The sequence below is a fragment of the Pseudomonas azerbaijanoccidentalis genome, from assembly GCF_019145495.1.
Classification (GTDB): domain Bacteria; phylum Pseudomonadota; class Gammaproteobacteria; order Pseudomonadales; family Pseudomonadaceae; genus Aquipseudomonas; species Aquipseudomonas azerbaijanoccidentalis.
On sequence record NZ_JAHSTU010000006.1, the window covers coordinates 1 to 56,008 of the forward strand.

A 56,008-nucleotide genomic window follows, 5' to 3' on the forward strand; every position below is an offset into this window, starting at 1 on the left:
GCATTCTACAGCAGCCTCATTTGCTGTCAAGCGGTTATTTTCAGAAGCTTTCAAAGTTTCCCTTGTAACTTCAACCACTTGCGCTTTCGATCTCTCGTCAGCGGGAGGCGAATTCTACAGCGTTACACGCTGCTGTCAACACCTCTTTTTCAACTTCCTTTTGGCTTCGATGACCTGAAGCAACCTGCCGTCGAAAACCGCGTAACTCATTGTTTACCAAGGAGTTTTCCGTTTCGACTGCGCCGGAAGTGGGGCGAATTATAGACACCTCAGATCTGCCGTCAACACCTATTTTCATAAAACTGTCATATAGGTCAAAAAAGCCTCAGAAACGCGAAGGCCGGCCCAAATGGGCCGGCCTTCTTCCCTTCTACTTACAAGCTAGGGAACGCGAATTGCGAAGCCTCATGGCTCGCACGCTGTGGCCAGCGCTGTGTAATAGCCTTGCGACGCGTGTAGAAACGCACACCGTCCGGGCCATAGGCGTGCAGATCGCCAAACAGCGAACGCTTCCAGCCGCCGAAGCTGTGGTAAGCCACCGGTACCGGCAGCGGCACGTTGACACCGACCATGCCCACTTCGATCTCGTCACAGAACAACCGCGCCGCTTCGCCGTCACGGGTAAAGATGCAAGTACCGTTGCCGTATTCGTGATCGTTGATCAGCTGCATGGCTTCTTCCAGGCTGTTGACCCGAACAACGCACAGCACTGGCCCGAAGATTTCTTCTTTATAGATACGCATCTCTGGGGTGACGTTGTCGAACAGGCAGCCACCCAGGAAGAACCCTTCCTCGTGACCGGCCACGCTCAGACCACGGCCGTCCACGACCAGCGTCGCGCCGGCAGCAACGCCGTCTTCTACATAACCGCTGACTTTGTCGCGAGCCTGGCCAGTTACCAACGGGCCCATGTCCAATCCGCAAGAAGTGCCAGCACCGATTTTCAGCGCCTTGATCTGTGGAACCAGTTTTGCCACCAGCGCATCTGCAACCTGGTCACCAACACACACGGCCACCGAGATCGCCATGCACCGCTCGCCGCAAGAACCGTAAGCCGCGCCCATCAGTGCGCTGACAGCGTTGTCCAGATCCGCATCCGGCATCAGCACCGCGTGGTTCTTTGCACCGCCCAGGGCCTGAACGCGTTTGCCGCGCTTGGTGCCTTCGGAATAGATGTATTCGGCAATCGGCGTCGAACCGACGAAGCTCAGCGCTTTGACTTCCGGCGCTTCGATCAATGCGTCCACCGCCGTCTTGTCACCGTGGACCACGCTCAGCACACCTTTCGGCAGGCCAGCTTCCAGCAGCAACTGGGCGATCAGCAGCGTCGAGCTCGGGTCACGCTCGGACGGTTTGAGGATGAAGCAGTTACCGCAGACGATTGCCAGCGGATACATCCACAGCGGCACCATGGCCGGGAAGTTGAACGGGGTGATACCGGCCACGACGCCCAGTGGCTGGAAGTCCGACCAAGCGTCGATGTTCGGACCGACGTTACGGCTGTACTCGCCCTTGAGGATTTCCGGCGCCGCACAAGCGAACTCGACGTTCTCGATGCCGCGCTTCAATTCGCCGGCAGCATCTTCCAGCGTCTTGCCGTGCTCTTCGCTGATCAATTGCGAAATGCGAGCTTCGTTCTGTTCCAGCAGTTGCTTGAAGCGGAACATCACTTGGGCACGCTTGGCCGGTGGCGTGTTGCGCCAGGCCGGGAATGCAGCCTTGGCCGCATCGATGGCGCTCTGGATGGTTTCGCGGGTCGCCAGTGGCAACTTGTGAATAGCCTGACCGGTGGACGGGTTGAACACATCGACTGCACGACCGTTCTCGGTCACCAGTTCGCCGTTGATCAAATGCGGAATAACGCTCATGGAAGCTCCTGAAAAGTTGTCCACAGGCGCGCGTTTCCGAGCGCCCGTTGTTTATAGGTATATAGAAGGAGAAATCAGTCGATCTTGCTCAGCACTTCGCCGACCGCGTCGAACAGACGATCCAGGTCCTGCGGCTTGCTGTTGAAGGTTGGGCCGAACTGCAGGGTGTCGCCGCCGAAGCGCACGTAGAACCCGGCTTTCCACAGCGCCATGCCCGCTTCGAACGGACGCACGATCGCGTCGCCGTCCCGTGGTGCGATCTGGATCGCGCCGGCCAGGCCGAAGTTGCGGATGTCGATGATGTTCTTGGTGCCTTTGAGGCCGTGCAGCGCATTTTCGAAATGCGGCGCGACCTCGGCCACGCTCTGCACCAGGTTCTCTTTTTGCAGCAGGTCGAGTGCTGCCAGGCCCGCGGCGCAAGCCACCGGGTGAGCGGAATAGGTGTAGCCGTGTGGGAATTCGACCGCGTACTCAGGCGTCGCCTGGTTCATGAAGGTCTGGTAGATCTCGGAGCTGGCAATCACCGCGCCCATCGGGATCGCACCGTTGGTGACTTGCTTGGCGATGCACATCAGGTCCGGTGTCACGCCGAAGGTGGTGGCGCCGAACATGGTGCCGGTACGGCCGAAACCGGTGATCACTTCGTCGAACACCAGCAGGATGTTGTGCTGGTCGCAGATTTCGCGCAGACGCTTGAGATAACCCTGAGGCGGAACCAGCACGCCAGCGGAACCGGCCAGAGGCTCGACGAACACGGCGGCGATGTTCGAAGCATCGTGCAACTCGATCAGCTTCAGCAGCTCGTCAGCCAGGGCGATACCGCCCTGCTCCGGCATGCCACGGGAGTAAGCGTTGCTGGCCAGCAGGGTATGCGGCAGGTGGTCAACATCCATCATCGACTGACCGAACAGTTTGCGGTTGCCGTTCACGCCACCGAGGCTGGTGCCGGCGATGTTCACACCGTGATAGCCACGGGCACGGCCGATCATTTTGGTCTTGGTCGACTGGCCTTTCAGGCGCCAGTAAGCGCGGACCATCTTCACCGCGGTGTCAGCACACTCTGAACCCGAGTCGGTAAAGAACACGTGGTTGAGGTTGCCCGGGGTCAGGTCGGTGATTTTTTCAGCCAGCTGGAAGGACAGCGGATGGCCATACTGGAAGCCCGGCGAGTAATCGAGGGTGCCCAGTTGCTTGGCGACCGCTTCCTGGATTTCCTTGCGAGTGTGCCCGGCGCCGCAGGTCCACAGACCGGACAGCGAGTCATACACCTTGCGGCCCTTGTCATCGATCAGCCAGCTGCCTTCAGCCCCGACAATCAGGCGCGGGTCGCGCTGGAAGTTACGGTTGGCGGTGTACGGCATCCAGTGGGCATCGAGCTTGAGCTGGCTGGCCAGAGATGTCGGAGCGTTTTCGGGCAAGTTCATGAGCGAAACCTCGCAAGGCTATTAGCAGGCATAGGGATTAAAAAGCGTTCTTGCAGCTAAATTGCCACGGGGATAAAGTCGGTGAAATCCAACTTTTCTAATGTTCAGTCAGGCCCACACTAAACTATGTCCAGCCGCCGTCCCGATCCTCTGGCGCAAGTCAGCGACTTTGATATTCGCTTGTTGCGCATCTTTCGCAGCGTAGTGGAATGCGGCGGCTTCTCCGCGGCGGAAACCGTGCTGGGCATCGGTCGCTCGGCGATCAGCCAGCAGATGAGCGATCTGGAACAGCGCCTCGGCTTGCGGCTGTGCCAGCGCGGGCGCGCCGGGTTTTCCCTGACGGAAGAAGGCCGGGAGGTCTATCAATCCGCGCTACAACTATTGAGCGCACTGGAAAGCTTCCGCACCGAGGTCAACGGCCTGCACCAGCATTTGCGCGGCGAGTTGACCATTGGCCTGACCGATAACCTCGTCACCCTGCCCCACATGCGCATTACCCATGCCTTGGCACAATTGAAGGAACGCGGCCCGGATGTGCAGATCCAGATCCGCATGATTGCGCCGAATGAAGTTGAGCAAGGCGTGCTCGATGGGCGTCTGCATGTTGGCGTGGTGCCGCAGGCCAGCGCGCTGTCGGGACTGGAATATCAGCCGCTGTACAGCGAGCGTTCGCTGCTTTATTGCGCAGTGGGTCATCCGTTGTTTTATGTCGATGACAAACAGCTCGATGACGAACGCTTAAATAGTCAGGACGCCATTGCGCCGACTTTCCGCTTGCCCGCGGAAATCCAGGCGCATTACCAGGCACTCAATTGCACCGCCAGTGCGTCGGACCGCGAGGGCATGGCGTTCCTGATTTTGACCGGGCGCTACATTGGTTACCTGCCGGACCACTACGCCAGCCTTTGGGTGCAACAGGGTCGATTGCGAGCCTTGAAATCAAAAACGCGTTTCTATGACCTGAGCCTCGCATCGGTCACACGCAAGGGCCGTCGCCCTCATTTGGTGCTGGAAAGCTTCCTGGAAAGTCTTGCCGCAACACGTTAAAAAAACCTGAAAACCCCGGTTTCAAAGGCCTACGGATCAACCAATCTAAAATAACCTGAGCAGTTGGACAGCTTTTTGCAAAGCAGGATGACCTTGAACCGTCAGCCCTGCCTTGACCCAAAAGAAGACCCGCGCCCATGCAGCCAGAATCCCCGACACCCAGTGACCTGATCTACGGCCTCAACGATCGGCCGAAACCGCTCGCCGCTCTCCTCGCCGCCCTGCAGCACGTGCTCGCCAGTTTCGTCGGCATCATCACGCCGCCACTGGTGATCGGCTCGGTCCTCGGCTTGACCGCGCATTTGCCGTACTTGATCAGCATGGCGTTGATGGTGTCCGGGGTCGGTACGTTCATTCAGGCGCGCAGGCCGTTTGGCATCGGCGCCGGGATGATCTGCCTGCAAGGCACCAGTTTCGCGTTTTTGGGTGCCGTGCTGTCCGCCGGGTTTCTGGTCAAGCAACGCGGCGGCAGCCCGGAGGACATTCTGGCGATGATTTTTGGCGTGTGTTTTTTCGGCGCGCTGGTGCAGATCGTCCTCAGCCGTTTCATCGGTCAACTGCGTCGGGTCATCACACCTTTGGTGACCGGGATTGTCATTACCCTGATCGGTATCAGCCTGATCAAAGTCGGCATCACCGATCTGGGTGGCGGCTTCAATGCCCCGGATTTCGGTGCGCCGGGCAATCTCGCACTCGGCGTCTTCGTGTTGCTGACGATCATCCTGCTCAATCGGTCAACCACGCCTTGGGTTCGCCTCTCGGCCATCATCATTGGCCTGGCGCTGGGCAGCGTTGCGGCATGGTTCAGTGGAAAACTGCTGCCACAACCCTTGCCTGACGTGCCCCTGATCAGCCTTCCGATACCGTTCAAGTTCGGCTTCAATTTTGACTGGAGCGCGTTCCTGCCCGTCGCGCTGATTTACCTGATCAGCACCATCGAAACCGTGGGCGACCTTACCGCCAACTGCATGCTCGCCCGCCAGCCGATCAGTGGCCCGTCCTACATTCAACGGCTCAAGGGCGGCGTTCTGGGCGATGGCGTCAGTTGTCTGATCGCGGCCACGTTCAGCGCCTTCCCCAACACCACGTTCGCGCAAAACAACGGCGTGATCCAACTGACCGGGGTGGCCAGCCGTTACGTTGGTTTGTACATCGGCGTGCTGCTGTTTTGTCTCGGGCTGTTTCCGCTGATCGGCGCGGTGCTGCAGCAAATCCCCAAACCGGTACTCGGTGGCGCCACGCTGGTGATGTTCGGCAGTGTCGCCGCCGCAGGCGTGCGCATCCTTGCGCAGGCACCGCTGGATCGGCGCAGCATGCTGATCATCGCCACGTCGTTCGGCGTCGGATTGGGCATCGCTGCGCAGCCGAATTTATTGCACCTGTTGCCCAAGCTCGTTCAGAACCTGTTTGATTCGGCAATCACCAGCGGCGGCCTGACCGCCATCCTGATGTGCCTGTTGTTGCCCGAATCGAAAACCGCCGCAATCGCGGTCAATCCCGAGCCGATCGAACAGGTGTAAGGGTTTGTCGTATCGGGACTTGTCTGGAACCTGTGGGTGCGCTATCAACGCAGTGGCTGCACCCACCCACCTGTCCGGAAGTGCCTATGACCTTTGAAGTCCCAGCTCACGGCGGAAAACCCGCCAGCCGCATTCGTCAGAAGAACGAAGAGACCATCATCAAAGCCGCCGAAGACGAGTTCGCCCGTCACGGGTTCAAAGGCACCAGCATGAACACCATCGCCTTGAATGCGGGCTTGCCCAAAGCCAACCTGCATTACTACTTCACCAACAAACTCGGTTTGTACGTGGCGGTGCTGAGCAACATCATCGAGTTGTGGGACAGCACCTTCAATACCTTGACCGCCGAAGATGATCCGGCCGAAGCGCTGACCCGATACATCCGTGCCAAAATGGAGTTTTCCCGCCGCCAACCGCAAGCGTCGCGGATTTTCGCCATGGAAGTGATCAGCGGTGGCGAATGCCTGACCGAGTATTTCAACCAGGACTATCGCACCTGGTTCCAGGGTCGTGCCGCGGTGTTTCAAGCGTGGATCGACGCAGGCAAAATGGACCCGGTCGACCCGGTGCACCTGATCTTCCTGTTGTGGGGCAGCACTCAGCATTACGCCGACTTTGCCACACAAATCTGCCGGGTCAGCGGGCGCACCAAGTTGACCAAGCAGGACATGGAAGACGCCGGCAACAACCTGATCCGCATCATCCTCAAAGGCTGCGGCCTGACGCCAACCCTATAAGACGACTATGCCTTTTACCCTCAGCGACTTTTGCGAATACCGCGAAGAGATTCGCAAAAGCCGCTTCATCACCTTCGCCGCGCCGATCAGCAGCCCCGCCGACGCCCAGGCGTTCATCGAACAGCACAGCGACCTGAATGCCACGCACAATTGCTGGGCCTGGAAGCTCGGCGATCAATACCGCAGCACCGACGATGGCGAACCCGGCGGCACTGCTGGCCGGCCGATCCTGGCAGCGATCGAGGCCCAGGATTGCGATCAGGTCGTGGTGTTGGTGATTCGCTGGTATGGCGGCATTCAATTAGGCACCGGCGGGCTGGCCCGGGCGTACGGCGGTGGCGCCAATAAATGCCTGCAAGCGGCGCCTAAGGATGAACTGATCAGTCGCGTGCCACTGCGGTGCGCCTGCGCGTTCGGCGAATTGGCACTGGTGAAACTGCGCGTCGCGGAAAATGCCGGGCTGGTTGTGCAGGAAGATTTCACGGCCAATGGCGTTGAACTGCAATTGGCTGTGGGTGAAGGGCAGATTGAAACGCTGCAAATACAACTCGCCGACCTGAGTCGCGGGCGTATTTTGTTGCAGCGCTGAACGATTAAAAGATCGCAGCCTTCGGCAGCTCCTACGCAGGACAGCGCTCTTCTGTAGGAGCTGCGATCTTTTGGGGCACTGGTTTTTTTCCCATATTTCACATTTGCCCACATCTACTGTGCACCCGGCTGTGGATAACCTGAGCACATACCGCTGTAACCCTTCTGTCATGCGGCTTTGCGGGCTTTGCTCATTTTTCGTTCAATTCGCCATAAAATTTATAAAATCAAAGCAAAAACAATCAGTTAGAGCGGTTTATCACCTTTAGAAGAAAGCCGCACAGTGCTTATGCCCGACCTTTGAGCTTGCGCACAAATACTGTGGAGCAATCTGTGGATAACCCGTTCATGGCTGACGCCGCCCCATATCCGGCATGGCTTGCAGCTCACTGCTCATTTTTTGATCAAAAACCCACGCGCAAAACCGGAGCCAGATCAACGGCTTTGCCCCCAAGTGGTGCCGAGTAGCGGGGCGAATGGGGCGAAGCACCGGACTCAACGCTCCGGTTCGTGGGGGCCGAAAGATTTCCTGACCTACTGGCCAGAAAATTGCTTTATCCACAGGCATAACTCCAATCGGACCGAGCCTGTCATGACCCACTCCGCGCCCCACGCCGATCCAATACCCCGCCTGCAATTGCGCAGAATCAGCAAGCGCTACCCCGGCTGCCTGGCCAACGACGCCATCGACTTGAGCATTGCCCCCGGGGAAATCCACGCCCTGCTGGGTGAAAACGGCGCGGGCAAAAGCACGCTGATGAAGATTATCTACGGCGTTACTCACGCCGATTCGGGGGAGATGATCTGGCAAGGACAGCGGGTGAGCATGCGCAACCCGGCCCAGGCGCGCGGTCTGGGCATCGGCATGGTGTTCCAGCATTTCTCGCTGTTCGAAACGCTGAGCGTGGCGCAGAACATTGCCCTGGCCATGGGCGCGGCGGCGGGCACGCCAAAACAGCTGGAGCCGAAAATTCGTGAAGTGTCGCAGCGCTATGGCATGGCGCTGGAACCCGAGCGACTTGTCCACAGCCTGTCGATTGGCGAACGGCAGCGGGTTGAGATCATTCGCTGCCTTATGCAGGACATCCGCCTGCTGATTCTCGACGAACCGACGTCGGTGCTGACCCCGCAAGAGGCCGATGAACTGTTCGTCACTTTGCGCCGGCTCGCCGCCGAGGGCTGCAGCATTTTGTTCATCAGCCACAAGCTCGGTGAAGTCCGTGCGTTATGCCATAGCGCGACCGTACTGCGCGCCGGTCGAGTGGCCGGGCATTGCGTGCCGGCCGAGTGTTCGGATCAGCAACTGGCGCAGTTGATGGTCGGTGAAGCGGCGGCTTTGATCACTGATTATCCAAAGGTGACCGGCACCGATGTCTGGCTGAATGTGCAGGGTTTGTCGTGGCACAACCCTGATCCGTTCGGCTGTTCGCTCAAGGCCATCGACCTTGAAGTGCGCCGCGGTGAAATCGTCGGCATCGCCGGGGTCGCCGGCAATGGTCAGGACGAGTTGCTGGCCTTGCTCAGTGGTGAAGAGCGATTGTCCCGCGACGACAGCGCCACGATCAGTTTCGGCCTGGAACCGGTCGCGCACTTGCGCCCCGACGCACGACGCCAACGCGGACTGGCATTCGTCCCCGCCGAACGGCTGGGCCATGGCGCCGTGCCGGAATTGAGCCTGGCGGACAACGCGCTGCTCACCGCTTTCCAGCAAGGCCTGGTGAGCAACGGACTGGTCCAGCGCGGCAAAGTCGAAGCGCTGGCCAACAGCATCATTCAGCGTTTCGGGGTCAAGACACCGGACGCGCAAACGCCCGCCCGCAGCTTGTCCGGCGGCAACTTGCAAAAATTCATCCTCGGCCGGGAAATCCTCCAGCAACCCAAACTATTGGTGGCCGCGCACCCGACCTGGGGCGTGGACGTTGGAGCGGCCGCGACCATCCACCGTGCGCTGATTGCCTTGCGCGATGCGGGCGCGGCGATCCTGGTGATTTCCGAAGACCTCGACGAACTGTTCCAGATCAGCGACCGACTCGGTGCTTTGTGCAGCGGACGCCTGTCGCCTCTGCAAGCCACCGTCGATACGCGCCTGAGCGATGTCGGCGGCTGGATGGCCGGCCAGTTCGACGCCCCTCAATCCTCTGTACCCGCCACGCATTAACGGAGTGTCACATGCTGCTTTCTCTTGAACCCCGTGGCCAGCAATCGCGCGTGATGTTGTGGTGCTCGCCCTTGCTGGCGGCGGCCCTGACACTGGGTTGTGGCTCGTTGCTGTTTCTGGCGTTGGGACATGATCCGTTGCTGACCTTGCATACCCTGCTGATCGCGCCGGTCAGCGACGTGTATGGCGTCTGCGAATTGCTGGTCAAAGCACTGCCGATCCTGCTTTGCGCGCTGGGTCTGGCGGTCGCTTATCGGGCGCGAATCTGGAACATCGGTGCCGAAGGTCAACTGCTACTCGGCGCCTTGGCCGGCAGTGCGCTGGCGGTGAACATCATCGACATGCAAAGCCGTTGGGCGCTGGTGCTGATTATGCTCGCCGGCATTCTCGCCGGTGCTGCCTGGGCCGGGCTCACCGCCTGGTTGCGAACGCACTTCAACGCCAATGAAATCCTGACCAGCATCATGCTCAATTACATCGCCCTGAATCTGCTGTTGTATTGCGTGCACGGTCCGCTGAAAGACCCCGAAGGCTTCAACTTTCCACAATCGGCGATGTTCGGTGACGCCAGCCGGTTGCCGCTGTTGACGGAAGATGGCCGGTTGCACGCCGGGGTGTATTTCGCCCTGCTCGCGTTGGTGGCGGTGTGGGTGCTGTTGCAGAAAAGTTTTGTCGGCTTCCAGATCAAAGTGCTCGGGCTGGACAAGCGCGCGGCCGGATTCGTGGGGTTTCGTGAGAAACGCCTGATCTGGCTGGCGTTGTTGATCAGCGGCGGCCTGGCAGGCCTTGCGGGTGTTTGCGAAGTCACCGGCCCCATCGGGCAATTGGTGCCGCAGGTTTCTCCGGGCTACGGCTATGCGGCGATCACCGTGGCGTTTCTTGGCCGGCTCAACCCTATCGGCATCCTGCTTTCCAGCCTGTTGATGGCGCTGCTGTACATCGGTGGCGAGAGCGCACAAATGAGCCTGAACCTGCCGCAGGCCATCACCCAGTTGTTCCAGGGAATGATGCTGTTTTTCCTGCTCGCCAGTGATGTGCTGATTCTCTATCGACCGCGTTTGAACCTGCGCTGGGCACGCCGCGCACCCGCCACCGCCGTACACGCAGGAGCGCTGTGATGGATATCGATCTGCTGAGCAATATTTTCTACGCCATGGTGCGCTGCGGCACGCCGTTGTTACTGGTGGCATTGGGCGAACTGGTTTGCGAAAAAAGCGGCGTACTGAATCTGGGCCAGGAAGGCATGATGCTGTTTGGTGCGGTGATCGGTTTTATCGTCGCTTTCAACAGCGGCAACCTGTGGCTGGGTGTGTTGCTGGCGATGCTGGCCGGGATGTTGTTGTCATCCCTGTTCGCGCTGGTGGCGTTGGTGTTCAACGCCAATCAAGTGGCCACCGGATTGGCCCTGACGATTTTCGGCGTGGGGCTTTCAACCTTTGTCGGTGCGGCCTGGGTGGGCAAACCGTTGACCGGATTCGAGCCGCTGGCGATTCCATACCTCAGTGATATTCCGTTGATCGGGCGGATGCTGTTTGCTCAGGATTTGTTGGTGTACCTGTCATTCGTGCTGTTTGCGCTGGTGGCCTGGGTGATTCTGAAAAGCCGCATCGGCCTGATCATTCAAGCCGTCGGGGAAAACCCGGATGCGGCGAGTGCCATGGGCCTGCCGGTGTTGTCCGTGCGTACGTTGGCGGTGTTGTTTGGCGGGGCCATGGCCGGGTTGGCCGGGGCTTACTTGTCCCTCGCCTACACGCCCATGTGGGCGGAAAACATGAGCGCCGGGCGCGGCTGGATTGCGCTGGCGCTGGTGGTGTTCGCCAGTTGGCGGGTGTGGCGCCTGCTGCTCGGCGCGTACCTGTTCGGCCTCGCCAGCATCCTGCACCTGGTGGCGCAGGGATTGGCGCTGGCGATTCCGTCGAGCCTGCTGGCGATGCTGCCGTATGTGGCAACGATTGTGGTGCTGGTGTTGCTGTCCCGGGATGCGGTGCGCACACGGTTGTATGCGCCGGTGTCGTTGGGGCAGCCGTGGCAGGCCGGGCATTAGGCGGTGACTGGGCGAGCCTCTTCGCGGGCAAGCCCCCTCCCACAGGGATCGCAGGCGTGGCAACAATCCAGATCACACCGCAGAACCTTGTGGGAGCGGGCTTGCCCGCGAAAGCGTCCTGACAGGCAACACCTGGGCAATGCCCCACGCCAATTCGAACACCAGAAAAATCACCAGTAGCGAACTCGCACCCTGGGCCAGGGCATACGCCTGCCAAGTCGCAAACAGAAACCTCGCGACCGCGTCATAGCGTCCATAGACCGGCTGCGGATCGCGAATCCGCAACACCGCCCACACGCAAACAACCGAGCCCAATAAATTCGCCATCAACAGGTGTGCCGGCTCGAAGGGTGGCAACTCGCCGGGCAAACTCAGGGCCTGACTCACCCCAGTCAAAAGCCCATGCAACGCGGCGAAACTCCACGGTGTGACAAACGCCGCCGTAACGATCAGGTCATACCAGGCACTGCTTTGCACCAGCCGGCGATATTGCGTTGAAGTCCACATCGACATTGCTCCATCAATTCAGGGAGCAACAAGGCTAAAGCCTGGAGTATGCTCCAGGGTCAAGCCCTCCATGAGTTGTGAAGATGCGCATCGGTGAATTAGCCCAGGCCAGCGCCGTCAGCCGAGACACGTTGCGCTTCTATGAGCAACGCGGGTTGATCGCGGCGCAACGCAGCGCCAATGGCTATCGCGACTATCCGCCCGACATGGTGCAACTGGTGCAGTACATCAAGACCGCTCAACGGCTGGGTTTCACCCTCGGCGAGATCGGCGACAGCGTCGCGGCCATCTGGCAGTCGCCCGATCCGGACAGCGCCGTCACGCAATTGCTGCAAGACAAACTCAAACTGATCGAAACCCGCATGGCCGAACTCGGCGCCTTGCGCGAAGAGTTGCAACAACGGCTCGGGCAACAGTGTCCATTGAATCCACGACTCTGAATTTTCAAGGAAGCCACTCATGTCTACGGCAAAAACCGCCCTCATCATCGGTGCATCCCGCGGCTTGGGCCTCGGTCTGGTGAAAACCCTGCTGGCCGATGGCTGGCAAGTCACCGCCACCGTGCGTAACCCGCAGAACGCCGAGGCGCTGAAGGCACTGGGCAAGGTGCGGGTCGAGAAACTCGACATGGACGATCAGCAAGCGGTCATCGCCTTGAACCAGCAACTCAAGGGCGAAGTGTTCGACTTGCTGTTCGTCAACGCCGGCGTCAAAGGCCCTGAAGTGCAGACGCCTAACGGTGGCGCGACCCTGGCCGAAGTCGGCCAACTGTTCTTCACCAACGCCGTGGCCCCCATCAATCTGGCTCAGCGTTTTGTCGGGCAGATCCGCCCGGACACCGGCGTGCTGGCATTCATGAGTTCGGTGCTGGGCAGCGTGACCATGCCGGACGCGCCGGAACTGGCGCTGTACAAGGCCAGCAAGGCTGCGTTGAACTCCATGACCAACAGTTTCGTCACCCAATTGGGCGAGCAGACCTTGACCGTGTTGTCGCTGCACCCGGGCTGGGTGAAAACCGACATGGGCGGCGAAGGTGCGGACATCGATGTGGAAACCAGCACGCGGGGCTTGGTGGATCAGGTGAATGCGTACGTCGGCAAGGGCGGGCATCACTTCATCAATTATCGCGGTGAAACCATTCCCTGGTAACACCACCGCCCACCTGTAGGAGCTGCCGAAGGCTGCGATCTTTTGATTGTTGAAGGCAGGGTCAAAGATCGCTGTCTTCGGCAGCTCCTACGAGGTTACTTGTTGTCTTGTCGGGACGGGCTTGCCCGCACGGGCGTTTTGTTCGACACTTCGCACCTCGCCTCCCCGGCGAACCTGGATCAGCAGACAGGGCAACACTGAGCTGGCAACCCTGAACCCAACTTTCAGAGGAGCCGGCCAACATGCCTGCGACCCGTACCTGGTTAAAAAATCCCCTCGCCATTTTTACTTCCAACGACCTCGATGCCCGTGGCGGTCTTGTGCTGCAAGACGGCGTGATCGTTGAAGTACTCGGCGTCGGTCAACAACCGTCCACGCCATGCAATGAAGTGTTCGATGCCCGTGAGCATGTCATCCTGCCCGGCCTGATCAACACCCATCACCACTTCTATCAAACCCTGACTCGCGCCTGGGCACCGGTGGTCAACCAGCCGTTGTTCCCGTGGCTGAAAACCCTGTACCCGGTGTGGGCGCGCCTGACCCCGGAAAAACTCGCCCTCGCCACCAAGGTCGCGCTCGCCGAATTGCTGTTGTCCGGCTGCACCACCGCGGCTGATCACCATTACCTGTTTCCCGAAGGCCTGGAAAACGCGATTGACGTGCAAGTTGAAAGCGTTCGCGAACTGGGCATGCGCGCCATGCTGACGCGCGGCTCCATGAGCCTCGGTGAAAAGGACGGAGGCCTGCCACCACAGCAGACCGTGCAGGAAGGTCAGGTAATTCTCGACGACAGCCAGCGCCTGATCGCCGAGTACCACGAACGCGGTGACGGCGCGCAAATCCAGATCGCCCTGGCGCCCTGCTCGCCGTTCTCGGTGACCCCGGAAATCATGTCCGCCAGCGCCGAACTGGCGAACAAACTCGACGTGCGCCTGCACACCCACCTGGCCGAGACCCTCGACGAAGAAGACTTCTGCCTGCAACGCTTCGGCCTGCGCACCGTGGATTATCTGGACAGCGTCGGCTGGCTCGGCCCGCGTACCTGGCTGGCCCACGGCATCCATTTCAACCCGGACGAAATCGCCCGCCTCGGCGCAGCCAAAACCGGTATCTGCCATTGCCCGAGCTCGAACATGCGCCTGGCTTCCGGTATTTGCCCAAGCATCGAGCTGACCGACGCAGGCGCCCTGCTCGGTTTGGGCGTGGACGGTTCAGCGTCCAACGATGCCTCGAACATGATGCTCGAAGCGCGTCAGGCGCTGTACATCCAGCGCCTGCGTTACGGTGCCGAAAAGATCACACCGGAGCGTGTCCTGGGCTGGGCAACCAAAGGTTCGGCCAGCCTGCTGGGCCGCACCGATATCGGTGAACTGGCGGTGGGCAAGCAGGCTGACCTGGCGCTGTTCAAGCTCGACGAGCTGCGCTTCTCCGGCAGCCATGACCCGGTGTCGGCCCTGCTGTTGTGCGGCGCTGACCGTGCGGACCGGGTGATGGTCGGCGGCAATTGGCGCGTGATTGACGGACAGGTCGAAGGACTGGATCTGAAAGGCCTGATTGCCGATCACAGCCAGGCGGCTCGGCAGTTGATTGCCGGGACCTGATACAACACGGATTAACCTGTAGGAGCGAGCCTGCTCGCGATAGCGGTGTGTCAGACACTGATGATGTCGACTGACACACCGTCATCGCGAGCAGGCTCACTCCCACAGGGGTCTTGTGGTGGGCTCAGAGTCCGAGCAATGACAACATGATGAATGTCGCAAACAGCACAAAATGGGTCATGCCTTCGATGGCATTGGTTTCGCCGTCGTTGAGATTGATCGCGCTGACGATCAGCGTGAGGAAGATCATCACGGTTTGCACCGGAGTCATGGCCATCTGAAACGGCTGGCCGGTGTAGAGCGCCATGGCTTCCATCACCGGCACCGTCAGGATCACTGTCGACAGCGACGCGCCCATGGCGATGTTGACCACCGACTGCATACGGTTGGCCAGTGCCGCACGCAATGCGGTGAGAATTTCCGGCGCGGCCGAGATCGCCGCCACCAGAATGGCCGTGATCACCGGCGGCGCTCCGGTGCCTTCCAGGCCCAGATCCAGGGTCTTGGACATCACCTCGGCCAACGCGCCAATCACAACCACACCAAACACCAGCAGACCAATGGACAGCGTCAGGTTGACCGGCGTCGGCTCCTCGTCCAGAGGGGTTTTCTTGCGGCGCTTGTCCGGGTAGCTGTAGCTGAAAAAATAGCTGTGCGGCCCGACCTGCATGCGCAGGAACAACGCGTAAAGCACCACCATCGCGCCAATGGTGAACGCCGAATACAGTTTCCAGTTGGCCTCGGGAATGAACTCCGGCACTACCATGGAAACACCCATCGCGGTAAGGATCATCACGCTGTAGCTGCGCGCCGAGTCATCGTTGTACGACTGTTCGCCATGCTTGAGCCCGCCCATCAACGCGGCCAGACCGAGGATGCCGTTGATGTCGAGCATCACGGCTGAGTAAATCGTGTCGCGCACCAATGTTGCCGAGGCTTCATTGCTCATCATGATGGCCAGGATCACCACTTCCACCAGCACGGCGGCCAGGGTCAGGATCATGGTGCCGTAGGGATCGCCGACTTTTTCCGCGAGCAATTCAGCCTGATGAGCGACACGCATGGACGCGGCGACGATGAAGCCAATCAATACCAACCCGCCGATCAGCGCGACGGTCTGGCCGCTGTGCAGCAGCCAGTGTTCCAGCGGATATGCCACGCACGCGGCGATCAACGCCAATAGCAGGAAGCTTTCTTGTTTGAGGACGGTGAGCATGTCGGGCCTTCTGCCGTGGGAGAGCGGATAAGCGACTGACTGCGGGGCGGCGCTAACGTTTCGTTAAACCTTAGCGCACCAGAGGATGGCAGCTTTGTCAGAGCATGCACTTTTATCGGCCTCAAGGGCCCTATCGCGAGCAGGCTCGCTCCTACAGGCGAACGCGGTCAAATGTGGGAGCGAGCCTGCTCGCGATGGCCGTTACGCGAACTCAGGCCGTTTGTTGTCTTGTTGGTCAGCAATTTGCATTGGCCCTCTGCACACACAACAAAATGGAGTTCCAATTCATGCACAAACGTCCGTTGAAGAAGCTGCTTTGCGCCGTTGTCGCGGCTATCGGTCTGAGCGCCAGCCTGACCGCCAGCGCCGCCGACCCGCTGAAAGTCGGCTTCGTCTATATCGGCCCGATCGGGGACCACGGCTGGACGTATCAGCATGAACAGGGACGCAAGGCACTGGCGCAAAAGTTCGGTGATCAGATCACCACCAACTACGTGGAAAACGTTGCCGAAGGCGCCGACGCCGAGCGGGTGATCCGCAACATGGCCAAGGACAAGTACGACCTGATTTTCACCACGTCCTTTGGCTACATGAACCCGACGCTGAAAGTCGCCAAGCAGTTTCCCAACGTGATCTTCGAACACGCCACCGGCTACAAGCAGGACAAGAATCTGGGCACCTACCTGGCGCGCACGTATGAAGGGCGCTACGTCGGCGGTTTCCTCGCGGCGAAGATGACCAAGACCAAGAAGATCGGCTACGTCGCATCGTTCCCGATCCCGGAAGTGATCCGCGACATCAACGCCATTCAACTGGCCCTGAACAAGTACAACCCAGGCACTGAAATCAAAGTGGTGTGGGTCAACTCCTGGTTCGACCCAGGCAAGGAAGCCGATGCCGCCAACGCGCTGATCGACCAGGGCGTGGACGTGGTGTTCCAGCACACCGACAGCCCGGCACCGATCCAGGCGGCCGAACGTCGCGGCGTGTATGCCGTGGGCTACGCTTCGGACATGGCGCACTTCGGCCCCAAAGCGGTGCTGACTTCCATCGTCAACGACTGGGCACCGCACTACATTCAGGCGACCCAAAGCGTGATCGACCACGCCTGGAAATCCCAGGATTATTGGGGCGGTTTGAAGGAAGGGACAGTTGAACTGCCGATCAGTGACCTGGTACCGCCCGCCGTGAAATCCGAAGCCGAGCAGATCATTGCCGACATCAAGAGCGGTGCGTTGCATCCGTTCACCGGGCCGATCAAGGATCAGGCCGGGACCGTGAAAATCCCTGCCGGCGTGAGCGCAACCAATGCGGAACTGGCCTCGATGAACTATTACGTGGAAGGCATGAAGGCTGAGATTCCGAAGTAAAACACCGCCCACTGTAGGAGCTGCCGCAGGCTGCGATCTTTTGATCTAGTTTTTTAGAAGATCAAGATCAAAAGATCGCAGCCTGCGGCAGCTCCTACATTGGATCTTCAGCGTTTTTAAGGATTGTGTATGAACAGCCTTCCCATCATCGACATCAGCCCGCTCTACAGCGATGACCAAAACGCCTGGCAAGCCGTCGCCGCATACATCGACCGCGCCTGCCGCGAATGGGGCTTCTTCTATATCAAGGGCCACCCGATTTCCGCCGAACGCATCGACGCGCTGCTCGACAGTGCCAAGCGTTTCTTCGCCCAACCCACCGCCGAAAAGCTCACCATCGACATCACCCAGACCCGCCACCATCGCGGTTATGGCGCCATCGCCACCGAGCAACTCGACCCGAGCAAACCCAGCGACCTGAAAGAAACTTTCGACATGGGTCTGCACCTGCCCGCCGACCATCCCGACGTGCTGGCGGAAAAACCCTTGCGCGGCCCCAACCGGCATCCGTCACTGCCGGGTTGGGAAACGCTGATGGAGCAGCACTACCTCGACATGCAAGCGCTGGCGCAAACCCTGTTGCGGGCAATGACCCTGGCGCTGGGCATCGAACGGGATTTTTTCGATTCGCGCTTCAGTGAGCCGGTCAGCGTGTTGCGCATGATCCACTACCCGCCGCGCCACACCGCCAGCTCTGAAGAACAACAAGGTGCCGGGGCCCATACCGATTACGGCTGCATCACGCTGCTCTACCAGGATGCGGCCGGCGGCCTGCAAGTGCGCAACGTGAAAGGTGAGTGGATCGATGCGCCGCCAATCGATGGCACGTTCGTGGTCAACCTCGGCGACATGATGGCGCGCTGGAGCAACGACCGTTACCTGTCGACGCCACACCGGGTGATCAGCCCCCTCGGCGTGGATCGCTACTCGATGCCGTTCTTTGCCGAACCGCACCTGGACACCCGTATCGAATGCCTGCCGGGGTGCCAGGACGAATTGCATCCGGCGAAGTATCCGAGCACCACTTGCGCCCAGTTTTTGCTCTCGCGGTTTGCCGACACCTACGCTTATCGACGGGAACAGGAAGCGGTCTAATGAACCTGCTGGTCAGGTTTTAGCAATTGTTGCTGCAAGCATCTGTAGAATGCCCGCCATCTGCACCTGATGAGAAAAGAATTATGTACGACTGGCTGAACGCCCTGCCCAAGGCAGAACTGCATTTGCACCTGGAGGGTTCCCTTGAGCCCGAGTTGCTGTTCGCCCTGGCTGAACGCAACAAGATCGCCCTGCCGTGGAGCGATGTCGACGCCTTGCGCAAGGCCTACGCCTTTAACAACCTGCAAGAATTCCTCGACCTGTATTACCAGGGCGCCGATGTATTGCGCACGTCCCAGGACTTCTACGACCTGACCTGGGCCTACTTGCTGCGCTGCAAGGCACAGAACGTGATTCACACCGAACCGTTCTTCGACCCGCAGACCCACACCGATCGGGGCATCCCGTTCGAAGTGGTGCTCAACGGCATCGCCGCCGCACTCAAGGATGGCGAGCAGCAACTGGGCATCACCAGTGGTTTGATCCTGAGCTTCCTGCGTCACCTGAGCGAAGAACAGGCGCAGAAAACCCTCGACCAAGCGCTGCCGTTCCGCGATGCGTTCGTTGCCGTGGGCCTGGACAGTTCCGAGATGGGCCACCCGCCGAGCAAGTTCCAGCGCGTGTTCGACCGTGCCCGTCATGAAGGTTTCCTGACCGTCGCCCACGCCGGTGAAGAAGGCCCGCCCGAGTACATCTGGGAAGCCCTCGACTTGCTGAAAATCCAGCGCATCGACCATGGCGTGCGCGCCATAGAAGACGAGCGCCTGATGCAGCGGATCATCGACGAGCAGATCCCGCTGACCGTGTGCCCGTTGTCGAACACCAAGCTCTGCGTGTTCGATCACATGTCGCAGCACAACATTCTCGACATGCTCGAACGTGGCGTGAAAGTCACCGTGAACTCCGATGACCCGGCGTACTTCGGCGGTTATGTCACCGAGAACTTCCATGCGCTGTACACCGACCTGGGCATGACTCAGGACCAGGCCAAACGCCTGGCGCAAAACAGCCTGGATGCGCGGCTGGTAAAACCGTAAGCATCACGCCCCCTTGTAGGAGCTGGCTTGCCAGCTCCTACAGGTTTTGTGTCACGTAAGCTCTACAGTGCCATTTCCAGTTCGGTTTGCTTGGCAAAACGGTGGATTTCACGTTGCCCGGTGGCCGTGACCTGCAAGGCACGCGAATCGTTGGGCAGATTCAACCAGCCCGACTGCATGAACAACTGCAACAACGCAGCCCCCAATGATCCGCCCATGTGCGGACGTCTTTCGCTCCAGTCCGGGCAAGCACAGGCCGCCCTGCCGTTGCGATGCGCGAGTGCCTGAATGTATACGCCGCGGGCCGCCAGTTCGGTGGAGCCCTTTAACGTGATCGTCACGCGCTGATCAAACTGCTCGATCCACCCCGCATCCAGTAACCGCTGATAAAGATCCGCCGCCAGGGTTCCACCCAAATGGTCGTCGCACAGGCGTGCGCGCAACACCGACGAACGCAGTGCCTGGGGCTTGGCCAGGGGTATGGGGCGCTTGAAGACCGGCGGGATTTGCTGCGGCGTGCTGGCCAGCGTTGCGCTGGCCAATGCCTCGATCGCGGCGCCGATTTCAGGGGCTGCCAGGCGGAAAAACCGCTTGCGCCCGCGAGACTCGACTTTCAACAGACCTCCGGCGGACAAGCGCCCCAAGTGTGCACTGGCCGAAGACGGTGAAAGGCCGGCCAACAAGGCCAGCTCTTCGGTTTGGCGCGCCGAGCCGTCCATCAAGGCCCACATCATTGCGCTGCGCTTTGGGTCAGCCAGCAACGTGGCTATCTGGCTGATGCAAGGTGCATGTTCCATGTATTCACTCCCTGTTGAATCGTTTCGTCTACTGCTCGGAGACATCTTGACCAGTAATGTGTCGTCGGCCAAGACGCAGAAACCGCCATAAACCGGGCAAAGTCTTTGCTTACCCACCCCATCGCCGGGCAACTGTTGCAGAGGGCGGGCATGGGGACACGGGACCAGACCGACGCCAGCGAGGCCCCACCATTGCGGGCGACGGGGCGTGCATCGGGCGAGCGCTAGTATAGGCGGGTTAACCGCCGGTTCCTGCCCTTGGCAAACCGTTGGTGCTGATAGTTCCTGAGGGAAATTTCGCTTTTTACCTGCGACTAATCATCGATACCCGCCAACCCCGGAAAATGACTGCTCAAACGGGCGCATCGACTGGCAAGCATTTCCCGCAACAGGTTCACAGGCTTACTCAATTGTGCGCGATGGGCGCACAACAGATTCAGCGGTGCGCGCTCACACAGCAGCTCAGGCATCAGTACTTTCAAACGACCGGCGAGCACATCCCCGGCCACATCCAGCCACGATTTGTAAGCGATGCCCGCCCCGGCCAGTGCCCACAGCCGCACGACATCGGCGTCGTCGCTGAAACGGTCGCCACTGACGGTCAAACTGACCTCACGCTTGCCATCGTGAAAACTCCAATGGTCATGAACGCGGCTACCGAGCATGAACAGCAGGCAATTGTGCTGCGCCAATTGCTCCAGCTGCCGCGGTTCGCCATGCCGGGCGAGGTAACCCGGCGCGGCACACAGTACGCGGCGGTTTTGCGCGGCGATGGGCAGCGCCACCAGGCTGGAATCCTCCGGCTCGCCGTAACGCAGGGCAATGTCCACTGGCTGGCGAAACAAGTCGGCAATGCGGTCGCCCAACAGCAAGCGCACGGTGAGTTTCGGGTGCTCGCGCTGAAATTCGTCCAGCCACGGCAGCAGCAGGTTACGGCCGAAGTCCGACGGTGCCGACAACTGCAACACGCCGCTGACCTGATCCTGACCACTGGCCAACAAGCGCCGGCCCTCATCGAGGTTGCTCAGGGCCGCACGGGCGTACTCCAGAAAACCTTCACCCTCGGCGGTCAGGCGCAGGCTGCGTGTCGAGCGGGCGAGCAAGCGGGCACCGAGTTGCTGCTCGATGCGTTTCAGCGCCGCGCTGGCCACCGCCGCCGACATGTCCATGCCCCGCGCGGCTGCCGACAAACTGCCCAGGTCCGCCGCCCGAACGAACAACTGCAAGTCATCGAAACGCAGCATCCAAAAACCCTATTATCAAAAAAATATTGAAAGAGACTGCTCTTTTAGCGGGTTTTATCTTCAGGAGAAATAGCCAATCATCTGTCCATCGAAATCACTTCTGCGGAGTTCCCGATGTCCCAGCCGTTTACCGCCATCGCCACCCTCATCGCCAAACCCGGAAAACAGGATGCCCTTGAGCAGCACCTGCGAGCGCTGGTGGAGCCGACCAGAGCCGAAGCCGGTTGCGGCCAATATGACTTGCACCAGGACCTGGCCAACCCGCTGGCCTTCTACATGATCGAACACTGGAGCAGCGACGAAGCCCTGCAAGCCCACGACAACAGCGCGCATATCCAGAACTTCCGCGCCAAGGCCGGTGATTTCCTCGAACACTTCGAACTCAAGCGCCTGCGTTCCATCGCCTGAAGCCTTCTTCTATTACTGTTGCGGAGCCCTGCATGAAAGCCATTGCCTATTACGCGTCCCTGCCGATCAGCGACGAAAAATCCCTGCAAGACATCGAACTGCCGGAGCCGGTCGCCGGGCCGCGCGATCTGTTGGTCGAAGTCAAAGCCATTTCGGTGAACCCGGTGGACACCAAGGTCCGTCAGAACGTCCAGCCTGAAGCTGGCGCAGCCAAAGTGCTGGGCTGGGACGTGGCCGGTGTGGTCAAGGCGGTCGGTAGCGACGTGACCCTGTTCAAGGCCGGTGACAAGGTGTTCTACGCCGGCTCCATCGCCCGGGCCGGCGGCAACAGCGAACTGCACGTTGTCGATGAGCGGATCGTCGGCCACATGCCCAAGAGCCTTGGTTTCGCAGAAGCCGCCGCCCTGCCCTTGACCGCCATCACCGCTTGGGAATTGCTCTTCGAGCGCCTGCAAGTGCGTAAGGGCAAAACCGATGAAGGCCAGAGCCTGCTGATCGTCGGTGCGGCTGGCGGGGTGGGTTCGATCCTTACGCAACTGGCCCGGCAGCTCACCGCGCTTAAGGTGATCGGCACGGCATCACGCCCACAAACCCAGAGCTGGGTCAAAGAGCTGGGCGCCAATCATGTGATCGACCACAGCCAGCCGCTGAGCGAAGCGCTCAAACAAGCAGGTCTTGATCAGGTGACTCACGTTGCCAGCCTGACCCAGACCGACCATCACCTCGATCAGCTGGTCGAGGCGTTGGCACCGCAGGGCAAACTGGCGCTGATCGACGATCCGAAAAGCCTCGACGTGACCAAGCTCAAGCGCAAGAGCCTGTCGCTGCACTGGGAGTTCATGTACACCCGCTCCTTGTTCGAAACCGCGGACATGATTGAACAGCACCACTTGCTCAACCGCGTGGCGCAGTTGATTGATGCCGGGACGCTGAAAACCACGGTTGGCGAGCATTTCGGCACCATCAACGCGGCGAATCTGCGCCGGGCTCATGCGCTGCTGGAAAGCGGAAAATCCAAGGGCAAGATCGTGCTGGAAGGGTTCTGAAAACCTGAAAAAAACATCGCCGGCTGATCCGGAGCCGGCGATGTTTTTTGTTACAAACCGTCAGTCCGACAATTGACCCCTGTCACAATAGCGGTCGTATTCGGGGCTACAATCGAAGCTCCTGCGAGGCAACCCTTTGCGTGTCGTCTTTTACGAGAGGAGATCGAATATGAAGATCCTGATAAAAGAAATGGCAAAATCCCAGTGGCAAGTTCGCCTGGACCAGCATGCCGTGACGTTCCGTAGCGAAGCTGAAGCCCTGGCGTTCACACGCCTCCTTGAAGCGCGCATACACGCCCCTCACCAGATCCCCGTCCTTCACCCGCAGCGCGCTGCCGGCTGACCCGCCGTCAGACCTGGGCCTTCACCAGTGCCCGGGCATTTTGCAAACGCCGGGTGAGCATCGCCACGCCCACCACCAGAATCGCACACAGGCTGATGACCATGGCCATCGGCATGGCGCTGCCGTCGTGCAAAATCCCCACCAGCGCGGCGGCACCAGCGGCCACGCTGAACTGGATGCAACCGAGCATCGCTGAGGCGCTACCGGCCCGGGCCCCTTGGCCATTCATCGCGCACGCCGATGCGTTGGGAAGGATGCAACCGAGACTGGCGATACAGACGAACAGCGGAATCAGCAAAGGCCAGAGTTGCGCGGTGTGCATTGCACTGACGGCGAGCAACGCCAGACCGGCGCCGAGATACACCCACACCGCCCGCGACAGCAGGAATGCCGGCCCGCGCTTGGCCAGCAAACGTGCGTTGACCTGCGCCACCAGAATGAACCCGGCCGCGTTAGCCCCGAAGAACCAGCCAAAGTGCTCGGCCGGGACGCCATAGAGCTTGATGAGGACGAACGGTGAACCGGCGATGTAGGAAAACATCCCGGCGATGGCGATACCGCCGGTCAGCGCGTGGCCGAGGTACACCGAATCTTTCAACAGACGTCCGTACTGACGCAGCGCCCCTGACATCGGCTGGCGTGGCAGATGGGCCGGCATGCTTTCCGGCAACCCGAACGCCACGGCCAATCCTGCCAGTGCGCTGAAACCGGTCAGGGCCAGGAAGATCGACTGCCAACCCGTGGTGTTAACCAGCACGCCGCCCAGCATTGGCGCCAGAATGGGTGCCAGGCCCATCACCAGCATCAATTGCGAAAAGACCTTGGCCGATCCCACCGCATCACATTTATCGCTGACCACCGCCCGCGAAATCACCATCCCTGCGCAGCCGCCCAAGGCCTGGACAAAGCGTGCAGCGATCAGCCATTGAAGATTCGGCGCGTAGGCACAAGCCAATGAGGCAGCGGTAAACAACCCGACTCCGATCAACAAAGGCAGGCGTCGCCCGAAACGGTCAGCCACCGGGCCATAGGCCAACTGACCGATGGACAGGCCGAGGAAGTACGCCGCCAATGTCTGTTGAACGTGTTGCTCGTCCGTACCGAATGCCAGCGCCATGGCCGGGAAGGCTGGCAGGTAGAAGTCGATCGCCAGCGGACCGAAAGCGCTCAACGCGCCAAGAATCAGAATGGTACGGAAGTTCATCAGGCATCCAGGCATTAGTCGGCAGCCCGACAGTCTAGCCCCGCATGGACGCCTTGAACATTACGATAGCTCGCTAACTATTAAAAAGATCAGGCCAGTTTGACGCCGTAGCCCTCTTCACTGATCGCCTCGATCACCTGTTGCGCTGACAGTGCGCTCTCGACGCCGACTTCCTTGGCCGCGAGATCGACGCGCACGCTGGCGGCCGGGTCTTTGGCCTGAACAGCCTGAGTGATGGCCCGGACGCAATGACCGCAGGACATACCTTCAACATTGAACACTTGCATGGAAAGACTCCTTTGATGAGGCTCTTGAATGAGGTTGAGTACAGTCTTGAGCTTGCCACCATGGCAAGGTCAAGTTCTGAAGTGATCTGCCGGGCTGGCAATCGGCGTCGCGCTCGGCCAAGCTGCGTTCATCAATGACTCGATCTCAGGAGATTCAGCCATGCGCTGGTCAGCTTTCAGCCTGTTTGGCTTCCTCAGCCTTTTCGCCGCCGTGCCGTCGGCCAGTGCCGCCGGGGAGGACTATGGCGTGCTGATCATTTCCCGCGAGCGCCTGGAAGTCGCGACCAGTTGCGAAATCGGTGTGTACATCCAGGACCAATTGGCGGCGCGGCTGTTCCAGGAGCAAAGCACGTCATTCAACCTGCCAGCGGGCAATGTGTCGTTGCGCCTCAAACTGCTGCCGGGCCAGGCACCGGGTTGCAATCCGGGGATGCTGGCGCCGGGCTCGCAGGACATCCAACTCAGGGCCGGCGATGTGCTCAAGTACCGGATCGCGATGACGCAGGAAGGGATGTATCTCAAACGTGCAGGCTTGGGGTACTGAGTCGCCTGTCAAAACATCGCAGCCTTCGGCAGCGCCTACAGACGTACACATAATTGTGTAGGAGCTGCCGAAGGCTGCGATCTTTTGCTTTGAAAAATGGCGCTTGACCTTGCCAACATGGCAAGGTTGATCCTGTAGGCATCTACTACAGGGAGTGCGACCGATGTCCGATTCCACCACATTCGATCTGCCGATTGCCGGCATGACTTGCGCCAGCTGCGCCGGGCGTGTCGAGCGGGCCTTGAGCAAAGTCATCGGTGCCAGTGCTGTCAGCGTCAATCTCGCCACAGAGCAGGCCCGGGTCCAGGCACCCGCCGACAGCCTGCCCGCCTTAATGGATGCTGTGGCCAAGGCCGGTTACAGCGTGCCGCAGCAATCCCTCGAATTGTGCATCGACGGCATGACCTGCGCGTCGTGCGTCGGCCGCGTCGAACGTGCGCTGAACAAGGTGCCGGGGGTGAAGAGCGTCAGCGTCAACCTGGCGAACGAACGCGCGCACCTGGAACTGCTCGGCCAAATCGATCCGCAAACCTTGATCGCCGCCGTGACCAAAGCAGGTTACGCCGCCAGCGTCTGGGAAGCCGAACACCCACAAACCGACACTCAACAAACCCGCCTGCACCGCGAACGCTGGGCGTTGATCGCCGCCATCGCCCTCGCCTTGCCGCTGGTGTTGCCGATGCTGCTGCAACCGTTCGGCGTGCACTGGATGCTCCCGGCGTGGGCGCAATTTGCCTTGGCCACTCCGGTGCAATTCATCTTCGGCGCGCGGTTTTATGTGGCCGCGTGGAAAGCTGTGCGCGCTGGTGCCGGCAACATGGATCTGCTGGTCGCCCTGGGCACCAGCGCCGGTTATGGCTTGAGTGTCTACGAGTGGGCCACCGCTGCCGGGCGTATGCCGCATCTGTATTTCGAAGCCTCGGCAGTGGTAATCGCTCTAGTGTTGCTGGGTAAATACCTGGAGAGCCGCGCCAAACGCCAGACCGCCAGCGCCATCCGCGCACTGGAGGCGTTGCGGCCGGAGCGGGCCATTCAGGTCATCGACGGTCGCGAACAGGATGTGGCTATCAGCGCCCTGCGCCTCGATGATCTGGTAATGGTCAAACCCGGCGAACGTTTTCCGGTGGACGGTGAAGTGGTCGAAGGCCAGAGCCATGCCGATGAAGCGTTGATCAGCGGTGAAAGCCTGCCGGTGCCGAAACAACCCGGTGACAAGGTGACGGGCGGCGCGATCAACGGTGAAGGTCGATTGCTGGTCCGCACACAGGCGCTCGGCGCGGAAACCGTGCTGGCGCGCATCATTCGGCTGGTGGAAGACGCTCAGGCCGCGAAGGCACCTATCCAGAAACTGGTGGATAAAATCAGCCAGGTTTTCGTCCCGGTGGTGCTGTTACTGGCCCTGGCGACGCTGATCGGTTGGTGGCTGTATGGCGCACCGCTGGAAACCGCGTTGATCAATGCCGTTGCGGTGTTGGTGATCGCCTGCCCTTGTGCGCTGGGCCTGGCCACGCCGACGGCGATCATGGCCGGCACCGGTGTGGCCGCGCGTTACGGCATTCTGATCAAGGACGCCGAAGCGCTGGAACGTGCCCATGAAGTCAGTGCGGTGGTGTTCGACAAGACCGGTACCCTGACCTCGGGCGCTCCGCGCATCGCACACTTGAGTGCCGTCGACGGTGACGAAGCCACGCTGCTGCAACGGGCCGGCGCCCTGCAACGCGGCAGTGAGCATCCATTGGCCAAAGCGGTGCTGGATGCCTGCGCTGAACGCTCGTTGCCGGTGGACGCCGTCACTGACAGCCAGTCCCTGACCGGTCGCGGCATTGCCGGCACTCTCGAAGGACGGCGACTGGCGCTGGGCAACCGGCGCCTGCTTGAAGAAAGCGGCCTGAGCGCTGGTGCGTTGGCGGATTCCGCTGCCGCGTGGGAGACCGAAGGCCGGACGCTGTCCTGGCTGATCGAGCAAAGTCCCGCGCCGAAGGTGTTGGGCCTGTTTGCCTTCGGTGACACCCTCAAACCCGGCGCACTGCATGCGGTGCAGCAATTGAGCGCACGGCACATCAGCAGCCATTTGCTGACCGGTGACAACCGCGGCAGTGCCAAAGTGGTTGCCGAGGCGCTGGGCATTACCGACGTGCACGCCGAAGTGCTGCCGGCGGACAAAGCCGCGACCGTCGCGGCGCTGAAAAAAACCGGCGTGGTGGCGATGGTCGGTGATGGCATCAACGACGCCCCGGCACTGGCCGCCGCCGACATCGGCATCGCCATGGGCGGCGGCACCGATGTGGCCATGCACGCAGCCGGCATCACTCTGATGCGCGGCGATCCGCGCCTGGTGCCTGCGGCGCTGGAAATCAGCCGCAAGACCTACGCAAAAATCCGCCAGAACCTGTTTTGGGCCTTCGTCTATAACCTGGTCGGTATTCCACTGGCAGCCTTCGGTTTCCTCAATCCGGTGCTGGCCGGTGCGGCGATGGCGTTGTCCAGCGTCAGCGTGGTGAGCAATGCGTTACTGTTGAAAACCTGGAAACCCGAGGATCTGGAGGACAACCGATGAACATCGGCCAAGCGGCCCGTCACAGCGGCCTGAGCGCAAAGATGATCCGTTATTACGAGTCCATCGGTTTGCTCAAGGCGGCGCACCGCACCGACAGTGGTTACCGGATGTACGGCGATGCCGACCTGCACACCTTGGCCTTCATCAAACGCTCGCGGGATCTGGGATTTTCGCTGGAGGAAGTCGGCAAACTGCTGACCCTGTGGCAGGACCGTCAACGTGCCAGCGCCGATGTGAAGGCCCTGGCCCGGCAGCATATCGATGAGCTGAACCAGAAGATCCTTGAGCTGGGCCAGTTGCGCGATACGCTGCAAGACTTGGTTGAGCATTGTCAGGGGGATCACCGGCCGGACTGCCCGATTTTGAAGAACCTGGAATCGGGGTGTTGTGTCAAACCGGTTCGCGCCTGAAAGCCGATTCTTGTGTAGGAGCTGCCGAAGGCTGCGATCTTTTGATTTCAGAAGCAAAGATCAAAAGATCGCAGCCTTCGGCAGCTCCTACAGGGGATGACAAAAAACCCGGCCGAAGCCGGGTTTTTCTTTAGCCGATCACTGCATCCAGGGCGGAGGCGGTTCTTCGGTTTTGCCGGGTGGCGCATCGTCGGCCGTACGGGCCGCTTGCTTGCGCTCTTCATCCAGGCGCGCGGCCTCGATCTCACGCATGATGCCGCCCACGTCCGCCAGTTCTTCCGGCTCGTCGAACTCGCCGGTCAGGACACTGGCCGGGTGCAAGGTACCGGCCTCGTACAAGGCCCACATTTCCTTGGCGTACCGAGTCTTTTTCAGCTCCGGCGCAAACCGGCCGAAATAGGACGCCATGTTTCCCACATCCCGCTCCAGCATGCTGAAGGCGTGGTTGTTGCCCGCGGCATCCACCGCTTGCGGCAAGTCGATGATCACTGGGCCGGTCGGCGTCAGCAGTACGTTGAACTCGGAGAGGTCACCGTGCACCAAACCGGTACACAACATCAGCACGATCTGCGAAATCAGAAACGCGTGGTACTCGCGCGCCTGATCTGGCTCCAGCACCACGTCGTTCAGACGCGGCGCGGCATCGCCGTACTCGTCGGCTACCAGCTCCATGAGCAGCACGCCTTCGAGGAAGTCATACGGCTTGGGCACCCGCACGCCGGCGTTGGCCAGACGAAACAGCGCCGCCACTTCGGCGTTCTGCCAGGCGTCTTCGGTTTCCTTGCGGCCGAACTTGGAGCCCTTGGCCATGGCCCGGGCCTGACGACTGTTGCGCACCTTGCGGCCTTCCTGATACTCGGCCGCCTGACGGAAACTGCGTTTATTCGCCTCCTTGTAGACCTTCGCGCAACGTAACTGGTTGCCGCAGCGCACTACGTAAACAGCTGCTTCTTTACCACTCATGAGTGGGCGCAGCACCTCGTCGACCAGACCGTCCTCGATCAGGGGTTCAATGCGTTTTGGAGTCTTCATCAGCTTTTATTGTGGGTCCTTTATTACCAAACACGCGAAAGTCATTCGTTATACGGCAATCCACTCATCGGTGGGAGGGGGTGCCGACCTATGAACACTGCCAGGAACAACAAGAAGCACACAATGTGCCGGATTCCTCACAAAAACCTGACGTCCTTCGTCGGTCGCCAACGATCATAGCCGAGCCTGTACCACTTGTTGTTCAAGGCCTGCGAGGGCATTTGTGACAGAAGCTGACATCCCACGCTCCGCACATCGCAGGATTTTTCTTCACAGCCCTCAATTTCCTCCGACAACAGCCGAAGTCCTAAGTGACAAAGTGATTTGTCCGACAATCGCTCCCCCAATAAAGGCGATGCCGCACTCAAGGATCAGGGTTGACCAAGAACGTTTACGGCTGCCAATAAACCGCGAGTCATCTGCACTGCGTGGGCCTACAAGAAAATCTGGAGCGCGGATGAACATCAAACAGAAGTTGACCTGGGCGTTTGCAATCATCGCCTGCTTGCCCGTGGTGCTGGTCGCCACCCTCGTTGTGCTGAACTTGCGCAGTGATGCCAAGGACGGATTCATCGACAGCAGCGGTCGTGAAATCCGTCAGGTCAGCAATGCCATGCAACTGTTTTTCGACGGCATCAGCCAGAACGTCGAGTACCTGGCCAAGCAACCGCTGATCACCAATTCCGACGACAGCCTCAAGACCTACATGAGCGCCAACGCCGCCAGCGTTCCTCAAGGTGAGGCGGACAAGAAACTCTTCAGCTTCCTGCAGGAACTGGGCAACGCTCACCCGTCCTATGCCTACGCGATTCTCGGCACCGCCGCCGGTGGCTATGTGTCGTGGCCGGACGATGCCAAGCTGGCCAACTACGACCCGCGCCAGCGTCCGTGGTACAAGGCGGCCCAGGCCAAACCGGGCAAGCCGTTCCGTACCGAGGCTTATTACTGGGCCGAAAACGATACGTCCTACGTCAGCACCGTCCGCACCATCGACAATAAGCTGGGCACCAACGGCGGCGTGGTCAGTATCGACGTGTCGCTCAAACAGCTCACCGAACTGGTCAAACAGATCAAACTCGGCGAAACCGGTTACCTGATGCTGCTGGAAAACAACGGCACCGTGCTGGTCGACCCGAAGCAACCGGAACACAACTTCAAAGCCTTGGGCAGCCTCGGCGAAGGTTATGCGCAACTGGCCAAGGCCGGCAAAGGCCTGGTTGAAGTCGAACTCAATGGCGAGCGTTACATGGCCAACGTCTGGCCTTCCGAGCAACTGGGTTGGACCTTTATCGGCCTGATCAAGCAAAGCGATGTGATGAGCACCGCGACCCAGTTGACCTGGTTGATCGCCATCATCGCGGCAGTGCTGGCGGTGATCTTTGCAGTGGTCGGCGCCAGTTTCGCCAGCGTCATCGTGCGTCCGATCCGCAGCGTGGCCGATGGCCTGGAAGGCATCGCCCAAGGTGAAGGCGACCTGACCAAGAACCTGCAAGTGCGTGGCAGCGATGAAACCGCGCAACTGGCCAGTTGGTTCAACCAGTTCTTGACCGCGATTCGCAACCTGATCCAGAGCATCGGCGGTGCCGCCACAAAGATTCTCGCCACCTCGAAAAGCTCGACCCAGGTGTCCAGCGACATGGCCGAAGCCGCTGGGCGCCAGCGTGAAGCGGTGGACATGGTGTCCACGGCGTTCCACGAAATGGTCGCCACCGCCAACGAAGTAGCGCGTTCGTGCAGCCAGGCGGCCGAGTCCGCCGACAGCGGCCAGCGTCAGGCCCGCGAAGGCCAGCAACAGATCGACGCCGCGGTGAGCAGCGTCGATCGACTGAGCCAGGAAATCGAGCAGTCCGCGCAATCGATGCAACAGCTTGAGCGCGACAGCAATGACATCCAGTCGATCCTCGGGACCATCCGTTCGATCGCCGAACAGACCAACCTGCTGGCATTGAACGCGGCCATCGAAGCAGCGCGGGCCGGTGAACAAGGGCGTGGTTTTGCGGTGGTCGCCGACGAAGTTCGGGCACTGGCCAAACGCACAGCCGACTCCACTGCGGAGATTGACGGGCTGTTGGGTAATCTGGCCAAGCGCACCAGCCAGGTGACGCAGCAGATGCATGCGAGCCTGGAAGTGTCGCAACAGTCGGTGTCACGCATTGGCGAAGCGCGCAGCAGCTTCGGGCAGATCCGCGAATCGGTGGACGTGATCCGCGACATGAACACACAGATTGCCACCGCCGCGGAACAGCAACATCAGGTGGCCGAAGACATCAACCGGCACATCAGCCAGATCCATGGCGATGCGCAACTGGTGGCGGAACTGGCGAACTCGGCGCGACTGGATTCGCAAAGCCTGGCCGGATTGTCCAATGAGCTGGATGGGTTGGTGCGTCGCTTCAGGACCTAAGGAGCAAAAGATCGCAGCCTGCGGCAGCTCCTACAGGGATGGGCGTAGGAACTGCCGCAGGCTGCGATTTTTGTCCGGCACTACTGCTTGAACAACTCCCCCGGGGTAAACCCGAACAAGCTTTTGAACGCGGCAATAAACGCTGACGTCGAGTCATACCCACACGACAGCGCCGCGTTGGTGACGCTGTCCCCTTCCTCCAGCAAACTCAACGACGACAGCAATCGCGCCCGTTGCCGCCAACCTCGAAAGCTCAGGCCGGTTTCGCGCTGGAACAGGCGCATCAGGGTTTTTTCCGAGGTCCCCAAACGCTCAGCCCATTCCTGCAACGTCACGTTGCGTTCGGGGTTTTCGATCAGTTCGTTGCACAACCCCAACAACCGTTCGTGGCGGGGCAGCGGCAGGGAAAACCCGACTTCCGGCAACCCCGCCAATTGATCCAGCAACACGCTTACCAAGCGCGCCTCTTGGCTGTCGCCCTGTGGGTACTCCACGGGCAACTGGCAAAAACTCTTGATCAGTTCCCGGGCCAGTGGGGTCACTTCCAGTACGCGGCAACGCCCGTCCGCCCATTGGCAATCCTCGCGGCGCACGTACAGGCTGCGCATTTCGGCGCGCATCGACGTCACCACTTGATGATCAAGATCCGCCGGAATCCAGATGCCCCATTGCGGCGGCGCAAAGAAACTGCCTTCGGCGGTGTGCACACCGAGAACGCCACTGATGGCGTAGGAAAACTGCACCCAGTCATGTCGATGGGACGGCGTCCAGGAACCGGCATTGAGGCTTTCCACCCGGGCATACAGCGGACGCGGCAGTACGGTGATCGGTGGGATGCTTCGTTCGAGGGAGATTTGTCCGTTAGTCGGCATTGACTGGCCTTGTGTTGCGAGACGGCAGATAGGCCAACGTTAGGTCATGTCGAAAGTCTATTCAACACCGGTAATACCTGTGGGAGCTGGCTTGCCAGCGATAGCGGTGTGTCAGCAACAGAGATGTCGAATGTGCAATCCCCATCGCTGGCAAGCCAGCTCCCACAGGTTTTCGGTTTCATCCCATTACAGTTTTCAGCGTTCAATGATCGCCGTCACGCCTTGGCCGCCTGCCGCACAAATCGAAATCAGCCCACGCCCTTTCCCCGCTGCATCCAGCAGCTTCGCCAGGTTGGCAACAATGCGCCCACCCGTGGCGGCAAACGGATGCCCCGCCGCCAGCGAACTGCCTTTGACGTTGAGACGGCTGCGGTCGATGGAGCCCAGCGCAGTGTCGAGGCCGAGGCGGGTTTTGCAGTACTCCGGATCTTCCCAGGCTTTCAGCGTGCACAGCACTTGCGCGGCGAAAGCTTCGTGGATTTCGTAGTAGTCGAAATCCTGCAGGCTCAGGCCATTGCGCGCCAGCAAACGCGGTACTGCGTACACCGGCGCCATCAACAAACCTTCGGCACCGTTGACGAAATCCACCGCCGCCGCCTCGCCGTCGCGCAGGTAGGCGAGAATCGGCAAACCACGTTCCTTCGCCCACTCTTCGCTGCCCAGCAGCACCAGGGACGCGCCATCGGTCAGTGGCGTGGAGTTGCCCGCCGTCAGGGTGCCCTTGGCACTTTTTTCGTAGGCCGGTTTGAGCGCGGCGAGCTTTTCCAGCGTCGAATCCGCACGCAAATTGTTGTCGCGGGTGAGGCCGAGGAACGGCGTCATCAGGTCGTTATGCCACCCTTCGGCGTAGGACGCGGCCAGTTTCTGATGGCTTTCCAGAGCCAGCTGATCCTGTGCTTCGCGAGGGATGTTCCAGGTTTGCGCCATCAACTCGCAATGCTGACCCATCGACAAACCGGTACGAGGCTCGCCGTTGCGCGGGAACTCGGGGATCAGATGGTGCGGCCGTAATTGCAGAAAAGTTTTCAGTTTGTCGCCCGTGCTCTTGGCGCGGTTGGCTTGCAGCAGGATCTTGCGCACCCCTTCACTGACGCTGATCGGCGCATCGGAGGTGGTATCGACACCACCGGCAATGCCGCACTCGATCTGGCCCAGGGCAATCTTGTTGGCCACCAGCAACGCGGCTTCCAGACCGGTGCCGCAAGCCTGCTGAATGTCATAGGCCGGGGTCGCAGGTGACAGCCGTGAGCCGAGCACGCATTCGCGGGTCAGGTTCATGTCCCGCGACAACTTGAGCACCGCTCCGGCAACCACTTCGCCAATGCGCTGACCGTGCAGGTTGTAACGCTCGATCAAGCCTTCGAGCGCGGCGGTGAGCATCTCCTGGTTACTGGCGGTGGCGTATGGCCCGTTGGACCGGGCGAAGGGAATCCGGTTACCGCCAATGATTGCGACGCGACGCAGTTGAGTCATGAAAATCCCCTGATGAAAAATCTGATCTGAACACTTCCCCCTGTAGGAGCTGCCGAAGGCTGCGTTCTTTTGCCTTTGATTTTTGAAATCAAGATCAACAGATCGCAGCCTTCGGCAGCTCCTACAATGATCAAGCGTAGGCCTTATCTCGTGGATCGAACGACTGATTGCCAATCGTGGTCCACACTTTGAACCCCAGCTTTCGGAGCGCGTTCCATGTCTGACCGCTATATCGACTTCGCCAATTCCTCCATCGGCCATCGTCTGGTCGGAGCCTTGGGCCTGCCTTCGCCGACACGCCTGGAACGCTGGCAAGCAGGCCGGCTGCGCCCGGTAGACGGTGCGCTGCTGATCGGTGGCGGGCCGCTGGCGGAGAAAGTCAGCGCCTTCGCCAATCGCCTGACCGACGCGATCTACAGCTACGGTTCCGAGCCTTCGATGGCGACTGCGTGGATTCCCGGTCATGGCCCGAAACTCAAAGCCGTGGTGTTCGACGCCAGCGATCTGCTGCACACCGATCAGCTCAAGCAGCTGCGTGAATTCTTCCAGCCGCTGATGAAAAACCTCGATCACTGTGCGCATCTCGTGATCCTGGGACTTGATCCACAATCCTTGAGCGACCCGTTCGCCGCCAGCGCCCAGCGTGCACTTGAAGGTTTCAGCCGCTCGCTGGCCAAAGAGCTGCGCAGCGGCGGTACCTTGCAACTGATCCATGTCGGCGAAGGGGCCGAAGATCAACTGGAAGGTCCGCTGCGATTTTTCCTTTCGCCCAAAAGCGCGTTCGTCTCCGGGCAAGTGATCCGCCTGAACGCCTGCGATACGCCGGTAACTGACTGGACGCGACCGCTGGCCGGGCGCAAGGCACTGGTCACCGGGGCCGCGCGCGGGATCGGCGCGTCGATCGCCGAGACCCTGGCCCGGGATGGCGCCGACGTGATTCTGCTCGACGTGCCACCGGCCAAAAATGACCTGGAAGCCCTCGCCGCACGCTTGGGTGGCCGCAGCGTTACGCTGGACATCTGCGCCGAAGACGCGGCCACGCAACTGGTCGAACACTTGCCGGACGGCGTCGATATCGTGGTGCACAACGCCGGCATCACCCGCGACAAAACCTTGGCCAACATGACCCCGGAATTCTGGGACGCGGTGCTCGCGGTGAACCTCAATGCGCCACAAGTGTTGACCAAAGCCTTGCTCGACAATGGCACCCTGCGCGACAACGGCCGGGTGATTCTGTTGGCGTCGATCAGCGGCATTGCCGGCAATCGCGGGCAAACCAACTACGCGGCGAGCAAAGCCGGCCTGATCGGTCTGGCGCAAGCCTGGGCGCCGTCGTTGCAGGCGCGGGGCATCAGCATCAACGCGGTGGCACCCGGTTTCATCGAAACCCAAATGACCGCACACATCCCGTTCGGCCTGCGCGAGGCCGGGCGGCGCATGAGCTCGCTGGGCCAGGGCGGTCTGCCACAAGACGTCGCCGAAGCGGTGGCATGGCTGGCGCAACCGGGCACCGGCGCGTTCACCGGGCAAGCCTTGCGGGTTTGCGGGCAAAGCGTGTTGGGGGCTTAGGCATGACTATCGACTGGCACACACTCAATCGCGAACCCAGCCTGCCGGGGCTGTATGCACACGCGGCAACGCGACGAAAAATCACCGGCACCACCCTGCCGACCTCGGGCTTGCGCTGCTGGGTTGATGTCGATGCAAAACGTCTGGCGGCCTATCGCAAGGTCTGCGGTTTTGCCGACAACAACCTGCTGCCGCCCACTTATCCACACATCCTCGCCTTCGCGTTGCAGATGCAATTGCTCACCGCCAAGGACTTTCCGTTCCCATTGCTGGGGCTGATTCATCTGAGCAATCGCATTCGCGTCCTGCGCCCCATGGGTGGGGTCAATCGGGCGCGGGTCAGCGTGCATGTGCAAAACCTGCAACCCCACGCCAAGGGCGCGACGTTCGACCTGGTGACGACCCTGGATGATCAGCTCGGGCCATTGTGGGAAGCGCAAAGCCAGATGCTGTGCCGAGGGGTCAAACTCGAAGGCGAGCCCGTGGAAGAGGTTTTGGCCTCGACGCTGATACTCACGCAGGTGGCCCAGTGGAAGGCGCCTTCAGACATTGGCCGGCAGTACGCCAAGGTTTCCGGGGACTACAACCCGATTCACCTGAGTTCGGCCAGTGCGCGGTTGTTCGGTTTTCCATCGGCCATCGCCCATGGGCTGTGGAAAAAGGCACGCACACTGGCGGCATTGGCCGAGCAGCTGCCGACGGCGAACATCGAGATCGCGGTGCAGTTCAAGAAACCGGTGCGCCTGCCCAGCGAAGTGGCGCTACTGGCTAGCGCTGCGGGGTCCAGTGGTGAATTGCAGTTGATCGGGGCTGCTGACCTTGAGCACATGGTCGGGCATTGGCGGCCGGTTGCCTGACCGATCAAAAGATCGCAGCCTTCGGCAGCGCCCACAATGGGTATGCATTTCCAGGTAGGCGCTGCCCAAGGCTGCGATCTTTTTGGGGCCACCAGACATGGTCAATTGTGTATATATAACTTAAGTTTTCACTCTCCTCGCGTCATCTCGGTTCAGCATCGCCCCATTGATTTGAAACGCTTTTTTTTCCGCTCATATTCCCATGGTATTAGCCCTTAGGCAGCACGCGCGCGCCTGTATAAAACGGCTTAATACCAAGTGAAGAATGGCGTTGTAGAGCCCTTGCGATTGTTATGTGGACAACGGACGAAGGCATGGCCGGCGACAGAACCGGTCAGCCATCGAAGACAACGACGTTGTTTCAGGTGCAAGGATTTTTACTTATGAAAACTCAAGTTTGGTGCAAATCAGCAACTGCCTTGGCGCTCATTCTCTCGCTCGGTCTGGCCGGTTGCAGCAGCGGCGGTGGCGGTCATCACAGCAGTTCCGACAGCTCCTCGCCCGATGGCCAGACCGCTGCGGGCGCTGGTGGTGCAGCCGGTGGTTCAGACAGCACCGCTGGCACAGGCGGAACAGGTGGTACAGGCACCGGAGGTACCGGAGGCACTGGCGGTGGCGGCACCACTGACCCAACCAATCCAACCAACCCGACAGACCCGACCAACCCCACCAATCCGACCAATCCAACAGTCACACCGCTGGTGACCACCACCCTGATTAAGGATGTCGGCACCACCGTCGGTGGCGTCGGTGACGGTGTCGGGCAGATCGGCGATTCGCTGGGCTCGGCTCCGGTGGTCGGTGGTGTCGTGCAAAGCGTGGTGAACACCACCGGCAATGTGGTCAGCACACTGGGTGACGGCGTGGCCAATGGCTTGGGCCAACTGGGCACCGACCCGAACGGCTTGGGCGTTACCGCTTCATCAGTGGGTGGCGTGGTGCAGGATCTCGGTAACGGTGTTTCCGATGTCAGCGGCAAACTCGCGACTGCCACCAACAGCGTGCCGGTGGTGGGTGGCGTGGTGACCCGTGTTGCTCCAGTGCTTGATGGCGTCGGCGAAAGAGTCACCATGCTCGGCGACACCCTGAGCACCGCGACCACCACGGGCCCGCTGGGCTCGGTGACCCAGGAAGTCGGCAACAAACTGGTGCCGGTCATCGCCATGGTAGAGAGCACCACGGACAAGGTAGGCGACGCTACCGGTTTGGGCGACCCACTCAAAGGCATCGTGCAGAAAGTTGGCGACACGGTTGAAGGTGCAGGTGACAAAGTCACCGATGCCGGCAATGGCAATCCACTGACCAACACCGTCGGTGGCGCTCTGAGCAATACCGGTACGACGGTTGGCAAGGTCGGAGGCCTGGTGGCCAACGGCAGCGGCTCAGGCGGCAGCGGTGGCCTGGGTGGCAACGGCCTGCTGGAAACCGTCGGTGGCGCCGTGGTCAATGTCGGCACTGGCCTGAACATTGGCAACACCAACGGGGTGGTCAGCGCAGTCGGTGTGAACGGTGTCGCCGGCGGTAATCTGGTCGCCTCGGTGGGCGGTGCACTGGGTGGTAGCGGCATCGCCAACACTGGCCCGACCGCAGCACTTGCCAACGTCGGCACCATCGCCGGTGGTGCCATTAACCCAATCACTACTGGCGTGTCCGGGCTGACCCAGACCATCGGCAGCGCCACCGGCATCGGCGCCCCGGTCGCCAGCCTCACCGGCCAGACCGGCGGCGCCGTCGCCAACCTCGGCGGAGCGATTGCCGGCAGCACCACCAACCCGGTTGTGACGGCTGTCGGCAACACAGTCACCACCGTGGGCGGTACCGTCGCGGCAGTCGGCGGGCTGGTCAACGGCGGCACAGGCACCGGCACATCCGGTGGTCTTGGCGGTGTGTTGGGCGGGTTGACCGGCGCGCTGGGAGGCAACAATCGCTGAATTGCACCTGGCCGATTCGACGGCCTAACCTACAGCGCCTACGCTTGGTTGGAGGCGGAAGATTCTTATCGGTCTTCCGCCTTTTCTTTGGGTCACGAAGACCCTCGCGAGAACAGGGAGAGTCCTATGCGCCTTTTGGCTTGCCTGCTGTTACTGCCGATCAGTTGCGCCACCTTCGCCGATACCCTGCCGAGCTTTCTCAACAGCAACGACACCATCCGCAACCTTCCCGTACCGAACCTGCCCGCCGACGCCTACCGCCCGACGACACCTCCTCTGCAAGTGCCGGAACCCGGCGCTACGCAAACACAACCGTTGATGATGGGCACCAAGGTCAACCTCAAGACCGTGCAGATCGAAGGCGGGACGATCTACCCGCTCAACGAACTGGCGGCAATCTACCAACCGTTGCTGGGCCACGAGTCCAGTCTGGCCGACCTGATCGAAGCCACCCGCAACATCACCCGCCGCTACCAACAGGACGGCTACCTGTTGTCCTACGCGTTTCTGCCACAGCAGACATTCGATAACGGCGTGGCGCGCGTGGTGCTGGTGGAAGGCTACATCAGGAACTATCAGCTGCAGGGCGACGTTGGCCGGGTCAAAGGATTGCTCGACAAACTGGTGGCCAAACTCCAGGCCGAAAAGCCACTGACCCGCAAGACCTTCGAACGCTACACCACGCTGATGAGCCGCATTCCCGGCGTGACCTTGCAAGCACAAGTCCCGCCACCGGGCACCACCGATGGCGCCACCGACCTCATCGCCCAGGCCAGCCGCAAACCCTTCACCAGCAGCCTGAGCACCACCGACGACAACCGCAACGGCACCCAGGCCTTGCTCGGCGTAAGCAGCAACGCGCAGACCGCCATGGGTGAACAACTGAGCCTCAGCGGCCTGTTTCCCCCGGGGGATGACGATGAGCATTACTATCGCCTGGACTACAACCAGTTCCTCAATGCCGAAGGCACGCAACTGGCTTTATCCGCCTCACGCTACCGCGCCGATCCGGGTACGAATGTACAACTCGACAACGGCCTTGAGCTCAAACCCCATCGGGAAAATGACCGCTATTCGATCGGCTTCAACCATCCGGTAATCGCCTCGCCCAACGAACTGCTCAGCGCCGGCGCGCGCGTGTACGCAGTCAACGACAAGACCCGCTACAAAGTGGTGGGCTTTCCGTTAAGCGTCGAAGATCGCACCGACATCCGCGCCCTGGCGTTCGAAAGCGACTGGCGCAAGGCCGATGCACAACAACTGCGCATCCTCAGCGGCGGGCTGTATCAAGGCCTCGACAGCATGGGCGCAGAAACCAACAACAGCGCTCTGGACCTGGACTTCTTCCGGCTGCGTTTGTCGGGGGTGCAAAGTGATAAATTTTTCGACAACTGGCAAGGCGTGGTGTCGGCCGCGTTGTACTGGAGCGACGACACCCTGCCCGACAGCGAACGCGCCGTGTTCGGCGGACAAAACTTCGGCCGCGGCTACCCCGACGACCAGGCTTCGGGTGACAAGGGCTGGGGGGTGGCTTACGAGGTGAACTACAGCTTCAACCGCGACTGGAAATGGGTCAGGGTCTTGCAACCTTATGTGGTGCTGGATCGGGCCAAGACCTGGTTCAACGAACTGCCGGTCAAGGGAAATGACATGTCATCGGCAGCGGTGGGATTGAGGTTTGGCGATGCCAGGTACTACAACATTGCGTTGGAAGCGGCCAAACCCATGTCGGATGAGGCGCTGGATACGTTCAATCGCAAGCCGCGGTACAGCATTAGTTTTAGTTATCAGTTGTAGGGGCGGCAAATAATGCGCGCGACCCTGTAGGAGCTGACGAGTGCAACGAGGCTGCGATCTTTTGATTTTGTTGTTTAGAAGCAAGATCAAAAGATCGCAGCCTGCGGCAGCTCCTACGGATTGGATACATCCGGTGCCAGCAAGCCGGCTCCGAGTACACCCACGCTCCGCGCCGTGCGGCGAAGCCGCACACATCGAGAGGAGGTCGCCGCGAAGCAGACCGGAGGCGATGCGATGTACACACAAAACCCACCAGCGCTTGGTCGGCTACAAGGCCGCCAAGGCCAAAACCGCAATCACCCCTTGACCAAATAAACCTGCGGCAAAGGAAAAAGATTATTCAAGGTCTCCAACAACCTGACGTGATAAATCGGCTTGCGAAACAAATCCAGCACCTGCAACCGCAACAGGTCACTGACATCCTCCATGTCCGCATGCCCGGACATCACAATCACCGGCAAATGCTGCCGCGAAGTGTGCTCGCGCAACCGCTTGATCAACGACATGCCACTCTCCTCCGGCATGCGCAGGTCAGTAATGACCAGCGCAATATCCGGATGCCGCGTCAGGTGTTGCAGCGCCAATTTGACCGATGTCGCCGTGAAGCAATTGAACCCCTCACCCTCCAGCAACTCCGCCAATTCAAGCACTGCATCCTCTTCGTCATCGACCAGAAGAAGTTGTTGGCGTGACTGTCCTGGAGAACTCATGGGCGACACCTGAAATGGACTAAGCGCTGACATTGGAACCCGACTTCAACAATGCAAAGTTGCCGACACGGACTCTCGTAATCACTCACAAGGCGTCTTTGATTTTGCCGAACACCGTTGTGATTTCAGTCCCGATGCCGCCACTGAGCCCAGCGATGACCACCGCGACCATTGCCGCGACAATGGCGTACTCAATACCCGAGGCGCCCTCGGTATCTTTGGCCAGACCTTTGTAAAAAGCGATTTCGGATTTGACCTTCTGAACCAGCTTGGCAAAAGACATGACAGTTCTCCCAGAGACCACGGGTGTTGCACGGTCGCAACATGATTCCCCTATGCCAGCATCAGCATTGTCGGCATTCCGGGTACCAACAACTGTAAAAACGCATTAATACGAAAGTATTAGTCGTTTCGTTGACGTCAAAAAACCTTGTATTTCATCGTAATCTTTTACTTTGGCTAGATATTTCGCTCTGGGTAATGGCGTTTTGCTCTAGCTGGACTACGGTCAAATAGCGAAATCGTTTTATGTTCATAGCTGCCTGATTGCGAAGTTTTCTCGTTGATATGAAACGAGTCTTTGAGCAGCAGGAAAGGGAGAGCCGTCATGAACAGCCGTGTCATTCTGGGTCTTGCCGGATTGTCTCTGGTGGGTGCAGTCATTGCCGGGTATTGGGGTTTCACACTGACCCGCCAACCCACCGCTGCACCCGTTCTGCAAACCGAGGCGGTTGTCCCTGCATCGACAACTGCACAACCTCCCGTGCCGCAGGAAGAAGACACCACCCGCCAACCGGTCGTGGTGTTGCAGCGCGACATCGCGCCGTTCATACAAATCACCGCCGCCGACGTGGCCCTGGAAAAACTCCGCACCGTTCCCGCCGGCAGCCTGACCCGTCTCGACCAGGCCATCGGCCGCGCTCCGTGGCGCGCCCTCAGCGCCGGCAGTTGGCTCAGCGATGAAAGCTTCGACGCCGGTAGCAAACTGGCGCGGATGATTCGCCCCGATGAACGCGCACTGGCCGTCGCCGTGGATGAAGTGATCAATGCTGGCGGGCAACTGACACCGGGCGACTATGTCGATGTGCTGCTGTTTTTGCGCATGGACACCAACAACCTGCAGCCCTCGGCGCAGCTTGTGGTTCCAGCGTTGCGCGTCCTTGGCGTGGGCGAGCAAATGGGTTTGACCAATGACGGCCAACCCGCCAGCCCGGCGCACAGCAACGATGAAAAACTGCGCCAGGAACAACAGCGCGCAAGCGCCCGCACCGTGCTGCTCGCCGTACCCGAACAACTCTTGAGTCGTCTGATGCTCGCCTCACAGGCAGGGGTTCTACGCCTGGCCGTGCGCAGCGCAGATGAAAAACGTTTGTCGCGCTACTGGGCCGGAGAGAACGAATCCGCGGCCAACCTCGCCAACGCCAATCGCGAACTGGTCCAGTTCAACCAACTGGCCATGACCGCACCACCCAAACCGATCACCAGCAGTGGCGCCACCGCACCACGCAAGTCGGGTGTGGAAGTCATTCGCGGCAATGAAATCACTCAACAGACCCCCTGAATCGAGCAAGGACGCCTTTTAATGCGCAGACGTTTTACGCCGTTATTCAACGGCTTGATCTGGGCCACTTTGCTGGGCGGCTTGCCGGTTACGGCTGCCTTGGCTGCCAGCGGTAATTGCGCGGCACTGGGCTCGTTGCCGGCAGTGCTGGAAGTTGGCGAAGGCCAGCAACAGGAACTGCAATCGCCGGTCGCCATCACCCGGATCGCAGTCGGCGACCCGAAAATTGCCGATGTTCGAGTCAACGGCAATCAGGCTTTTCTGCTCACGGGCATGGCATCCGGCGCCACCAGCCTGATGGTCTGGACGGCCTGCTCGACAGCGCCGCGCCAAAGCATGGTGTTCGTCCAGGGTCGTGCGACCGCAGCCATGACCAGCGCCGCGCGCTTACCTTCAGACGACCCGCAACTGCCTTCGCAAGTGCAGACCGACATCCGCTTCGTAGAAGTCAGCCGAACCAAACTGAAAGAGGCCGGCACTTCGATCTACGGCAAGGGCTCGAACAACTTCCTGTTCGGTGCACCCGGTACGGTGCCCAATACTGGCGTCACGCCGGGGGTGGTGCCGTTGTTCAACATCGACCCGCGCATCGCCGCGCCGAGCATTCCGTTGGCCAACGACATGTTCAACATCGTCTGGGGCGGCGGCAGCAGCAAATTCCTCGGCATCGTCAACGCCCTGGAAGGCAGCGGCTTCGCCTACACCCTGGCGCGACCGAGCCTTGTGGCGCTCAGCGGGCAAAGCGCAAGTTTCCTGGCCGGTGGCGAAATACCGATCCCGGTGCCCAGCGCCAACAGCAACAGCTACTCAATCGAATACAAGGAATTCGGTATCCGCCTGACGCTGACCCCGACGGTGGTCAGCAATGACCGGATCGCCCTGAAAGTCGCGCCCGAAGTCAGCGAACTCGATTACAACAACGGCGTGACCATCGGCGGCACCACCGTCCCGGCCTTCACCATTCGCCGCACCGACACCAGCATCTCGCTGGCCGACGGCGAAAGCTTCGTCATCAGCGGCTTGATCAGCACGCAAAACGCCTCGCAGGTCAGCAAGTTTCCGGGACTGGGTGACATTCCGATTCTCGGCGCGTTTTTCCGCAACTCCTCGATCAATCGCGAAGAGCGTGAGCTGCTGATGATCGTCACCCCGCATCTGGTCCAACCGTTGGCCGCCAACGCGCCATTGCCGTCGTTGCCGGGTGAAAAACTGCGCAACTACGACCCGAACTGGTACCGCCTGTACTTCCTTGAAAACGGCAACTTCGATAAACGCAGCGGGTTATCGCAATGAGCCAGAACCTCAGTCAGACCTTTCTTGCGATCACACGCAACAGCACCGACCTGGAGTGGTTGCAAGGCGCCCTCGCCCCCTTGGGCCAAGTAGTCAGCGCCGGCGCCGGTGCCGGCAGCCTCGACGAACTGTTGGCACTGGTGGACGTGACCTTCGCCAACCTGGTGTTCGTCGGCCTCGACCGTGAACACGTGGTCGCACAGTGCGCATTGATCGAAGGTGCACTGGAAGCCAAACCGATGCTGGCCATCGTCGCGCTGGGCGACGGCATGGACAACCAACTGGTGCTCAATGCCATGCGCGCCGGCGCCCGGGACTTTGTCGCCTACGGTTCGCGCTCCAGTGAAGTTGCCGGATTAGTGCGGCGCCTGAGCAAGCGTCTGCCCCCCGTGGCGCCGAGCAACCACCTGGGCGGCCTGACGGTGCTGTACGGCGTACAGAGCAATGCCGACGGCGCGCTGCTCGCCAACCACATGGCGCAAGTGGTGCAGAAGAGCGGCCAGCAAACCCTGTTGCTCGATCTCGGATTGCCGCGCGGCGACAGCCTGGCCTTGCTTGGTCTGGAGAGTTCGTTTCATTTCGGTGATGCGTTGCGCCATGTGCGCCGCCTCGATGCCACGCTGATCGACAGCGCCTTCACCCGCTGCGAAGTCGGCCTGCGCATCCTCGCCTACGCCAACACTGATGAGCCCCTGGAGCACACCAGCGCCGCCGAGTTGTACATGTTGCTCAGCGCCCTGCGCCAACACTTCCAGCACATCGTGGTGAACCTCACCGGCCAGCCCGACAGTGAAGCCCTGCGCACCTTCGTCAGCCATTGCGACAAGCTGCTGTGGTACACCGATCAGAACGTGCTCGACTGCCGCCGCAACCTGGCAGTGCTCAACCTGTGGCGTGAAAAAGGCATGAAGCTCGATCACGCCAAGCTGCTGGTCGATCGTTATTTGCGCACCGTGGCGCCGGACTCTGACGCCCTAGGCAAGAGCTTCGGCATGGAAATCATCGCCACCCTCGCCTACAGCCCCGAAGTGCGCCTGAACGCCAAGAATCAGGGCGTGACCCTGTTCGAACTGGCGCCACGCGAGGTGCTCACCCAAAGCCTGCGCACCCTCGGTGAACGGCTGGCCAAACGCTCCGAAAGCCTGGCCAAACCCAAGTCCTGGTTCAGTCGCTTGAGAGGTGCCTAATGAGCGCAGAAAAACTGTTCGGCGCCAGCCCGCGCGCGGTGACCGGCAATACCGATCACGAAGGCCTGAAACTGGTGCTGCACCGCTACATCATCGATGCCATCGAAGAGTCGGGCAAAAACCTGCTGGAAGGTTCGCGGCAAGTGTTGTCGCAGTTCGTCATCGACAAAGTGGCCGAATACATCGCGCGCCTGCACCTGGCGATTTCCCGCTACGAGATGGAGCGCCTGGCCGAAGAGATTGTCGACGAGCTCACCGGTTTCGGCCCGCTGGAAGTGCTGCTGCGGGATTCGGCCGTGACCGAAATTCTGGTCAACGGCCCGCACAGGGTGTTCATCGAGCGTGACGGTGTGCTGCACCAGAGCGACTTGCGTTTCATTGATGCGCACCACGTCGAGCGCGTCATCCAGCGCATTCTTGCGCCGCTGGGCCGCCGGCTTGATGAGTCATCACCGATGGTCGATGCGCGCCTGCCGGACGGTAGCCGGGTCAACGCGATCATTCCGCCGATTGCACTGGATGGCCCGTGCCTGTCGATTCGAAAATTCCGCCAGGACATGCTCAAGAGCACTGACCTGATGGCTATGCAAACCATCGATCAGGCGATCTACGAATTCCTCCAAGAAGCCGTAGGCAAGCGCTGCAACATTTTGATCAGCGGCGGCACCGGCACCGGCAAAACCACGCTGCTGAACATTCTCAGCCAGTTGATCAATCCCCACGAACGCCTGGTGACCATCGAAGACGTCGCCGAATTGCAACTGGGCCACCCGCACGTGGTGCGCCTGGAAACCCGCCCGCCAAATGCCGAAGGCCATGGCGAGGTGAAGGCCAGCGACCTGATTCGCAACGCCCTGCGGATGCGCCCGGACCGGATCATCCTCGGCGAAATCCGCGGCGTAGAAGTGGTCGATGTGCTGACCGCCATGAACACCGGCCACGACGGTTCCATGAGTACCGTGCACGCCAACAACGCCCAGGATGCGCTGCTGCGTCTGGAAACCCTGGTCGGCCTGACGGGCCGCAGCATCGCCGAACGGACCTTGCGCCAGATGATTTGCGCGGCGCTGGATGTGGTGATTCAACTGACGCGCATGCCCGATGGGCGTCGCTGCGTCAGCGAAGTGGTGGAGGTGATCGGCATCCGCGAAGACGTGTACGTGACCAACACGTTGTTCCGCCTCGACCGCCGCAACGGTTTCGGCTTCCTGCGTGAGGCGGTCAACCCGGCCGGTGACAAACTGCGTCGCGAGTCGGCGTTCTCTCCCACGGCGTACTAAGGGCCACGGCATGCTCAAACCGTTGCTGCTCATCCTCGTTTGCCTGACCTTGCTCGGTTTGTCGGCGCGCCTGCTCTATCGCGGTTTGCGCCAGCCCGGCACCCAGCGCGTGCTGGACCGCTTGAGCCAAGGGCAACCGGAACGGGTGGTGCAGAAAACTTCATGGACCGCACTGGAACGGGCGTTTTTGCGCGCAGGGCTGGGACGGCCAACGGAACGTATTGGGCAGTGGCTGACGTTGTGGGGGCTGATGGCGTTGATCGGGGTGGTGGCGGGCGGCTGGATCGGCTTGCTGCTGGCATCGTTACTGCCGCCTTTGCTGCTGAGGGTGTTCGTCCAGTGGCGTTACCAACGCCGACTCAAGCGCATGATCGAACAATTGCCACCCCTGCTGGATCACACCGTGCGCAGCCTGAAGTCCGGACGCACCCTCGCCGATGCCGTGCTGGGCGCGATTGATGCAGCCGAAGATCCATTGAAAAACGCGTTGGGCCGGGTGCAACGTAACGTGCAATTGGGCATCAGCCTGCCCGATGCGACCTCGGACTTCGCCGAGCTCTACGACAAAGACGAGCTGCGTCTGTTTGCCCTCGGCTTGAAGGTCAACCACCGCTACGGCGGTAATGCCAGCGAACTGCTGGAAAACCTGATCAAGATGATTCGCGAGCGCGAGCAGGCCGCGCGCCAACTGAGCGCCATGACCGGAGAAACCCGCGTCACGGCGGTAGTCCTGGCGGCGCTGCCGGTGGCCCTCGCCGGTTACTTTCTGATCTCCAATCCGAAGTACCTGCTGGCGATGTGGAACGACGGCTCGGGGCAAACCATGCTGGTGGCCGCGCTGGGCTTTCAAGTGTTTGGTTGTCTGGCGCTGTGGCGCATGTTGCGCAGCCTATGAACCCGTCCATGCTGCTGAGCTCGCTGCTGTTTTTGCTGGCATCGCTGATGCTGTTCAGTGTCGTGCTGGAACTGCGTCGGCGAGCTCGCCAAGTGGTGCAACGTCTCGACGGCAAAACCCCGGTCGACAACCGCTTCAGCCAATGGCTGCATGCGCTGGGCAGCAGTCGCGTGGGCCAGCAAACGGTCAAGCTCGATAACGAAACCCAGACCCTGCTCAACGCCCTCGGCTGGCGCACCGCCCGTAAGCGCGCGATCTTCGCGGCGTGCCAAGTGGGCGTTCCGGTACTGGCGCTGGCTCTGAGTGCGCTGATTCAGGCGCTGTTCTTCCCGCAAGTCGCTAATCAATGGCTCGTCCCGGCATTCGCCCTTGGCATCGGCTATCTCTTGCCCAAACGCCTGCTGGCCGCCGCGGCTCACCATCGGCAGAAAAAACTGGCGATCGAGATTTCCACCTTCATTCCCTTGCTGCGGATCCTGTTCGAGTCGGGCATGGCCGTGGAACAATCGCTGCGTGTGTTGAGCAACGAAGGCAAACAACTGCTGCCGATCCTGACCCATGAACTGCGCCTGGTCCTGACCCGAGTCGACTCCGGCCTGGAACTGGCGGATGAACTGAACAAGGCCTCGCGCCTGCTAGCAGTGGATGAATTCACCGACACCTGCGTGATCCTGCAACAGCTGATTCATCAGGGTGGCGGTGCGATGAAATCCCTGCTGGCGCTCAAGCTGCTGCTCGATGACCGGCGCCTGACGCGCCTGCAGGAATACATTTCCAAGATGTCCGCCAAAATGTCCGTCGTGATGATGTTGTTCCTCTTCCCGGCGTTATTGATCGTACTGGCCGGCCCGGGGCTCACTGCCCTGGCCCGGGCTTTTGCTTCCTAGAGGGATCGTGATGAAAGCAATGATTGCCGGTTTGAGTCTGCTGTTGCTCAGCGGTTGCGCGAGCACCGGCCAAACCCCCTGGAGTGCGCTGACCAGCTCCGCCAGTTGCGGCCAGTTGAGCTCCGACCAACAGCTATCGCTGAACCTGGCCGATGACATGGCCAACGACGGCAAGCTGCACGCCAGCCTGGCCAACCTGCAAAGCTTGCCCGACAACCTCGCCGACGTGCGCCTGCGCAAAGCCAAGGTCTACCGTTTACTCGGGCGCAGCGAGGCCGAACCGTTGTACCGCAGCCTGCTCGGCAGTTGCCTGGCCGCCGAAGCCGAACACGGCCTGGGCCAACTCGCCGCCGCCCGCAGCGACAACGGCCTGGCGCAAGCCCACTTGCAACGCGCCGCACGACTGGCGCCCACCGATGAAAAAATCCGCAACGACCTGGGTGTGGTGTACCTCAATCAACTGCGTGTCGAAGACGCCCGCTTCGAATTCCTCACCGCCATGGAGCTCAAGCAAAGCGACACCCTGGCCGCGCAGAATCTGGTGACATTGCTGATCTACCAGGACGACTGGAGCCGCGCCGCCGAACTGGTCAGCCGCCTCGGCCTGAGCCCGGCCCAGGTCACCGAAGCCCAGGCCCGCGCCGAAAAACTCAAGACCCCGACCCGCCCCGGCTCGACCGCCGCCGCGCAAGTGGCCGCCGTCACCCCGTCGACCCTTCAGTAGGGAGAACCCAGGATGAAATCCACCACCCTCTGCTGCCTCGGCCTCCTGGCCTTGCCACTCACCGCCCACGCCCTCGACGCCGGCCCCGCGTCACCGCAACAACAGGAAACCGAAGGCTGGCTGCAGCTGCAAAGAAACAACACCGCTGCCTCACAAAAACCACAAACCGCCACAGCGGCCGAACGGGAACTGGCGATGCAACGCTGGCTCAAGAGCTACCAGCACGACATCCCGGAGTTTTTCGATCAGGACGCAGGTGGCGCGGTGGATAGTGGGTCGGGGGAATAACCGCCATCGCCAGCAGGCTGGCTCCCACAGAAGAGCAAAGTTGCGTACACCCGAGCTCTTCACCACTCCACAGGCCGAGCGTTAGCTCGCCTGCCGCTCTTGATCCACCCGCCCCCTCGGCAGGCTGAGTGGAGGCATTTATCCGGGGGTGGGTGCGCAGCGCCGTGCGGCGAAGCCGCACACATCGAGAGGAGGTTGAAGCGAAGCCAACCGGAGGCGATGCCCCCGGATGAATGCCGGAGCGAAGGAACACCGAGCCTTAGCGAGGAGCCGTACGTAAGGGCGAAACCCTAAGCCGCCGTTACCGCAGCAATGGATATGTACTCTAAAAAAACCAATATCAGTGCGCCGTAACCCTCTGCCGCATCCCTGAATTACTCGGCGACAACGCCAGCGCCAACTGCGTTCGGTTATGCATATGCGTCAACCGCAACACCTGCGACACATACAACTTCACCGTGTTCTCGGTGATCCCCAACTCACAGGCAATCTGATAATTGGTCTGACCCTTGCCTACCAACCGCGCCACATCCAGTTGCCGAGGAGACAGCTGATTGAAAATCGCCGGGATCTCCACCCGATCGGCCTCACTGATCGTGCCGTCTTCCGAATCCGCAGTGCCCGACAACACCGGAGCACGCCGAACCCGATCCAGGTCCTGATACAAGTCATCGATAGACTCGGACAAATACTGCAACTTCTGATTCAGATGCCCCAGTTGCAGCGTCTTGTGCCGCTCCTGCAACGCTACTTCCTGGCGCTTCAAACCTTCGAGCAACTCGCCCAGATCGATCGGCTTTTGATAATAATCGGCGATGCCGGCACGCAGTGCCTTAATCACATCCTGCTTGTCCGCACGCCCGGTAAGCATGATCGCCTCGAACGCACGGTGCTTGCCGGACAGGCGTTGCAGCTCTTGAACCAGTTGAATCCCGTCGAGTCCGGGCATCTGCAAGTCGCAGAGCACCAAACCGATGTCGGTGTCTTCATTGAAACGTTCGATGGCTTGATGACCGGATTCACATGGAACACAGCGGTAACCGCTTTTCTCCAGAAATTCGCAGAGTTCTTCAACGATCAAAGGCTCATCGTCGACCACAAGGACTTTTACTGCCGAGGTACGCTTGTTCACGTGCAACTCCCTGCAAGGTCAAAGGCTGACCGTTCCTGTACCCATTGCCAAAGGCTGTACAACTACTTGTTGTATGAAAGTAGCCGTATTTAACGGGTCTGTACAAAACCTGACGACTAGCGGAGCCAGACAAACGTTAACAACAACCCCACCAACAAGAAGGGGGCAAAGGGCTGTTTTTTTGACATTCCGGGCTGAAGGTAGAGCAGACGACCTCTAAGCCCTTGACCGATATGAAGCCAGACTCTTGGCGCGAGCAGCAGCCAGCACAAACTGGCCACACCTGCGCCAATAAACACGCCCAAGACGTGCCGACCGTCGGTCGCAAGCCCTAGGGCAATCATCAGTTTTACATCCGCTCCACCGAGCCTTCGCAGGGCGTAGCCGGGTAACGTGAATGCTGCCGCCAACAACGCCGCCCAGCCGCCCTGCTCGGCGGGTGCACCCAGCCAGGTGGTGCCGGTCCATAGCAAAAACGCCAGTGCCAATGCCCCTGCACCGAGGGTCAGACCATTGGCGATGTGCCGCTGCCGTGCGTCCTGCGCTGCGCATAGCGTCAGCCAGATCAGTAAGACAATGCTCTGCATCCGGTAAAAAACGTCCGTTTTGGCTGAATGATTCTATGCTGACATTACCTCGTGATGGTCAGGGTAGACGCACTCATGAAAACCAGCCTCCCCCGCAAACAAAAAGGCGCCGCCGCGATTGAATTTGCCTTGGTGTTCGTCATCTTTTTCGCGGTGTTCTACGGGATCGTCACCTACAGCCTGCCGCTGTTACTGATGCAGTCATTCAACCAATCGACCGCCGAAGCCGTACGCCGCAGCGTAGCGCTGGATCCCAACACTCCAGGTTATGAAGCCGCGCTCAAGACGGTCGTCAAACAGGAGCTGACCCGGCAACTGGCGTGGATTCCTGCCGGCCTCAACTTCAATGTCGACACCGATGCCACCACCACCTACACGGCCGGTGTGCTGAAGGTCAGCATCAATTACCCCACCAACAAACTGAGTGCCGTCATCCCGTTTTTGACGTTGCCCGGGATCGGCAAGGTGCCTGATTTGCCTGCAACACTTACCGCCAGTTCGAGCCTGCAATTTTGAGTGCCGGCGACAAACTCTTCGGGCGCCTGCTCAATCGCCATCCGCCAGCGCCTCAGCCATCACCGGAGCCGCTGAGCGTATTCGGCGTCGGCTTGCAGATGCAGCTGGATGCCGAAGGTCGCGTGTTGCACCTGACCGGCCCGCTGCGCCATTCGCTGGCGCAACAGACCCCCACTGCGCAAGCGCCGCACTTGCTCGATTTTCTCTTGCCCCATTGCAGCCTGGTGGTCGAGGGCGCCCCTGCTGACTGGCAGGGTCAGAATCTAGACCTGGATTTCTACAGCCTCAGCGGCCAACCCCTGCACTTGCGCGGCTGGGTGCAGCCGTCAGCCGATGCCTGGCTGCTGCAGTTGCTGGACATCGGCGACTTGCTGCTCGATCGTCGGCAAGCGCGCCTGCGCGAACAATGCCAACTGCTCGCGGTGCAAATCGGCGAGCAATTGCGCCTCTGCAGCCTGTCGCGTTTACCCGATGTGCTGAGCGATCAACTGCAAAGCCTGGCCCAGCGTTTTCATATTCCGTGCATCGCCCTGGCGCTGCTCGATGAAGAGGAACAGGGCTGGCAGATCCATCAGCACTACGCGGGACTGGACGCGCCCCGTTTGTGGCAAAACGCTCAACGGCTGGGTACCGGCCTCGACAGCCTGAACGGCTCCGCCCCTCAGTTGCTCAACCCGATTGAACACCCGCGCCTGCAAGGCATCTTCGGCAATGCCGAGGGTTTCGCTGTGCCTTATCACGATGCCCAAGGTGTGGTCGCGTGGCTGCTGTGTGGCTGTTACTCGGTGCAGCAACGGGCGCCGGACGTCAGCGAACGCGACTGGCTGCAGTTGGCCGCCGCCCTCGCCAGCCCCCTGCTGGAACGCCTGCGCGAGCACCGCCATCATTTGCAACTGGAGCGTCTTGAGTCGCTGCAAGCCCTGCTCGGCACGGGTTGGTGGGAAATGTTCAGCGACAGCGCCGAAGTACAATTGGCCCCGTCGCTGGCCAGCGCGCTCAGCCTTGTCGATGCGCGCTTGCCGTTGCACGACTGGCTGGATCAAGTGCATCCCGCCGACCGCGAAGAGTTGCGCAGTCGTCTGCAAGCGTTGCAGGACGAGAGCGCCCCGCTGCTGCTCTGCGTGCGCCTGTATCGCCCCGATGCGGCAGCCACGCCGATCTGGTATCGCTTGCAAGGCCAGGCCTTGGGCACCGGCAAAAACCGTCGTCTGGTGGGGTTCATGCTCGACATCAGCGACATCAAGAATCAGGAGCAACAGGCCGCTGCCGCCCACGCACGCCTCGACAATCTGATCGCCAGTTCCCCGGCCGTTATCTACGTGCAGCGTTATGTCGAAGGCGCGCTGCAACCGACCTTTTTCAGTGACAGTCTGCTGCCGCTACTCGGCTGGGCGCTGGCCGATTGTGCCGGTGCCGCGCTGGTGGACAAGGTGCATCCCGAAGACCGCGACCGCTATTTCGAACGGACTCGCTCACTGCTACGCGAAGGCTCGGTGCGCGTCCGTTATCGGTTGCGCGACAGTCGCGGTGATTACCACTGGATGCTCGACGAAGCCAAGCTGCTGCGTGACGACCTTGGCCTGCCGGTGGAAGCCGTGGGCCTGTGGCTGGATGTCACCGAAGTCACGTTGGCGGCTGAACAGGTCAAGCAGAGTGAGGAGCGCTACCGGATTCTGGTGGAAGACTCGCCGGCGATGATCTGCCGCTACCGACCGGACCTGACCCTGACCTTTGGCAACCGGCCATTGGCAACGTATCTGGAGTGCGCATCCGAGCAGTTGCCGGGGGTGAATCTCGGCAGCTGGATGTCAGCGGAGCAACGTGAGGCTTTCCTCCAGCGCCTTAGCCAACTTAGCCCGGAGTTCCCGGTCAGCACCGCGGAAATCAATCTGCAACTGCCGGGTCGGGAGCACGCTTGGTGGGTCTGGTCTGATCGCGGGGTGTTCGACGCACAAGGCCAACTGCTCGAAATTCAGGCCGTTGGCCGCGACAACACCGAAGTGCGCCGCTCACAGCAGCAGCTTACACAGAGCGCGAAAATGGCCACCCTGGGCGAAATGGCCACCGGCCTGGCACACGAAATCAACCAGCCGCTGAACGTGATGCGCATGGCCATCGTCAACGTGCTCAAGCGCCTGAACAACGGCGATGTGCAAGTCGATTACCTGATCGACAAGCTCAACCGCATCGACACCCAGGTGCAACGCGCCGCGCGGGTGGTCGACCATATGCGCGTGTTCGGCCGTCGCTCGGAGATCGAACAACACCCGTTCAATCCGGCCCAGGCTATCGAAGGCACGCTGTCACTGCTGGCCGAAGGCATGCGCGGTAAAGGTGTCGACCTGCGGATCAGCGAAACTGCTTTTGAGGTGCAGGTACGCGGTTACGTCGACCAACTGGAACAGGTGCTGATCAACCTGATGGTCAACGCGCGGGATGCGCTGCTGGGCAAACGTGAAAGCGATCCGGAGTTCAAACCGTGGATTGCGGTATACGCCGAACGTGACGAGCAATCGGTGCGACTGTGGGTCGAGGACAACGGCGGCGGGATCGATCCGCGCTTGCTGGAGCGAATCTTCGAGCCGTTCTTCACCACCAAACCGGTGGGCGTGGGCACCGGCCTGGGGTTATCGGTGAGTTATGGCATCGTCGAGAACATGGGGGGACAGCTGAGTGTGCGCAACTCGAGCCAGGGCGCAAGGTTCTGTATTGAGCTGCCGGTTGTGTCGGTGGATCAGATCACCAGCGTCGCACGCCCCGACTGACAACTGAGATTGGCACCCACGTCGACCTTGTTCAGATCAATTCCCAGACTGACCAGCAAGGTGTTGATCAACATGTCGAGCAATGGACTGAGCACGGTATTGATCGCGTTGATCAACAGTTGTTTCACTGTACTCAAGACCGACGCCAGAACGCCGACCAGGCTGCCCGACGGTCCATACATGTTGAGTTGGATGTTTGCCAGGGTGTTGGTCAAGCTACTGACGATGTTGCTGGTAGTGAACGAATAATAGAACGGAGGTTGGTTGATTTCCGGCAAGTTACTGGCTGCTGGCGCCGAGTAAACGTGGGGGATATTGGCGTTCTGGGCCACGGTGGTGTCGGCCATGATTGCCAGGCCGCCACCCACGCCGGCAACTCTAGGGTCGCAACTGACCGGAAATAAAAGCAGCCGGCGACAGGTTTTCACACCAATATCGATCACCTTCAAAGGCTGCACTGCTAGCGGCGGTGGACTGCTGTTACTGCCGAAAACGATGGCTGGATCGATCTTGCCAATTTTCAGATTCACCAGTGAAGTACTGGTGTTAGTGGTCAGGGATTTGCTGGTGGGACTGACGCAACTGTAAGCGGTGACGTAACTGTTGGCACTGGCAACGTCCAACGCCACGTCGAGGCGAACCGGTGCGGGCAACAGAATGATGTCTGGCGTATCGCAGGGCACGAGCAACAGGCAAGTGACCGAATCGATCACACCCACCAGGTCGAGATGCAACAGGTTCGACAGAATACCGGCCAACGGCGCTGCCAGATCGGCCACGGCATTGACCAACGGGGTAATGGCGTCCAGCACTGGCAGGTTGATCGACAACAACGTCCTGACCTGAGCGGTTTTCACATAAATCCGATCAGGGCCCAATGGTGCCAGCGCAGCTTTTTTCGGATTGCCAATGGCAGACAGTTGCGGCGGCTCAAGTACCTGCACCCGGGCGGTGATTTGTGCCAGCCCTGCCAGATTGATCGGTAACGTCGCCACCAGGCCGTTTGTTTTGTTTGCCAGTTGCACGACAGCTTCAATCAGGTCGAACACCTTCAGGTTGGTCGCCAGCGCCGAAATATCACTCCCGGTCTGGACATGAAGCAGGTTACCGAGCACCACCGTCGTCGAGCCTGCCGCCACCTTTAGCGCCTGCAAACTCATAATCGTCGCCGTCGCGCCCAGAGTGCCACCGGGGTCCAGCACGTTGACGACCGTCTGGATCAACTGGCTGACGGTCACCGAAGTGCCTAACACCTGAGCATATCCGCCGGCGTTGAGGCCCAGGTCGACCTTCAGCCGATCAAGGTAACCGAGCAGACTGATGTTGGTGTTCACCAAACCGCTCCAGCCTGCCACGGAGAGGTTCAGGCTGCCGCCCAGCAAACCACCGAACAACGCGTTGAGGGCCGCGGATTTGCTGGAATCAATGGTCAGCAGCGTGCTGCGTATGGTCAGGGATGCGAGCGGTGGCGGCAACGCGGCGACGGCCGTCGCAGAAAGGTTGACGGTGGTCCCGGCCGGAGCTCCACCAAACAAAGCGCCAATGCCGCCGGCAAGACTTTGAGTTACGAATTGGCTGGCAACTACCCGGATGGCCTCATTTTTGTTGGCGTCGGCGCCAAACACCCGCAGGTTGTTGGCATCCAGTGTCAGCGCACCGCAGGCCACGGACAGTGCGCGCCCGGCAGTGGGTACGGTGAAGCCATTACGCTGAGCGCTGGCGGTGGCATAGGTGGACGCCGTCGAGCCCGCCGAACAATTGCCGCCCCGGGTCGCCGCTTCGAGAGCCGCCATGTCGGCAACGCGCTGCAGGCTGCGTTTTTCCATGTAGAGCCGGCCACTGTCGATCACGACCAACGAGAACACCAGCGCCAGCGCCAGGGTTCCAACCGCCATCAAACCGATTGCCCCCCGTTGCCGGGCCGGGCCGCGAAACTGCATGCGGGGAGACATGGCGCACTCCTTTGCCGGCACGTTGCCGAGCGCAACCTCCATTGGTCAAAGCAGTGTAGACAAGGGATGGCGAGACTGCTGGCAACTCGCCATTT

Annotated in this window: 50 protein-coding genes and 1 pseudogene; 35 read left to right on the forward strand and 16 right to left on the reverse strand. The window is 60.4% G+C overall.

Annotation, left to right across the window (positions count from 1 at the left end):
• Positions 1-374 precede the first annotated feature (374 nt).
• Complete coding sequence (locus tag KVG88_RS19570) at positions 375-1,868, reverse strand: CoA-acylating methylmalonate-semialdehyde dehydrogenase (RefSeq protein WP_150705233.1); 1,494 nt, start codon at positions 1,866-1,868, stop codon at positions 375-377.
• 74 nt (positions 1,869-1,942) lie between these two features.
• On the reverse strand, positions 1,943-3,292 hold the full coding sequence (gene aptA / locus KVG88_RS19575) for an omega-aminotransferase AptA (RefSeq protein ID WP_150705232.1): 1,350 nt from the start codon (positions 3,290-3,292) through the stop codon (positions 1,943-1,945).
• Positions 3,293-3,418: 126 nt separating this feature from the next.
• On the opposite strand from aptA, the gene KVG88_RS19580 reads away from it, so the two are divergent.
• The 7 genes from KVG88_RS19580 to KVG88_RS19610 all read left to right on the forward strand — a co-directional run bounded on the left by KVG88_RS19580 (position 3,419) and on the right by KVG88_RS19610 (position 11,386).
• Entirely contained in the window at positions 3,419-4,339 is a 921-nt protein-coding gene (locus tag KVG88_RS19580) for a LysR family transcriptional regulator (protein WP_150705231.1), read from the forward strand.
• Positions 4,340-4,476: 137 nt separating this feature from the next.
• A complete protein-coding gene (locus KVG88_RS19585; protein ID WP_217872507.1) occupies positions 4,477-5,859 on the forward strand; it encodes a uracil-xanthine permease family protein in 1,383 nt (460 codons plus the stop codon).
• Between the two features lie 86 nt (positions 5,860-5,945).
• Positions 5,946-6,596: a TetR/AcrR family transcriptional regulator gene (locus tag KVG88_RS19590; RefSeq protein ID WP_150705229.1), complete on the forward strand. Its 651-nt coding sequence runs from the start codon at positions 5,946-5,948 to the stop codon at positions 6,594-6,596.
• A gap of 7 nt (positions 6,597-6,603) precedes the next feature.
• Positions 6,604-7,185 carry an IMPACT family protein gene (locus tag KVG88_RS19595; protein WP_217872508.1) on the forward strand — a complete coding sequence of 194 codons (582 nt, stop codon included), beginning with the start codon at positions 6,604-6,606 and terminating at the stop codon, positions 7,183-7,185.
• A gap of 591 nt (positions 7,186-7,776) precedes the next feature.
• Positions 7,777-9,342 carry an ABC transporter ATP-binding protein gene (locus tag KVG88_RS19600; RefSeq protein ID WP_217872509.1) on the forward strand — a complete coding sequence of 522 codons (1,566 nt, stop codon included), beginning with the start codon at positions 7,777-7,779 and terminating at the stop codon, positions 9,340-9,342.
• Between the two features lie 11 nt (positions 9,343-9,353).
• Positions 9,354-10,460: an ABC transporter permease gene (locus tag KVG88_RS19605; protein WP_217872510.1), complete on the forward strand. Its 1,107-nt coding sequence runs from the start codon at positions 9,354-9,356 to the stop codon at positions 10,458-10,460.
• A complete protein-coding gene (locus tag KVG88_RS19610) occupies positions 10,460-11,386 on the forward strand; it encodes an ABC transporter permease (RefSeq protein ID WP_217872511.1) in 927 nt (308 codons plus the stop codon). Before KVG88_RS19605 ends, KVG88_RS19610 begins: the two co-directional genes overlap by 1 nt.
• A 72-nt stretch (positions 11,387-11,458) precedes the next feature.
• On the opposite strand, the gene KVG88_RS19615 is transcribed toward KVG88_RS19610, so the two are convergent.
• The gene (locus tag KVG88_RS19615) at positions 11,459-11,893 is read right to left on the reverse strand and encodes a hypothetical protein (protein ID WP_150705224.1); all 435 of its coding nucleotides are present in this window, start codon (positions 11,891-11,893) and stop codon (positions 11,459-11,461) included.
• An 83-nt stretch (positions 11,894-11,976) separates the two neighbouring features.
• On the opposite strand from KVG88_RS19615, the gene KVG88_RS19620 reads away from it, so the two are divergent.
• The 3 genes from KVG88_RS19620 (at position 11,977) to KVG88_RS19630 (ending at position 14,643) form a co-directional block, all read left to right on the forward strand.
• Positions 11,977-12,333 (forward strand): MerR family transcriptional regulator, encoded by a 357-nt coding sequence (locus KVG88_RS19620; protein ID WP_150705223.1) that lies wholly within the window; start codon positions 11,977-11,979, stop codon positions 12,331-12,333.
• A gap of 19 nt (positions 12,334-12,352) precedes the next feature.
• The gene (locus tag KVG88_RS19625; RefSeq protein ID WP_150705222.1) at positions 12,353-13,042 is read left to right on the forward strand and encodes an SDR family oxidoreductase; all 690 of its coding nucleotides are present in this window, start codon (positions 12,353-12,355) and stop codon (positions 13,040-13,042) included.
• Positions 13,043-13,284: 242 nt separating this feature from the next.
• Positions 13,285-14,643, forward strand: a complete 1,359-nt coding sequence (locus tag KVG88_RS19630; protein ID WP_217872512.1) for an 8-oxoguanine deaminase — start codon at positions 13,285-13,287, stop codon at positions 14,641-14,643.
• 124 nt (positions 14,644-14,767) lie between these two features.
• Here KVG88_RS19630 and KVG88_RS19635 read toward each other — a convergent pair whose 3' ends face one another.
• Complete coding sequence (locus tag KVG88_RS19635; RefSeq protein WP_217872513.1) at positions 14,768-15,859, reverse strand: calcium:cation antiporter; 1,092 nt, start codon at positions 15,857-15,859, stop codon at positions 14,768-14,770.
• 287 nt (positions 15,860-16,146) lie between these two features.
• On the opposite strand from KVG88_RS19635, the gene KVG88_RS19640 reads away from it, so the two are divergent.
• From KVG88_RS19640 to KVG88_RS19650, 3 genes are all read left to right on the forward strand, one after another.
• Positions 16,147-17,229 carry a BMP family ABC transporter substrate-binding protein gene (locus KVG88_RS19640; protein WP_150705219.1) on the forward strand — a complete coding sequence of 361 codons (1,083 nt, stop codon included), beginning with the start codon at positions 16,147-16,149 and terminating at the stop codon, positions 17,227-17,229.
• A 129-nt stretch (positions 17,230-17,358) separates the two neighbouring features.
• Positions 17,359-18,324: an isopenicillin N synthase family dioxygenase gene (locus KVG88_RS19645; RefSeq protein WP_217872514.1), complete on the forward strand. Its 966-nt coding sequence runs from the start codon at positions 17,359-17,361 to the stop codon at positions 18,322-18,324.
• 83 nt (positions 18,325-18,407) lie between these two features.
• A complete protein-coding gene (locus KVG88_RS19650) occupies positions 18,408-19,361 on the forward strand; it encodes an adenosine deaminase (protein ID WP_150705217.1) in 954 nt (317 codons plus the stop codon).
• A 62-nt stretch (positions 19,362-19,423) separates the two neighbouring features.
• Here KVG88_RS19650 and KVG88_RS19655 read toward each other — a convergent pair whose 3' ends face one another.
• Positions 19,424-20,158, reverse strand: a complete 735-nt coding sequence (locus tag KVG88_RS19655; RefSeq protein WP_150705216.1) for an ArsR/SmtB family transcription factor — start codon at positions 20,156-20,158, stop codon at positions 19,424-19,426.
• A gap of 314 nt (positions 20,159-20,472) precedes the next feature.
• Positions 20,473-21,402 (reverse strand): transcription regulator VimR, encoded by a 930-nt coding sequence (gene vimR, locus KVG88_RS19660; RefSeq protein ID WP_217872515.1) that lies wholly within the window; start codon positions 21,400-21,402, stop codon positions 20,473-20,475.
• A gap of 114 nt (positions 21,403-21,516) precedes the next feature.
• Here vimR and KVG88_RS19665 point away from each other — a divergent pair, with 114 nt between their 5' ends.
• From KVG88_RS19665 to KVG88_RS19675, 3 genes are all read left to right on the forward strand, one after another.
• On the forward strand, positions 21,517-21,810 hold the full coding sequence (locus KVG88_RS19665; protein WP_150705214.1) for a putative quinol monooxygenase: 294 nt from the start codon (positions 21,517-21,519) through the stop codon (positions 21,808-21,810).
• A gap of 32 nt (positions 21,811-21,842) precedes the next feature.
• Positions 21,843-22,856: a zinc-binding alcohol dehydrogenase family protein gene (locus KVG88_RS19670; RefSeq protein ID WP_217872516.1), complete on the forward strand. Its 1,014-nt coding sequence runs from the start codon at positions 21,843-21,845 to the stop codon at positions 22,854-22,856.
• A gap of 169 nt (positions 22,857-23,025) precedes the next feature.
• Positions 23,026-23,199: a hypothetical protein gene (locus KVG88_RS19675; RefSeq protein ID WP_217872517.1), complete on the forward strand. Its 174-nt coding sequence runs from the start codon at positions 23,026-23,028 to the stop codon at positions 23,197-23,199.
• A 7-nt stretch (positions 23,200-23,206) separates the two neighbouring features.
• Here KVG88_RS19675 and KVG88_RS19680 read toward each other — a convergent pair whose 3' ends face one another.
• Positions 23,207-24,403, reverse strand: a complete 1,197-nt coding sequence (locus tag KVG88_RS19680; protein ID WP_217872518.1) for a multidrug effflux MFS transporter — start codon at positions 24,401-24,403, stop codon at positions 23,207-23,209.
• Between the two features lie 89 nt (positions 24,404-24,492).
• Positions 24,493-24,690, reverse strand: a complete 198-nt coding sequence (locus tag KVG88_RS19685) for a heavy-metal-associated domain-containing protein (RefSeq protein WP_150705211.1) — start codon at positions 24,688-24,690, stop codon at positions 24,493-24,495.
• Between the two features lie 160 nt (positions 24,691-24,850).
• Between KVG88_RS19685 and KVG88_RS19690 the strand changes: the two genes are divergently transcribed.
• The 3 genes from KVG88_RS19690 (at position 24,851) to cueR (ending at position 28,201) form a co-directional block, all read left to right on the forward strand.
• Complete coding sequence (locus tag KVG88_RS19690) at positions 24,851-25,234, forward strand: hypothetical protein (protein ID WP_150705210.1); 384 nt, start codon at positions 24,851-24,853, stop codon at positions 25,232-25,234.
• Positions 25,235-25,397: 163 nt separating this feature from the next.
• On the forward strand, positions 25,398-27,791 hold the full coding sequence (locus tag KVG88_RS19695) for a heavy metal translocating P-type ATPase (protein WP_217872519.1): 2,394 nt from the start codon (positions 25,398-25,400) through the stop codon (positions 27,789-27,791).
• On the forward strand, positions 27,788-28,201 hold the full coding sequence (gene cueR, locus KVG88_RS19700; protein WP_150705208.1) for a Cu(I)-responsive transcriptional regulator: 414 nt from the start codon (positions 27,788-27,790) through the stop codon (positions 28,199-28,201). Before KVG88_RS19695 ends, cueR begins: the two co-directional genes overlap by 4 nt.
• Positions 28,202-28,339: 138 nt before the next feature.
• Here the strand turns inward: cueR and KVG88_RS19705 are convergent, their stop codons facing one another.
• Positions 28,340-29,233: a PA4780 family RIO1-like protein kinase gene (locus KVG88_RS19705; RefSeq protein WP_150705207.1), complete on the reverse strand. Its 894-nt coding sequence runs from the start codon at positions 29,231-29,233 to the stop codon at positions 28,340-28,342.
• A 613-nt stretch (positions 29,234-29,846) separates the two neighbouring features.
• On the opposite strand from KVG88_RS19705, the pseudogene KVG88_RS31375 reads away from it, so the two are divergent.
• Positions 29,847-30,779, forward strand: a pseudogene (locus KVG88_RS31375) (cache domain-containing protein); the annotation flags it as partial.
• A 129-nt stretch (positions 30,780-30,908) separates the two neighbouring features.
• Positions 30,909-31,637, forward strand: a complete 729-nt coding sequence (locus KVG88_RS31380; protein ID WP_408002978.1) for a methyl-accepting chemotaxis protein — start codon at positions 30,909-30,911, stop codon at positions 31,635-31,637.
• 80 nt (positions 31,638-31,717) lie between these two features.
• Here KVG88_RS31380 and KVG88_RS19715 read toward each other — a convergent pair whose 3' ends face one another.
• Together KVG88_RS19715 and KVG88_RS19720 are read right to left on the reverse strand one after the other, a co-directional pair.
• Entirely contained in the window at positions 31,718-32,509 is a 792-nt protein-coding gene (locus tag KVG88_RS19715; RefSeq protein WP_150705205.1) for an AraC family transcriptional regulator, read from the reverse strand.
• A 195-nt stretch (positions 32,510-32,704) separates the two neighbouring features.
• Positions 32,705-33,982 (reverse strand): acetyl-CoA C-acetyltransferase, encoded by a 1,278-nt coding sequence (locus tag KVG88_RS19720; protein WP_217872521.1) that lies wholly within the window; start codon positions 33,980-33,982, stop codon positions 32,705-32,707.
• A 216-nt stretch (positions 33,983-34,198) separates the two neighbouring features.
• Between KVG88_RS19720 and KVG88_RS19725 the strand changes: the two genes are divergently transcribed.
• From KVG88_RS19725 to KVG88_RS19740, 4 genes are all read left to right on the forward strand, one after another.
• Entirely contained in the window at positions 34,199-35,551 is a 1,353-nt protein-coding gene (locus KVG88_RS19725; protein WP_150704071.1) for a 3-oxoacyl-ACP reductase, read from the forward strand.
• 2 nt (positions 35,552-35,553) lie between these two features.
• Complete coding sequence (locus KVG88_RS19730) at positions 35,554-36,408, forward strand: MaoC family dehydratase (RefSeq protein ID WP_217872522.1); 855 nt, start codon at positions 35,554-35,556, stop codon at positions 36,406-36,408.
• 383 nt (positions 36,409-36,791) lie between these two features.
• Complete coding sequence (locus KVG88_RS19735; protein ID WP_217872523.1) at positions 36,792-38,339, forward strand: collagen-like triple helix repeat-containing protein; 1,548 nt, start codon at positions 36,792-36,794, stop codon at positions 38,337-38,339.
• Positions 38,340-38,465: 126 nt separating this feature from the next.
• Positions 38,466-40,136, forward strand: a complete 1,671-nt coding sequence (locus tag KVG88_RS19740; protein ID WP_217872524.1) for a ShlB/FhaC/HecB family hemolysin secretion/activation protein — start codon at positions 38,466-38,468, stop codon at positions 40,134-40,136.
• Positions 40,137-40,432: 296 nt separating this feature from the next.
• On the opposite strand, the gene KVG88_RS19745 is transcribed toward KVG88_RS19740, so the two are convergent.
• Together KVG88_RS19745 and KVG88_RS19750 are read right to left on the reverse strand one after the other, a co-directional pair.
• On the reverse strand, positions 40,433-40,846 hold the full coding sequence (locus KVG88_RS19745) for a response regulator (protein ID WP_150704075.1): 414 nt from the start codon (positions 40,844-40,846) through the stop codon (positions 40,433-40,435).
• Between the two features lie 85 nt (positions 40,847-40,931).
• The gene (locus tag KVG88_RS19750; protein ID WP_150704076.1) at positions 40,932-41,129 is read right to left on the reverse strand and encodes a Flp family type IVb pilin; all 198 of its coding nucleotides are present in this window, start codon (positions 41,127-41,129) and stop codon (positions 40,932-40,934) included.
• A 324-nt stretch (positions 41,130-41,453) separates the two neighbouring features.
• Here KVG88_RS19750 and cpaB point away from each other — a divergent pair, with 324 nt between their 5' ends.
• The 8 genes from cpaB to KVG88_RS19790 are packed head-to-tail and all read left to right on the forward strand — an operon-like array spanning position 41,454 to position 48,961.
• Positions 41,454-42,407 (forward strand): Flp pilus assembly protein CpaB, encoded by a 954-nt coding sequence (gene cpaB / locus KVG88_RS19755; RefSeq protein WP_217872525.1) that lies wholly within the window; start codon positions 41,454-41,456, stop codon positions 42,405-42,407.
• Positions 42,408-42,428: 21 nt separating this feature from the next.
• The gene (locus KVG88_RS19760; protein ID WP_150704078.1) at positions 42,429-43,700 is read left to right on the forward strand and encodes a type II and III secretion system protein family protein; all 1,272 of its coding nucleotides are present in this window, start codon (positions 42,429-42,431) and stop codon (positions 43,698-43,700) included.
• Positions 43,697-44,887: a CpaE/TadZ family protein gene (locus KVG88_RS19765; protein WP_150704079.1), complete on the forward strand. Its 1,191-nt coding sequence runs from the start codon at positions 43,697-43,699 to the stop codon at positions 44,885-44,887. The genes KVG88_RS19760 and KVG88_RS19765 overlap by 4 nt, the downstream gene beginning before the upstream one ends.
• Positions 44,887-46,167 carry a TadA family conjugal transfer-associated ATPase gene (locus KVG88_RS19770; RefSeq protein WP_150704080.1) on the forward strand — a complete coding sequence of 427 codons (1,281 nt, stop codon included), beginning with the start codon at positions 44,887-44,889 and terminating at the stop codon, positions 46,165-46,167. Before KVG88_RS19765 ends, KVG88_RS19770 begins: the two co-directional genes overlap by 1 nt.
• A gap of 10 nt (positions 46,168-46,177) precedes the next feature.
• On the forward strand, positions 46,178-47,062 hold the full coding sequence (locus KVG88_RS19775; RefSeq protein WP_150704081.1) for a type II secretion system F family protein: 885 nt from the start codon (positions 46,178-46,180) through the stop codon (positions 47,060-47,062).
• An 8-nt stretch (positions 47,063-47,070) separates the two neighbouring features.
• Positions 47,071-47,949, forward strand: coding sequence for a type II secretion system F family protein (locus KVG88_RS19780; protein WP_437179954.1), 879 nt, complete (start codon positions 47,071-47,073; stop codon positions 47,947-47,949).
• Positions 47,950-47,959: 10 nt separating this feature from the next.
• Complete coding sequence (locus KVG88_RS19785) at positions 47,960-48,673, forward strand: tetratricopeptide repeat protein (RefSeq protein WP_150704083.1); 714 nt, start codon at positions 47,960-47,962, stop codon at positions 48,671-48,673.
• A 12-nt stretch (positions 48,674-48,685) separates the two neighbouring features.
• Entirely contained in the window at positions 48,686-48,961 is a 276-nt protein-coding gene (locus KVG88_RS19790) for a DUF3613 domain-containing protein (RefSeq protein ID WP_150704084.1), read from the forward strand.
• Between the two features lie 340 nt (positions 48,962-49,301).
• Here the strand turns inward: KVG88_RS19790 and KVG88_RS19795 are convergent, their stop codons facing one another.
• Complete coding sequence (locus KVG88_RS19795) at positions 49,302-50,093, reverse strand: response regulator transcription factor (protein ID WP_150704085.1); 792 nt, start codon at positions 50,091-50,093, stop codon at positions 49,302-49,304.
• Between the two features lie 116 nt (positions 50,094-50,209).
• Positions 50,210-50,680, reverse strand: a complete 471-nt coding sequence (locus KVG88_RS19800; protein WP_150704086.1) for an A24 family peptidase — start codon at positions 50,678-50,680, stop codon at positions 50,210-50,212.
• A gap of 75 nt (positions 50,681-50,755) precedes the next feature.
• On the opposite strand from KVG88_RS19800, the gene KVG88_RS19805 reads away from it, so the two are divergent.
• Both KVG88_RS19805 and KVG88_RS19810 read left to right on the forward strand, forming a co-directional pair.
• Positions 50,756-51,196: a TadE/TadG family type IV pilus assembly protein gene (locus KVG88_RS19805; protein WP_150704087.1), complete on the forward strand. Its 441-nt coding sequence runs from the start codon at positions 50,756-50,758 to the stop codon at positions 51,194-51,196.
• Positions 51,193-53,961 carry a PAS domain-containing sensor histidine kinase gene (locus KVG88_RS19810; protein ID WP_217872527.1) on the forward strand — a complete coding sequence of 923 codons (2,769 nt, stop codon included), beginning with the start codon at positions 51,193-51,195 and terminating at the stop codon, positions 53,959-53,961. Before KVG88_RS19805 ends, KVG88_RS19810 begins: the two co-directional genes overlap by 4 nt.
• On the opposite strand, the gene KVG88_RS19815 is transcribed toward KVG88_RS19810, so the two are convergent.
• Positions 53,931-55,913, reverse strand: coding sequence for a pilus assembly protein TadG-related protein (locus KVG88_RS19815; protein WP_217872528.1), 1,983 nt, complete (start codon positions 55,911-55,913; stop codon positions 53,931-53,933). The two genes, KVG88_RS19810 and KVG88_RS19815, sit on opposite strands and share 31 nt — an antisense overlap.
• Between the last annotated feature and the right edge of the window lie 95 nt (positions 55,914-56,008).

Excerpts from the sequence above, each read along its gene's own strand:
- KVG88_RS19620 (WP_150705223.1), top strand. The coding sequence starts at position 11,977 with ATGCGCATCGGTGAATTAGCCCAGGCCAGCGCCGTCAGCCGAGACACG.
- KVG88_RS19610 (WP_217872511.1), top strand. The coding sequence starts at position 10,460 with ATGGATATCGATCTGCTGAGCAATATTTTCTACGCCATGGTGCGCTGC.
- KVG88_RS19675 (WP_217872517.1), top strand. The coding sequence starts at position 23,026 with ATGAAGATCCTGATAAAAGAAATGGCAAAATCCCAGTGGCAAGTTCGC.
- KVG88_RS19760 (WP_150704078.1), top strand. The coding sequence starts at position 42,429 with ATGCGCAGACGTTTTACGCCGTTATTCAACGGCTTGATCTGGGCCACT.
- vimR (WP_217872515.1), bottom strand. The coding sequence starts at position 21,402 with ATGCTGCGTTTCGATGACTTGCAGTTGTTCGTTCGGGCGGCGGACCTG.
- KVG88_RS19765 (WP_150704079.1), top strand. The coding sequence starts at position 43,697 with ATGAGCCAGAACCTCAGTCAGACCTTTCTTGCGATCACACGCAACAGC.
- KVG88_RS19600 (WP_217872509.1), top strand. The coding sequence starts at position 7,777 with ATGACCCACTCCGCGCCCCACGCCGATCCAATACCCCGCCTGCAATTG.
- KVG88_RS19625 (WP_150705222.1), top strand. The coding sequence starts at position 12,353 with ATGTCTACGGCAAAAACCGCCCTCATCATCGGTGCATCCCGCGGCTTG.
- KVG88_RS19790 (WP_150704084.1), top strand. The coding sequence starts at position 48,686 with ATGAAATCCACCACCCTCTGCTGCCTCGGCCTCCTGGCCTTGCCACTC.
- KVG88_RS19805 (WP_150704087.1), top strand. The coding sequence starts at position 50,756 with ATGAAAACCAGCCTCCCCCGCAAACAAAAAGGCGCCGCCGCGATTGAA.
- KVG88_RS19590 (WP_150705229.1), top strand. The coding sequence starts at position 5,946 with ATGACCTTTGAAGTCCCAGCTCACGGCGGAAAACCCGCCAGCCGCATT.
- KVG88_RS19680 (WP_217872518.1), bottom strand. The coding sequence starts at position 24,403 with ATGAACTTCCGTACCATTCTGATTCTTGGCGCGTTGAGCGCTTTCGGT.
- KVG88_RS19650 (WP_150705217.1), top strand. The coding sequence starts at position 18,408 with ATGTACGACTGGCTGAACGCCCTGCCCAAGGCAGAACTGCATTTGCAC.
- KVG88_RS19630 (WP_217872512.1), top strand. The coding sequence starts at position 13,285 with ATGCCTGCGACCCGTACCTGGTTAAAAAATCCCCTCGCCATTTTTACT.
- KVG88_RS19720 (WP_217872521.1), bottom strand. The coding sequence starts at position 33,982 with ATGACTCAACTGCGTCGCGTCGCAATCATTGGCGGTAACCGGATTCCC.
- KVG88_RS19780 (WP_437179954.1), top strand. The coding sequence starts at position 47,071 with ATGCTGCTGAGCTCGCTGCTGTTTTTGCTGGCATCGCTGATGCTGTTC.
- KVG88_RS19750 (WP_150704076.1), bottom strand. The coding sequence starts at position 41,129 with ATGTCTTTTGCCAAGCTGGTTCAGAAGGTCAAATCCGAAATCGCTTTT.
- KVG88_RS19605 (WP_217872510.1), top strand. The coding sequence starts at position 9,354 with ATGCTGCTTTCTCTTGAACCCCGTGGCCAGCAATCGCGCGTGATGTTG.
- KVG88_RS19645 (WP_217872514.1), top strand. The coding sequence starts at position 17,359 with ATGAACAGCCTTCCCATCATCGACATCAGCCCGCTCTACAGCGATGAC.
- KVG88_RS19735 (WP_217872523.1), top strand. The coding sequence starts at position 36,792 with ATGAAAACTCAAGTTTGGTGCAAATCAGCAACTGCCTTGGCGCTCATT.
- aptA (WP_150705232.1), bottom strand. The coding sequence starts at position 3,292 with ATGAACTTGCCCGAAAACGCTCCGACATCTCTGGCCAGCCAGCTCAAG.
- KVG88_RS19815 (WP_217872528.1), bottom strand. The coding sequence starts at position 55,913 with ATGTCTCCCCGCATGCAGTTTCGCGGCCCGGCCCGGCAACGGGGGGCA.
- KVG88_RS19740 (WP_217872524.1), top strand. The coding sequence starts at position 38,466 with ATGCGCCTTTTGGCTTGCCTGCTGTTACTGCCGATCAGTTGCGCCACC.
- KVG88_RS19615 (WP_150705224.1), bottom strand. The coding sequence starts at position 11,893 with ATGTGGACTTCAACGCAATATCGCCGGCTGGTGCAAAGCAGTGCCTGG.
- KVG88_RS19705 (WP_150705207.1), bottom strand. The coding sequence starts at position 29,233 with ATGAAGACTCCAAAACGCATTGAACCCCTGATCGAGGACGGTCTGGTC.
- KVG88_RS19730 (WP_217872522.1), top strand. The coding sequence starts at position 35,554 with ATGACTATCGACTGGCACACACTCAATCGCGAACCCAGCCTGCCGGGG.
- KVG88_RS19655 (WP_150705216.1), bottom strand. The coding sequence starts at position 20,158 with ATGGAACATGCACCTTGCATCAGCCAGATAGCCACGTTGCTGGCTGAC.
- KVG88_RS19770 (WP_150704080.1), top strand. The coding sequence starts at position 44,887 with ATGAGCGCAGAAAAACTGTTCGGCGCCAGCCCGCGCGCGGTGACCGGC.
- KVG88_RS19640 (WP_150705219.1), top strand. The coding sequence starts at position 16,147 with ATGCACAAACGTCCGTTGAAGAAGCTGCTTTGCGCCGTTGTCGCGGCT.
- KVG88_RS19785 (WP_150704083.1), top strand. The coding sequence starts at position 47,960 with ATGAAAGCAATGATTGCCGGTTTGAGTCTGCTGTTGCTCAGCGGTTGC.
- KVG88_RS19715 (WP_150705205.1), bottom strand. The coding sequence starts at position 32,509 with ATGCCGACTAACGGACAAATCTCCCTCGAACGAAGCATCCCACCGATC.
- cpaB (WP_217872525.1), top strand. The coding sequence starts at position 41,454 with ATGAACAGCCGTGTCATTCTGGGTCTTGCCGGATTGTCTCTGGTGGGT.
- cueR (WP_150705208.1), top strand. The coding sequence starts at position 27,788 with ATGAACATCGGCCAAGCGGCCCGTCACAGCGGCCTGAGCGCAAAGATG.
- KVG88_RS19670 (WP_217872516.1), top strand. The coding sequence starts at position 21,843 with ATGAAAGCCATTGCCTATTACGCGTCCCTGCCGATCAGCGACGAAAAA.
- KVG88_RS19690 (WP_150705210.1), top strand. The coding sequence starts at position 24,851 with ATGCGCTGGTCAGCTTTCAGCCTGTTTGGCTTCCTCAGCCTTTTCGCC.
- KVG88_RS19635 (WP_217872513.1), bottom strand. The coding sequence starts at position 15,859 with ATGCTCACCGTCCTCAAACAAGAAAGCTTCCTGCTATTGGCGTTGATC.
- KVG88_RS19745 (WP_150704075.1), bottom strand. The coding sequence starts at position 40,846 with ATGAGTTCTCCAGGACAGTCACGCCAACAACTTCTTCTGGTCGATGAC.
- KVG88_RS19800 (WP_150704086.1), bottom strand. The coding sequence starts at position 50,680 with ATGCAGAGCATTGTCTTACTGATCTGGCTGACGCTATGCGCAGCGCAG.
- KVG88_RS19775 (WP_150704081.1), top strand. The coding sequence starts at position 46,178 with ATGCTCAAACCGTTGCTGCTCATCCTCGTTTGCCTGACCTTGCTCGGT.
- KVG88_RS19665 (WP_150705214.1), top strand. The coding sequence starts at position 21,517 with ATGTCCCAGCCGTTTACCGCCATCGCCACCCTCATCGCCAAACCCGGA.
- KVG88_RS19580 (WP_150705231.1), top strand. The coding sequence starts at position 3,419 with ATGTCCAGCCGCCGTCCCGATCCTCTGGCGCAAGTCAGCGACTTTGAT.
- KVG88_RS19725 (WP_150704071.1), top strand. The coding sequence starts at position 34,199 with ATGTCTGACCGCTATATCGACTTCGCCAATTCCTCCATCGGCCATCGT.
- KVG88_RS19685 (WP_150705211.1), bottom strand. The coding sequence starts at position 24,690 with ATGCAAGTGTTCAATGTTGAAGGTATGTCCTGCGGTCATTGCGTCCGG.
- KVG88_RS19570 (WP_150705233.1), bottom strand. The coding sequence starts at position 1,868 with ATGAGCGTTATTCCGCATTTGATCAACGGCGAACTGGTGACCGAGAAC.
- KVG88_RS31380 (WP_408002978.1), top strand. The coding sequence starts at position 30,909 with ATGGTGTCCACGGCGTTCCACGAAATGGTCGCCACCGCCAACGAAGTA.
- KVG88_RS19695 (WP_217872519.1), top strand. The coding sequence starts at position 25,398 with ATGTCCGATTCCACCACATTCGATCTGCCGATTGCCGGCATGACTTGC.
- KVG88_RS19585 (WP_217872507.1), top strand. The coding sequence starts at position 4,477 with ATGCAGCCAGAATCCCCGACACCCAGTGACCTGATCTACGGCCTCAAC.
- KVG88_RS19595 (WP_217872508.1), top strand. The coding sequence starts at position 6,604 with ATGCCTTTTACCCTCAGCGACTTTTGCGAATACCGCGAAGAGATTCGC.